Here is a 56,252-nt window from a genome sequence, read left to right on the forward strand (position 1 = left end):
GAGTCCGTCGGCCGCGAGCAGATCCGCGGTGCGCTGCACGCTCTGCCGGGTGATGCCCATGGCGCGAGCGATCGCCGACACGGTGAGCGGCGTCGTCAGCACCGCACCGAGCACCTGCCAGCGTGTCGCGGTGAGCCCCGCCGGCCGAGCCAGTTCCTCGGCGAGCGTCAGGAATCGCCCGTTGAGGGCGAAGACGGTGAGCGCCGTGTCGGAGAGCAATTGCTGGGGGTCGGCCGACGAATCCGGCACGGTCACCGTCCGGCCTGCAAGTCGTAGAAGCCACTCGGATCGTGCTTGCCGTACAGCCGGTACCAGGCGTCGAGGGTGTCCTGCGAGTAGATATCCAGCGCGGCGAAGACCTCACGGGCGAACTCGACGGGCGCGACGCCGCCCGCGGTGATCACGCCGCGATCGGTGACGGCGGGGGCCTCCACGTACCGGGTCGCCCCCGCGTACCCCGTGGGCTCGAGCTGCTGTGGTGCGTTACTGGTGTGCGCGCGGTCATCGAGAAGGCCGGCACGGGCCAATCCGACTGTGGCGCCGCAGATTCCGGCGACATGTACGCCGGCGTCGACCCAGCGGCGTGCCGCGCCGACGAACTCCTCGTTGCCCGTGTCCCACGTCTGCGCCCCGGGCAGCACGAGCATTGCGCTGTCGGACGCCTCGACATCGGCGAGGGACCTGTCGGGCGTCATGGTCACGCCGCCGATGGTCCGGATCGGTTCGGTGCCCGCGCCGACGGTCACGATCCGGAATCTGCCCGGGTGTTCCTGGAATTCGGGATTGTTGATGCCGGCCGCGACGTATCCGTACTCCCAATCGGCGAGGGTGTCGTACAGGGCGAGATGCACGGTCTTCATGGTGGTCATGGCGTTGCCTCCCTGGTGGTGATGCCGGTCGGGGCCCATCCGGCCATATGACAACATGCTGTCAATATGACAGCGTTTTGTCAATGGTGACCGAGTGGGAGGCATGATCGCGCGAGCGGAACGGTCCGCGATAGTAGGCTGGTGCGCGATGACCATCGTCTATTTCGTGATCGCCGTGCTGGCCCTGATCGGTGCCGGGGTGCTGTTGTGGCTGGATCGGCAGCGCTCCACCGTCGCGCGTCACCAGCGGGCCGTCTGGGGAGACCAGCACGAGTTCAAGTTCCGTGAATCGGATGCGAAGCTGCGCAAGGTCTTTCGGCGCGCCACCATGGATGTGCCCGAGCATGTCGCAGTTCAAGATGTTGCATACGGACATTACAAAGGTGCCGAGGCGGTGGTCTTCGATCTCGACGACACCGCCACGGTGATCGCGGTCCGGCGATCATCCGGCTCGCCGGTCGTCGTCGACCTGCGACATGAGGATGTGCTGGCACCCGCGGAGGAGGATGTGGAACTCCTCGGCGCGATGGGACCGAGGGTGATGTTCTCCAATGACCTCGACGTCGCACGCCGGGTCTGCGACCGCAGGATGGTCGCGCTGGCCAATACGGCGCCGTCGTTCGTCGAGGTGCTGTGGAACGAGGGCAACTGGGCTCTCGGTTCGATGCCGCTGACCACCGATTCCGAACAGCTCAACACCGGACTCGATGTCGTTCGCCGTTTCGCCGACCTGTTGCGGGTGCTCCCGCCGTCGGTCGAACCGCAGGACACGCCCGATCCCCGTGACCCGCACGGGCCGACGCGTGCGGAGTTCGCGGACGAGAAGACCGACCACATGCACGACAAGGAGCGCAGGCGCCGCATCACCGACGATGTGCCCGGTGAACCGGTCGAGCCGCCGTCGGAGGCGCCCACGCGTGCGTGGAGCGCGGTGCCCGAGGGTCGCGCACCCGAGACCGGGCGGCGGATGCAGCCCATGCCGGTGCGTGGACCGTCGCGCGGACCATCTGCCCCGAAGACCTGGACACCCGAGGGCCGCTCCGATGCCGCCGATCCGGATCTTCCGCCGGGGGAGCGTCCCAACCGGCACCGCAGGCCCTGACATCTGATCGGGGCCGAGATGCTTTGGCCCCGAACGCTATCCGTACCAGCAGAAACGAGTTCCGACGTGTCCGCATCCGCGCCGATTCCCGAGGTGGACGCCGCCGCCCGCGCCCGTCTCGCCGCCCTGGTGGCCGAACTGGCCGTGGTGCACGGCAAGGTCACACTGTCCTCGGGCAAAGAAGCCGACTATTACGTCGACCTGCGGCGGGCCACCCTGCATCACGAGGCGTCGCGCCTCATCGGGCAGCTGATGCGTGAACTCACCGCGGACTGGGACTACGCCTCGGTCGGCGGCCTGACCCTCGGTGCCGATCCGGTCGCCACCTCGGTCATGCACGCCGACGGACGCGCCATCGACTCCTTCGTGGTCCGCAAGGCGGCGAAGACCCACGGCATGCAGCGCCGCATCGAGGGACCCGACATCGCGGGCCGGCGCGTGCTCGTGGTGGAGGACACCAGCACCACCGGCGCCTCCCCGTCCACGGCCGTCGAGGCGGCGCGTGAGGCCGGGGCCACGGTCGTCGGGGTCGCCACCGTGGTGGACCGGGCGACCGGGGCCGACGAGGTCATCGGCGCACTGGGCGTGCCTTACCGGTCACTGCTCGGCCTGGCCGACCTCGGGCTGGCCTGAGCTCTCCCGTGCCGGATCCCTCGGGACACGCGGACACCGAGCCGTCCGCCGGGCCCACCGAATGGCAGGCCGGTCCGGTCGTCGGGGTGGGGCCGTGGGCCGACACCCACGACGAACCGCCGCCCGACGATCCGCGATACGACACGGAACTGCTCGCCGACGGCGACACCCGCAACGTCGTCGACGCCTACCGGTATTGGACTCGCGAGGCGATCGTCGCCGACATCGACGCGCGCAGGCATCCCCTGCACGTCGCAATCGAGAATTTCGCGCACGACGCCAACATCGGGACGGTGGTGCGCACGGCGAATGCCTTCGCCGCGGCCGCGGTGCACATCGTCGGCCGACGGCGCTGGAATCGCCGGGGCGCCATGGTCACCGACCGCTATCAGCATCTCCACCATCACGAGACCGTCGCCGATCTGATCGCCTGGGCGCGCGCGCACGAGGTGGCCGTGGTTGCCGTGGACAACACCCCGGGCGCACAACCACTGGAGACCGCCGAACTGCCACGCGCGTGCGTGCTGCTCTTCGGTCAGGAAGGCCCCGGGGTCAGTGCGGACGCCCAGGAACAGGCGGACCTGACGGTGTCCATCGCCCAATTCGGTTCGACGCGGAGCATCAACGCGGGCGTCGCCGCGGGGATCGCCATGCACGCCTGGATCCGGCAGCACGCGGATCTCGGCGACGCCTGGTAGCTGGTCTCGATACGGACGCTCGCTGCGCTCGCGGCCTACTCGACCATCGGTTGGGTGGTGGGGCGTCGGTTTGCGTCAGCCGATGATCGAGTGGCTCGACTGTTGGTTTGAGTGGTGGGCGTCAGCCGATGATCGAGTAGCCGCTGAGCGTAGCGAGGCGGCGTATCGAGATCAGGGACGCTCGTTCACCGACGGATCGGTGCTCTCGGTCTCCACGGGCTCCTCGACGACGGGCTTGCGGGACCGCAGGATCCGCTTGGCGATCTCGGTGATGATCGGCAGGACGGAGACGAACACGATGAGCAGGAAGATGTAGTCGACGTTCTCGCGGATGAACTCGATCTGGCCGAGGAAGTAGCCGAGCAGTGTGACGCCCGCGCCCCAGGCGATCGCACCGACGACGTTGTAGGTGAGGAAGACCGGGTACCGCATCTTGGCCGCACCCGCGACCAGCGGCGCGTAGGTGCGCACGATCGGGACGAAGCGGGCAAGGAAGATCGTGATGGGGCCGTGCTTCTCGAAGAACTCGTGCGCTTCGACGATGTAGCGCTCCTTGAGTACCTTGGCGTCCGGTTTGAACAGCGAGTAGCCGAGTTTGGCGCCGATCCAGTAGCCCACCTGATCGCCGAGGAACGCGGCGATCGGGATGGTCACCAGCAGCACCCAGAGCGGTGCGAACGGTTCGATCTCGGTCGACTTGGCGGCGACGATCAGACCGGCGGTGAAGAGCAGGGAATCGCCGGGGAGTAGCGGGAACAGCAGCCCGGATTCGATGAACACCACGAGCAGCAGCCCGGCGAGCATCCAGCCGCCGAAGGAGTTCAGCAGATTGACCGGGTCCAGGAAACCGGGCAGCAGGGCCAGATTGGTCGTCGTCTGGGCGAGCGCAGTGTCGATCACGGGTTCCGAGGATACCCGTCGCCGCCTTAAGCCCCGCTGAGTCCGCCCCAACCGGCAACGGTGAACGCCCAGTTCACCACGGATGGCGCACGCTCCGGGGCGACTTGACATACTGGACGGGAGTGCCCGCTCGGCGTCCGGCCTTCCCCTTTCGGTGGAACCGGGATCGCCGTGAACGTCAACCGGTTGGAGGACCGTCACAATGCCCATCGCCACTCCCGAGCAGTACGCCGAGATGTACCGGAAGGCGAAGGAGGGAGGCTACGCGTACCCGGCGATCAACTGCACCTCCTCGTCGACCATCAACGCGGCCATTAAGGGATTCGCCGACGCCAAGAGTGACGGCATCATCCAGTTCTCCACCGGCGGAGCCGAGTTCGGCTCGGGCCAGGGCGTCAAGGACATGGTGACCGGCGCGGTAGCGCTCGCCGAGTTCGCCCACGTGGTCGCCGCGAAGTACGACGTGACCATCGCGTTGCACACCGACCACTGCCCCAAGGACAAGCTCGACACCTACGTCCGGCCGCTGATCGCGATCTCGCAGGAGCGCGTCGACGCGGGCCAGAATCCGCTGTTCCAGTCGCATATGTGGGACGGCAGCGCCGTGCCCCTGGACGAGAACCTGGAGATCGCCAAGGACCTGCTGGAAAAGGCGGGCGCCGCGAAGATCATCCTCGAGGTCGAGATCGGCGTCGTCGGCGGCGAGGAGGACGGCGTCGAGAACGAAATCAACGACAAGCTGTTCACCACCCCCGAGGACTTCGAGAAGACCGTCGAGGCACTCGGCGCCAGCGATTCGGGCAATCACTATCTGCTCGCCGCGACCTTCGGCAACGTCCACGGTGTCTACAAGCCGGGCAACGTGAAGCTGCGTCCCGACGTGCTCAGGACCGGCCAGGAGGTCGCGTCCAAGAAGCTCGGCCTCGGTGAGGGCGCCAAGCCCTTCGACTTCGTCTTCCACGGCGGTTCCGGCTCGCTGAAGAGCGAGATCGACGAGTCGCTGAGCTACGGCGTCGTCAAGATGAACGTCGACACCGACACCCAGTACGCCTACACCCGTCCGGTCGCGGGCCACATGTTCACCCAGTACGACGGTGTGCTGAAGGTCGACGGCGACGTGGGCAACAAGAAGGCCTACGACCCGCGCGCCTGGACCAAGCTGGCCGAGGCGTCGATGGCCGAGCGTGTCGTCGAGGCCTGCAACGACCTCAAGTCGGCGGGCAAGTCGATCAGCGCCTGACCGCACTACCGTTCTGTGGCCTCTCACCCGCACGGGTGAGAGGCCACAGTCGTCTACGGGAGCGCTCCGATCACATGGTGGCGAGACCGACGACGACACCGGCGGCCAGCAGGATCATCATGATCGCCGCGAGCACGACGGTCGGGTCGATCCGGCGTGCTCGCGGTGGCCTCGACGGCCGTGCCCGATCGGAGCCGCGATGTGTCCAGCCGTCTCGCGCGGGATCGTCGCGGTTGCGTGCGTCGGTGCCCGGATAGGCTGGGGCCGAGGCGTTTCCGGGCGGCAGACTGCTCGTCCGGATCGGATACGTCGGCGGTTCGAAGTAGCGGGGCGGCCGCGTCACTGCGGGGTGCAGACCTTCCAGTCGTCGTTCGACTTCTGCAGATTGATCGTCACGACCTGCGGTTCCTGAGGCTTACCGCTGTGCACGGCGGACACCTCGACGACCGCCTGATTGCCGTCGTCGGTGATCTTCACGGCCTGCACATCGGTGACCCGCACCAGTTGATCGCGGGCACGCTGGCCGTCGTAGATCTTCTGGAAATCCGCATCGCTGATCGACTGATAGAACTGGTTGCGCTCTCCGCAGGTGATGGAGCGCAGCGTGTTCAGGTCACCCTCGTACAGCGCGGTGGAGAAACGCTGCGCGGCATCCGCGGCCTCGTCGGCCGGGGCAGGCGGCCGCAGATTCAGGAATGCGAAGACGGCACCGATCACGACCAGAACGGCGACGACCGCTGCTGCGGCGAGGACCAGGCCGCGCTTGCCGCCGCGTCCGCTGTCCGTCGACGTGGTCGCGGTGGACTTGGTGGTCTTGTCGTCCCGGCCCGGAATCACCTGCGGCTCATGGGCGGTGGTGCTCCAGCCGGACTTGCCCGGCGTGGCCGTGGTGGCGGCACCGGCTGCCGCGGCGGCGGCCGGGCGGGAGTCGGTCTTCGCGGCCGTCTTCTCCGGTTCGGTGGTCGCCGAATCGCTCTTCTGTGAGTCCGTCTTCTGCGGCTCGGACTTCGGCCGCGCGGCACGTGCTGCGGCTGCCGCAGCGGCGCCCGCCGCAGCTGCCGCACCGACCGCACCCGCGGTCTTGCCCGCCGTCGGAGCCGCGAACTTGGTGGTCGCTTCGGAATCGGTATCCGCTGCCGCGGCGGGGGTTTCGGATTCGGGATCGATGTCGTCGAGGTCGTCGAGGTCCGCGTCGTCGGGCAGCTTGTCGCGCTTGATGACAGTGGTCTTCGAGTCGCCCGGACCGATTCCCTTGGGTCGCTTCTGTGCCGCGACGGGCTTCGCCGTTTGCTCCTCGGCGTCCGCTTCGGTGACGTCCGCCGCCGCATCCTCGGTGCCGATCGCGTCGAGATCCTCGAGGTCGGCCGGATCGGGCAGATTGTCGCGGCTGATGACCTTGGTCGCGGAATCGATGCCGCGACCACCCTTGGCCTTCGGCCGTTCGACCGGCTTCTCGGCGGCCGCGTCATCAATCTCGTCCGGGGCGTCCTCGGTCACGGATTCGGTGGTTTCCGTCACCTGCACGTCGGAGTCCGGTCCGGCGGTGTCGGCATCTTCCTCGGTGACGACATCGGCCGTCGTGGTCTCTGCGGCATCCGAATCGGGGTCCTCGGCGGCCTCGGACTGCTCGCCGTCCGTCGCGGGGTCGGCGGCCGTAGTCTCGTCAGTTGCCGCCTCGTCAGCTGCCGTCTCGTCGTCCGCGAGGTCGTCGGTGGCCGGCTGGTCGTCGGTGGCGACGGTCTCGGTCGTGGATTCGACGGTCGACGTCGCGACGACGTCCGGGGTCTCGTCACCGGATACCGCGCCGGTGGACGTCGCGGTCGCCTCGACCGGCGTCTCGTCGGCGGCGGCGTCCGTCGCGGAGTCGCTCGCAGCGGAGTCGTCAGCGGCGGATTCCTCAGCGGCGGATTCCTCAGCGGCGGATTCCTCAGCGGCGGTGTCGTCGGTCCCGGAGTCGTTCGTCCCGGTCTCTTCGGCGGAGGGTTCGCTTGAGGCGGTGTCCTCGGCGACGGTCTCCTCGACTACTGTCTCTCCGGGCTCGTCGGCCGGGGTCGCGTCGCCGTCCACGGTGCTCGTGTCCCCGGTTGCCTCGTCAGCAGTCTCGTCGGACGATCCGGCGTCCGGTTCCGCGGAGTCGGTGGTGGTCGTGCTGTCGGTCGCGTCCTTGTCGGACGACTCGGTGGTGTCGGTTGCGGCGCTCGCCGACGTGGTCGGCTGTGCGTCGTCCGAGCCGGAGTTCCCGGCCGAGGTGGCCCCTGTTGTCACCGCTGCGTCGTCGCCCTTCGTGCTGTCTGCCGAGGACCCGGACGCCTCGGTCGGAGTGTTCTGCGAGGTACCGGGACGATTCTGCGGCTCGTGCGCCTCGCCACGCTTGCGCCAGGCCGAAAGCGCCCGGCCCACCAGTGACTCGTTGTCACCCTGCGCTGGAGGCATGTCCCACCGGCCCTCTCCGAAGAAGATTCACACATTCATCAATGCTCGGCGTCGTCACGGTACCGGGTTGGTGCCCCCTGGCCGGTGCATCGAGGCCGATCGCGGGGTTCAGCCTATCGAACAGTGCAGCATCGGGGCGATGTGGTGGGCTCCGGTGTAGTCCGACCATGGGAGCGTCGGCGGTGCCCGGCCCGGCCATGAGCCGTCGGCATGTGTCCCGCAGTGGTGCTTCAATGGACTGGTGACTTCGTTCGGAGATCTACTCGGACCTCAGCCGACCCTGCTCACCGGAGACGACGACGCCGAATCGGAGCTGCTCAACGGCGCCGATCCGGCGGCGACGGCGGCGCAGCATCCCACCGCGTCGATCGCGTGGGCCTACCTGGCCGAGGCTGCGCTCGACGCCGCCGACGGCGAGGGCGACGCTCCCGGTGTCGGCAAGGTGATCGAGGCATATGCCTATGCACGGACCGGCTACCACCGTGGCCTCGACCAATTGCGTCGGCACGGATGGAAGGGCTTCGGTCCGGTCCCGTGGAGCCACGAACCCAATCAGGGTTTCCTGCGCTGCGTCGGTGCGCTGGCGCGTGCCGCCCAGGCGGTCGGTGAGGAAGACGAATACCTGCGCTGCCTCGATCTCCTCAACGACAGCGACCCCAACGCGGCCGCACAACTCGGGTTGGCCTGACCGAACCCGTGATCGACACGCTGCGGGCACGGTTCCGGCAGCTGCCGCGCCCGCTCCAGCGCCGGATCCGACGGCTGTGGCTCTCGCTGCTGCCGATCACCCAGTGCGCGGTCGCGGCGGGCGCCGCCTGGTGGATCGCGGTGCATGTCATCGGACACGAGCGGCCGTTCTTCGCGCCCATCGCCGCCGTGGTCTCGCTGGGCCTGTCGCTCGGCAAACGCTGGCGCCGATCGGTGGAACTCGTCGCCGGCGTGGCCATCGGCATCCTGATCGGCGACCTGTTCATCGCCTGGGTGGGTTCGGGCGCATGGCAGATCGTGGTGGTCGTCATCCTCGCGATGACCGTCGCGGTGTTTCTCGACGACGGTCCGCTGGTGCCGATGCAGGCGGCGTCGTCGGCGGTCCTCGTCGCGACGCTGTTGCCGCCGAGTGACTGGGGTGGCGTGGAGCGTGCCGTCGACGCGCTGATCGGTGGTGCGGTCGGCATCGTCGTGGTCGCCCTGATGCCGGCGAATCCGGCGGCGCGTGCCCGGCGCGATGCCGCCGGGGTACTGGCCACCATGCGCGACGCCGCGCGCACCCTGGCCGCGGGACTCCGGACGATGAACTACGAGGAGGTTTCCGCAGCCCTCGAATCCGCGCGCGGAACACAGGAAGCCATCAATCTGATGCGCTCGGACATGCGTGGCGGCCGGGAGATCAGCACCATCTCGCCGCTGCACTGGAATTCGCGGGAACGGCTTCAACGCATCTCGGCGACGGCCGACCCGATCGACAACGCGGTCCGCAACTTCCGCATCATCGCGCGTCGCGCCCGGGCGATGACCCAGCGCGACGAACCGCTGAATCCCGAACTCATCGACATCATCGCCGAGATCGGCGACGCGTTCGAGGTGCTCCGGGAGATGATGATCGCGCGGCCGGGGGATCCGCCCGACCAGGCCGATGCCGCCCGCGTCATCCGCAGCGTGGCGCGCAAGGCGAAACCGGAACTCGTGGCCAACAGCACGCTCTCGGAAACCGCGGTGCTCGCCGAGTTGCGGTCGCTCATCATCGACCTGCTGATGATCACCGGATTGCGCCGGTCGTCGGCGGTGGCAACCCTGCGCTGACCGGCACGTCGCCCGAACGTGTGAGGTAGGTCCGCGGCCCCTTGTAACCCATGCGAAGTTGTGCATATATTGACCTCAATGGGTACTTCACACGGACACTCGCATACGCGCGGCGTCGCCGCCGGCGCGTCCGGCAACCGCCGGATCTGGCCGATGGCCGTCGCCGTGGGCGTCATCGGCGCCTACTTCTTCGTCGAGCTCTTCACGGGCATCCTCGTCAACTCGCTGGCCCTCATCGCCGATGCCGGACACATGCTCACCGACGTTCTCGCCCTCACCATGGGTCTGAGCGCGCTGCTCCTCGCCCGGCACGGCCGCATCACCGACAACCGCAGCTTCGGCTGGCACCGTGCCGAGGTGTTCACCGCGGTCGCCAACGCCATGCTGCTGATGGGTGTCGCGGTCTTCGTGCTGTACGAGGCGATCAATCGCATCGGCAGCGACCCCGAGGTTCCGGGAGCCACGCTCATCATCGTCGCGCTGATCGGCCTGCTGGTGAACGTCGTCGTCATGCTCCTCCTGCGGTCGGACGCCTCCGAATCGATCGCGGTCCGTGGTGCCTACATGGAGGTGCTCGCCGACGCGATCGGCAGCGTGGGTGTGCTGGTCGCCGGCATCGTCGCCCTGACGACCGGATGGGGATACGCCGACCTGGTCGTCGCGGTGCTCATCGCGCTCTGGGTGGTGCCGCGTGCCGTGCGTCTCGCCCTGGACGCTCTGCGCATCCTCAATCAGCAGGCACCCGCCCACATCGACATCGACGCCCTGCGCTCCGAACTCGCCGCCATCCCCACCGTTCACGATGTCCACGACCTGCACGTGTGGACGCTGACGACCGGCATGGATGTGGCGACCGTGCATCTCGGCAGCACCGGCACCAACGAGGTGGTGCTCGCCGAAGCGCAGCGGGTCCTGACGGTGCACGGGCTCGAACACGCCACCGTGCAGGTGGACCCGAAAAACGCCGGGTGTTGTCAGGACGGATTGACCTGGTAGTCCGGTTCACCCACAAATTCTTTACCGCTCAGGTCCTCGGACTGGATAATCCGGTCGGTGGTGCTCTCCGGGGACTTTTGTGTGGGCCATCGCCCGGAAATCGAGTGGCGGACCGTCGCGGCGAACGTCACGCTGGGAGTCATGACCGAGGATCAGCTGTCCACCCTGACCCGTAAACCCGACCGCGGCGGCGACCGTGCACTCCTCGACGACGTCCTCGACGCCGCGCAGGTCGGGGTCCTGTCCACCGTCACCGACGATGGGTTGCCCTGGTCGATTCCGATGATCGTTGCGCGCGACGGCGACCGGCTGCTGGTGCACGGATCGTCGGGGGCAGGTGCGCTGCGCCACGTGGCGGCTGGCAGTCCGGTCACGTTCACCGTGTTCGTCGTCGACGGGCTGGTCGTCGCCGACACCCTGTTCGACCATTCGCTGAACTATCGGTCGGTGGTGATCCGCGGGATTCTCGCGCCGCTGTCCGACGATCGGTCCGCGGGGCGTGCGCTGAGCATCCTGTCCGATGCACTCCTGCCCGGACGCAGTGCGGAGGTCCGTGATCATCTCCGAAAAGAGTTGGCCGCCACCGTCGTTCTGGAACTGCCGATCGTCGACGGTCAATGGCTCGCGAAGACCCGCACCGGTGGTCCCGGCCCCGGCGGCGACGGGTGGACGGGCCACATCCCGATGCGGACCGTCTACGACGAGCCGATCACCGAGAATCCGGGTGACCTCCCGGAGTCGGTACGACGCCTCGTTGAATGATGCGGACGACTGTTCTCCTGGTTGGCCAGGACTCCTCGTATAGCGTCCCGCCGCCACGACCGGATTCAACGATCTCAAGTTTCTGTTGAAATGCCGTTAGTTCGCACGGTTTGTTCGCTAAGGTAACCGGGATTGAGCGGAGTGCGACAAACGCATGGCTCGTGAGGTCATGAAAGCAGGCCATGAAACTACCGCTCTTCTCAGTTCGAGGCGCGCTTGCCATCGCCACGTTGATGGCGCTTGTGCTTGGCACTCTCACTGCATGCTCGTCTACAGGCGAGGAGCAGATTGAAGTTCCCAATGTCCTTGGTGTGCAGCTTGATAACGCTCACAACATGCTGAAGGACGCAGGGTTGAAAGAGTTCGACGACAAGGACGAGAAGCAAGGGCGCGAACCATTCCTGGACGCTAACTGGGTTGTGCTGTCGCAGCGTCCGGCCGCCGGCACTCGCGTCGACGGCAGCACGAAAATCGTTCTCTCCATTGCCAAACGCGACGATCCCGGCGTCATCGACAAGCTCCCTGTCGGGTCGCCCGTCTACAACGAACTTACTGAGTCGCAACGATCTACCCGCGACGACCAGGCGAGGGAGGCCAAGGCCAAGACTAAGCAGGACAAAGAGAAAGCAGAGCAGGACAAGAAGGATGTCGAAGCCTTCGTGGATATGTTCGACCCGATGGCTCGAGGTTTTCAGGGAGCTATCGCAGGACTTGCAGACGTCCGACAAGGAGTTGCGGACGCAGGATTTGTGAGCGACGAGGAGTATACGACGCTTCGAGGACTCGTTACTTCGATGGACCAATACTGGGACAGCTTGGAAAACGCACCGGAAGTCGTTAACAACGATGCTGATGTCATGCAAGAGGCTGTGCGTAAGTTCCAGACGGCCGTGAAGACCCTCATGGCGGCGAGTGGTCAGGCTGCTCCGGGCGCGCTGCGCCGATTCGATCAGGTCTTTGCCGCCGCACAACAGAGGTACAACCTCGGCCTCGTTGGGCTCTACAAGATGACCGCGGTGGAGCCGCCGAAGGTGTAGTTCAGCCCGCGCTCAATGGTCCGGAGAGTTCGTCGGCGATCAGGGTGAGGCGATCGGCGGCGACGCCATGGGGGACCGCATCATTCGTGCAGGGCACGATCACCTCGAGGTAGCACTTCAGCTTCGGTTCGGTGCCGGACGGCCGGATGACGACGCGGTCGTCGTCGGCGGTGCCGAACAGCAGGCCGTCGGTGGGCGGAAGATCGGCACTGCCGGTGGCGAGGTCGCGCACCTCGACGACCGGTGAGCCGGCGAAGGTCTGCGGTGGCGACGCGCGGAGTCGCGCCATGATGTCGGCGATCCGATCGAGGTCGTCGACGCGGATGCTGCGCTGGGAGGTGGCGTGCAGGCCGTGGCGGCGGGCCAGCCGATCGAGTTCGTCGAGAAGTGTGTGCCCTTGTGCGGCAAGGTCTTCGACGAGGGTGACTATCCGGACCGCGGCCGTTATGCCATCCTTGTCCCGCACGGACTCGGGATCGCTGCAATAGCCGATGGCCTCCTCGTAGCCGAAGCGCAGATCGGGGGTGCGGGCGATCCATTTGAAACCCGTCAGTGTTGTCGCACTGCGCAATCCGTGGTCCGCTGCGATCCGGGCGAGCATCCGGCTCGACACGATGGAACAGGCCAGGGTGCCACCGGATCGTGACTCGTCCGCGGCCGCCTGCTCACCGAGCAACCAGCCGACCTGATCGCCGGTCAACTGCTGCCACGCCCCCTCGCCGTTCGGCACGGCCACCGAACACCGGTCCGCGTCGGGATCGAGCGCGATCAGCACGTCGGCGTCGACGGACCGCGCCAGCGCGACGGCGAGGTCGATGGCGCCAGGCTCCTCCGGATTGGGGAACCGCACCGTCGGGAAGTCGGGATCGGGGACGAACTGTTCGGGGACCACGTGGACGTCGTCGATGCCCGCGGCCGCGAAGACCCGCAGCATCGCCTCCCCACCGACCCCGTGCAGCGTCGTCAATGCCACACGCACCGGTGAGCGCGCACTCCGTGCACGCAGCGATGCGGCCCGTACGACGTAGGCGTCGACGATGGAGTCATCGACCGGATGCACGTGAGTATGGTTGCGCGGCACCAGGTCCGCGGCCGGTGCCGCGGCGATACGTTCGGCGATGCCGACGTCGGCGGGGGAGATGATCTGTACGCCGCGGCCTGCTTCGTCGGTCGATCGTCCGCCCAGGTACACCTTGTAGCCGTTGTCGGCGGGCGGGTTGTGCGAGGCGGTGATCATCACCCCGGCATCGGCGCCCGGGTAGCGTACGGCGAAGGCGGTCACCGGGGTCGGTAACTGCGGAGGCAGTACCCGGGCGGTCAGTCCGGCGCCCGAGATCACCTGTGCCGCAGCCTCAGCGAACGCCGATGATCCGTGGCGTGCATCGTGTCCGACGATCACCGTCGCATCCGGGCCGACGGTGTCGAGCAGGTAGCGTGCCAGCCCGGCGGTCGCACGGGTCACCACCGCGACGTTCATCCGTGTCTCGCCGGCACCGACCGCACCTCGGAGGCCCGCGGTGCCGAAGATCAGCGGTCCGTCGAATCGGGACGCGAGATCGTCTCGTGCGGAGTCGTTTCCGGATTCGACAGCGGAGATCAGGGCGTGCAGTTCGTCGCGTGTCGTCGGATCCGGGTCGTGTGCCAGCCACTCGCGGGCGCGTGCCAGAACGTCGCTCATCGCCAGAACACGAACAGATCCCAGCCGAAGGCGGCCCAGAAACTCGGCACCCCGGACAGCTCGAACAGCCAATAGATCAGATCGAAGAACGCGCGGTTGAGGAACGGAATGAACAGCAGCGCGAACACGATCAGAAAGCCGTACGGCGCGATCTTCGCGGCCGATGCCCGCGTCGCATCCGACAGATAGGGCTCGACGGCGCCGTACCCGTCGAAGCCGGGCATCGGAATGAGATTCAGCACTGCCGCGGTGATCTGCAACAGCGCCAGCATGGAGAGTGCCGACCACAGGTTGAAGCCCGTATCGGCGAACACCGTGCCGTCGGCGAGGACGAAGCCGACGCCGGTGCCGGACGTCCCGATCCGGACGGCCACCAGCAACAGCACGGCGCACACGGCGTTGGCCGCCGGACCGGCCAGCGACACCAGAGTCCGCTGCGCGCGGGTGAAGCCGTGCTGGTTGACGTAGACCGCGCCGCCGGGAAAACCGATGCCGCCCAACAGGATGATGAGCAGGGGCAGGCCCAGCGACAATCCGGGATGCGTGTACTTCAGCGGGTTGAGAGTGAGGTAGCCGCGCAGTTCTGCGTTGTGGTCGCCGAAGCGGAAAGCGGTGACGGCGTGGGCGAACTCGTGCAGGCACAGTGAGATCACCCAGCCGGCGAGCACGAGAAGCAGTGTGCCGACCACGGATTGGACGTTCTTACCCGGCTCCGACGTCCACACCAGCCAGCCGCCTGCCACGGCCGCGACGACCAGCCCGAGGAAGACCGGCCCGGGCCGTACGGCCCGGGCGATGTCACCGAAGGACGGCGTCGGGCGCGCCCGGCCCGCGGTCATGCGCGCACCAGCAGGAGGTCGACGTGATGCGGGTAGTAGGTGGAGCGTTTCACGACGCGCGGGTTCAGCACGCCTTCGCGTTCGACGACGATGTTGGTGCCACCGGTTTGTACGGCGCGTCCGGCGATCCATTTGCCGGGCAGCAGCGGCCGTTCCACCCGGGCGCGGACGCCCGCCGTGCCATCGGGGAGCGGTTCGATGAGAATCCCGCGGGTCTCGCCCTCGAAGAGGCGCGTGTTGTCGACGTAGGTCTCGCCGTGCAGTTTCTCCCCGTCGGCGCCGAGGTGACGGGCGCGTCCCACCAGGACAGTCGCCGCGTCGTCGCGGATCAGCGGAACCGGAGTGGCCGTCCCGTGCTCGGCGAGTTCACGGGCGGCCGTGCCATGGGGCAGGCCGAACCGATCCGTGCCGGTTGTCGCGCCCGCGGCGACGAGGGCGACCTCGACATCCAGACGTTCCGTCACCATCAGGGCCGCCAGTATCTGTGCGACGTACAAGTCGGAGTCGTCCTCGACCGTCGGCGCGACGCGCCGGGTCACCCGGGGCTCGACGATCAGCCTGGTGACATCGGGATCGGCGAGCGCGGCGGCGACAGCGGCCTTCGCCGCCTGCTTGTCGTCGGACGGCGCGTCCTGGGTGATGAGGGCGAACGACACATCGAACAGGTTATCCAGTTCGGCATCTCGGACACGTCGGCTCACGGTTGTCGTGCCCGACACAGTAGAGTTGGCCTGTTGTTCAGCGTGCCAAGCTAAGGAGAGTGTCCGCCCATGGCCGCGATCGTGCTTATCGGCGCCCAATGGGGCGACGAGGGCAAAGGCAAGGCAACCGACCTGCTCGGCGGGAAGTTGCAGTGGGTCGTCCGCTATCAGGGCGGCAACAACGCGGGTCACACCGTGGTGCTGCCCAGCGGCGAGACATTCGCCCTGCACCTCATCCCCTCCGGCATCCTGACGCCGGGCGTCAAGAACGTCATCGGCAACGGGGTCGTCGTGGATCCGGGGGTGCTGCTCACCGAACTCGGCGGTCTCGAGGACCGTGACGTCGACACCTCGGGCCTGCTCATCTCCGCCGACGCACACCTGCTGATGCCGTATCACGTCGCGATCGACAAGGTCACCGAGCGATTCCTCGGCAACAAGAAGATCGGCACCACCGGACGCGGCATCGGCCCCTGCTATCAGGACAAGATCGCCCGCGTCGGGGTCCGTGCCGCCGATGTGCTCGACGAGAAGATCCTCACGCAGAAGGTCGAGGCGGCCCTCGAGCTGAAGAACCAGATCCTGGTCAAGATCTACAACCGTAAGGCTCTCGATCCGGCGCAGGTCGTCGACGAGGTGCTGACCCAGGCGGAGGGCTTCAAACACCGCATCGCCGACACCCGGCTGCTGCTCAATCAGGCGCTCGAGCGGGACGAGACGATCCTGCTCGAAGGCTCGCAGGGCACGCTCCTCGACGTGGACCACGGCACCTACCCGTACGTGACGTCGTCGAATCCGACGGCCGGCGGCGCGGCGGTCGGCGCGGGCATCGGCCCGAACAAGATCACCACCGTTCTCGGCATCCTGAAGGCCTACACCACGCGTGTCGGGTCCGGTCCGTTCCCGACCGAGCTCTTCGACGAGTGGGGCGAGTACCTGGCGAAGACCGGCGGCGAGGTCGGCGTGACCACAGGCCGTGCCCGTCGCTGCGGCTGGTTCGACGCCGTCATCGCGCGGTACGCGACCCGCGTCAACGGCATCACCGACTACTTCCTCACCAAGCTGGACGTGCTGTCGAGCCTCGACACCGTCCCGATCTGCGTGGCCTACGAGATCGACGGCGAGCGCCACGACGACATGCCGATGACGCAGACCGGCTTCCATCACGCGAAGCCCATCTACGAGGAGATGCCGGGCTGGTGGGAGGACATCTCCGAGTGCAGGCGTTTCGAAGATCTGCCGAAGAACGCGCAGGACTACATCCTGCGGCTCGAGGAACTCTCCGGCGCGCACATCTCGTGCATCGGCGTCGGCCCGGGCCGCGATCAGACGATCGTGCGCCGCGAGATCGTCTGACAACACCCTTATCCAGAACATGCCTGATCAGCTGATTCGGCGTGAGAAGCTGAACGCCATGCGGATGAGGCGGGGCAGTCGCGACTATGGATCGATCCTGTTGGGGTCGGTCGACGACAGCAATGTCGTCCAGCGTGTCCGGATCCAGACGCTCCTGACCGCGTCCAACGTGACCGCCAATCTGGTGGGCGCGGTCCTGGCGGTGACCCTGGCGTCGGTCGGCATCCCGGAACCGTCGGTGTTCAAGAGCGAACTGTGGTGGGTCAACTTCATCGCCGTGCCGGTCTACATCGCGGTGGCCTTCGTGATCGGGATCGGCTGGGGGACGGTCGTGATCGTCCGTGACCTGCAATGGGCGATCCGGGATCGGGAGCCCGACGAGCGGGACGCGCGCCGGACGCTCCGGGTGCCGTGGCGGCTGGCGACGATGCAGGGCCTGCTCTGGGGCGGCGCCACGGTCATGTTCACCCTGATGTACGGCATCGTGAGCTACCAACTGATCCCCAAGGTGGCGTTCGTGGTCGCGCTCAGCGGGGTCGTCGTGGTCGCGATCTCGTACCTGCTCACCGATTTCACCCTGCGTCCGGTGGCGGCGGAACTGATCAGCGCGGGTTATCGCCGACGCAAACGCAGCGGCATCCGGTCGCGGGCCGTCGTGTCGTGGATGATCGGCTCGGCCATTCCGGTCATCGGCATCATGCTGGTCGTCGGCTTCGGGGTGGGCCGCGACCAGACCAGCAAACTCGACCTGTTCGTGGGCGTGACCGTGCTCGGGCTGATCGCGCTCTTCACCGGCCTGCTGCTCACCATGCTGTCCAGCCTCAGCATCACCGGGCCCATCCGCAGTGTGCGCCAGGGCATGAACCGGGTGAGCGCCGGGGAACTCGACGACGCGGACCTCGTGGTCTACGACGGTTCCGAACTCGGCGACCTCCAGGTCGGCTTCAATTCGATGGTCGGCGGCCTCCGCGAACGCGAGCACGTCCGGGACCTGTTCGGCCGCCATGTCGGCCGCGACGTCGCCGACGCCGCCCTGACCTCCGACCCGGAACTCGGCGGCACCGAACGACAGGTCGCCACCGTCTTCGTCGACGTCATCGGCTCGACAACCCTTGCCGCACAACGCAGCCCGACCGAGGTGGTGGAGATCCTCAACCGGTTCTTCGCGGTGATCGTGCGGGCCGTGGAGGAACGCGACGGCCTGGTCAACAAATTCGAGGGCGACGCGGTGCTCGCGATCTTCGGTGCACCCATGGATCTCGACGATCCGGCGGGCGCGGCGCTGGGCGCGGCGCGGGCCATCGCCGAACGGCTGGCCGTGGAGGTGCCGGATCTGTCCGCGGGCATCGGCGTCGGCTACGGACCCGTCGTGGCCGGAAACGTCGGCGCCATCGAGAGATTCGAGTACACGGTGATCGGTGACCCGGTCAACGAGAGCGCCCGGCTGTCGGAGCTGGCCAAGCGTGATCCCTCCCGTCCGCTGGCGGCCGGCCGGGCCGTCGAGGCCGCAGGAGCCGAGGCGGGTCACTGGGAGCAGCAGGAGACGATCACGCTGCGTGGGCGCACCGCTCCCACCGTGATCTTCGCGGCCCGAAGTGCCGCTCCCGCAGCGGAGTCCACGCCAATCGACGAGTAGTCGACAAGCGCGCCACCTGTTGATCGAGTAGCCGGCGAGCGTGCCCATCCCGTTGATCGCGTAGCCGGCGAGCGCGCACCTCCCGATGATCGAGTTGCCGGCGAGCGCAGCGAGTCGGCGTATCGAGATCACCGGTGATCTCGATACGGCCTCGGCTGGCGCCTCGTCCTACTCGATCGGCGAACATGGCTGGCGCCTGGTTCTCTCGATCGGCGAAGGTCGGCTCAGTCGCGTTCGCGATCCATCTGACCTTCGGCGAAGTCCAGGCTGCGCAGGGCGGTGCGCAACACCTCGTCGTCGATGCGGCCGGCATCGCGTTCCTCGATGAACACCGCCCGCTGCACGGCCAGGATCTCCGAACGCATCCGGTTGCCCGCCGCGGTGGGACTCTCGCCGATGTCCTCGGCGCCGCGTCCCAGTTCCTCCCAGGCCTCGTTCCGCAGGGTGTTCACCCACTTGCGCAACAACATCGCCTGATGGCGTCGTGCCTTGTCGTCCTCGGGGATCTCCGCGAGCAGTTCGTCGAGACGCTGTTCGGCGGCCCGCGAGGCACGATCCTGCGCCCCGGCGAAGGCCAGCCGGTCGCCGGCCGCGTCGTCGGCGGACACCCCGAGCCGGCGGATCACCCAGGGCAGCGTCGTGCCCTGCAGCAGCAGTGTGCCGACGACCACCACGAAGGTCAGGAACAGGATTTCCGCGCGGGCGGGGAACGGTTCACCGTCGTCGGTGGTCAGCGGGATGGCGAAGGCCGCGGCGAGCGACACGACGCCGCGCATCCCCGCCCAGCCGAGAACGAACACGGCCCGTGGATCGGGGCGCGGTTCCCGCCGCCGCACCCGCGGCAGCAGACGGAACAGGTAGGTCGCCGGATAGATCCACACGAAGCGGACGAGGATCACCGCCACCAGGACGGCCACCGCGTCGATGGTCACCCGCACCCAGGACTCGCCTGCCAGTCCGTCGACGAGGAACGGCAGCTGCAGCCCGATCAGCAGGAACACGAAGGATTCCAGGATGACGTCGATGGATCGGCGGACGGCGTCGTCCTGCAGTCGGGTGGCATATCCGTCGCGGACCGATCGCTGTCCCAGGAACAGGCCGGCGACCACGACGGCGATCACGCCGGATGCGTGGACCTCCTCGGCGATGTAATAGGTGGCGAAGGAGACGAGCAGCCCGATCGCGGTCTCCATCGGCGGATCGGTGAGCCAGATGCGCAACAGATAGACGGCGTAGCCGATGATCATGCCCACCGCGACACCGCCGACGGCCGCGATCGCGAAGGTCGACAGACCGCCCCAGACGGTGGCCGTCGCACCCACAGCGGCGGCCAGTGCCACCCGGTAGGCGGTGAGGGCGGTGGCGTCGTTGAGAAGACTCTCCCCGCCGAGCAGCGTCATGATGCGACGCGGCAGACCCACCCGGCGACCGATCGCCTGCGCCGACACCGCGTCCGGCGGCGCGACGATCGCACCGAGCACCAGCGCGGCGGCCAACGGCAGATGTGGGAAGACCCAGTACGCGACCAGGCCGACGACCACCGTCGAGAACAGGGGCAGTCCGACCGCCAGGAGTCCGATCGCACGGATGTTGGTCCGGATGTCCTGATACGAACTGTCCTGCGCGGCGGAGTAGAGCAGCGGCGGGAGGATCAGGAACAGCACCAGTTCGGGTTCGAGATGCACGTCGGGTGCGCCGGGGAGGAAACTCACGGCCAGACCGACGACGACCAGGACCAGTGGCGACGACAATCCGAATCGGCGGCAGAACGCGGAGATCACCAGCCGACCACGACCACGAGTAACAGGGATGCGCTCACCGGTAGAAACTAACCGCTCAACGCATCTCATTCGATTCGGACAACACCGGCAAATCGCCTGATTGTGCCGCGGTCGGTGTGCCCGGGTGGCGGCGTCCGCGATAATGGAACGATGCGACTGTTCCAGCGTTCGAAGAACGAGGGTGCGGGCGCGGGGGAGAAGGCGACGTCGGGCGGACCCTGTCCGGAGCTGGCGACCATCGGAGTGGACGTAACCGCCGACCCCGAACCCGCCGGCCCCCTCACCGCCTGCCAGGACTGCACCGCCCTCGGCGAACATCACTGGGCGCATCTGCGGATGTGCCTCACCTGTGGCCACGTCGCGTGCTGCGACTCCAGTCCGCGCCGCCACGCCGCCGCCCACTTCGAGGAGAGCGGGCATCCGGTGATGCGTTCAGCCGAGCCGGGAGAGGTGTGGCGATGGTGCTATCTGCACGAGGTGACGGGCTGAACTCCACTCACACGTAGGATCGTGAACATGACGTCTGACAGTCAGAACGGCCCGGAAGCGCCGGTACCGCCAGGTTGGGAGCCTGTGGCGGCCGATCCGGTGTCCTCCGATTCCGTGCGGCCCGAGCCCGAGAGCCCGGCCGACCCGATCTCGACGGACGGTCCCACGGACCCGGTTCCGGTGCCTGCCACCGGTCCCCGCGTCGGTCCGCCCGCGGCCATCGGCACCCCACTGACGCCAGGAGCCACGAGGGTGCTGCTGCTCGGTTCCGGGGAGCTCGGCAAAGAGGTCGCCATCGCGTTCCAGCGGCTCGGTGTCGAGGTGATCGCGGTGGATCGTTACGCCGACGCCCCCGCCCAGCAGGTCGCCCACCACGCCGAGGTCATCGACATGACCGATCCGGCGGCGGTGCTCGCGGTCATCGAGAAGCACCGTCCGCACTACGTCGTGCCGGAGATCGAGGCCATCGCCACCGACGCACTCGTCGAAGTCGAGAAGCGCGGACTGGCCGAGGTCGTGCCGACCGCGATGGCCGTGGTCGCGACGATGAATCGCGAGGGCATCCGTCGACTTGCCGACGAGGAACTCGGTCTGCCGACGTCGCCGTATCTGTTCGCGTCCTCGCCCGACGAGCTGGCGATGGCGGCCGACGAGATCGGTTTCCCCTGCGTGGTCAAGCCGGTGATGTCGTCGTCGGGCAAGGGGCAGACGGTGGTGAACGGTCCCGACGAGCTCGCGGCCGCCTGGGAGGCCGCGAACACCGGCGGCCGGGTCCGGAACAATCGGGTCATCGTCGAGGGATTCGTCGAATTCGACTACGAGATAACACTTCTCACGGTGCGCGCTATCGATCCCGCGACCGGTCGCCTCACCTCCCATTTCTGTGCGCCGATCGGCCACCAGCAGGTGTCCGGTGACTACGTGGAGAGCTGGCAGCCCCATGAGATGAGTGCCGACGCGCTGGGTGCGGCGACGTCCATCGCGGCCCGTATCGCCACCGCCATGGGCGACGGGAAGCTCAGTGGCCGAGGTGTTTTCGGTGTCGAGCTCTTCGTCAAGGGCGACGACGTGTACTTCTCCGAGGTCTCGCCGCGCCCGCACGACACCGGTCTGGTCACCCTTGCCACCCAACGGTTGTCGGAGTTCGAGATGCACGCCCGTGCCATTCTCGGGCTGCCGGTGGACGTCACGCTCGCGTCGCCGGGTGCTTCCGCGGTGATCTACGGTCAGCTCGACGAACCGGCCATCGCCTTCGAGGATGTGGCCAGGGCTCTCGCCGTGCCCGAGACCGACATCCGGCTCTTCGGCAAACCGGTGAGCTATCACCGTCGACGGATGGGTGTGGTGACCGCGACCGCCGACGATGTCGCCACCGCACGTAAGCGCGCCGTGCGCGGTGCCTCGCTGGTGAATCCGGTGCCCGGACGTCCCTTCGAGGTGAAGGCGCCGGTGCCGCAGGGGGATTCGATGGTGGTCCCATCGGGTCCGGCTCCCGCGCCGCCCCCGCCGACACCCATGCAGAAGCCGCCGCCCCCGCCGCGGCCGCAGAAACCGGGCCCCGTCGACGGTCCCGCAGGCAATCAGCGTCCGGTTCCGCCGCGCGGGCCGGTGCCGCCCCGTGGACCGATACCACCGCGCGGACCGCTGCCGCCCCGTCAGCAGCCCAATGGACGTCCCGGTGTGCCGCCGCGCACCGGCACACCTGTCGACTGAGTCGGGTAGGTCCGGATGTCCTTCGGCGGCGAGGTGCTCGTCGGTGCCGCGATACTGGTCGGTCTGCTCGGAATCGTCGTCCCGGTGCTGCCGGGCGGGATCATCGTCGCCGTCGCGATCGGCGTGTGGGCCGCGGTCGTCGGCGGCTGGGCCTGGGCGGTGTTCGGCGTCGCGGCCGCGATCATCCTGCTCGGCGAGGTCATCAAGTATCTGGTGGCCGGTCGATCGCTGAAATCGGCGGGCATCCCGAACGTCACCATCGTGGTCGGCGGTGTGCTCGGCATCATCGGGTTCTTCGTGGTTCCGGTGATCGGCCTGTTCCTCGGCTTCGTGCTCGGCGCGTACCTCGCCGAACTGACCCGCACCCGTACCGCCGGAACCGCTTGGCGCGGAGCGAAATCGGCGTGCAAGGCAGCGATCATCACCATCGGGATCGAGTTGTTCGCGGCTCTGGTCGCGACCGGGATCTGGCTGATCGGCGCATTCGTCTACTGAGCGGCTCCCGCTCATCGGTTCCCGTTCACGCTTATCGGATCCAATAAGCGTGAACGGATCTCATGAGCGGGAGAGCATGCGGTCGGGCGTGTGCGCACCGAGCGGGATGATCAGCGGCCCCCCGAGTACCGGATCCTCGATGACGTGGGCACGCAGTCCGAAGGCGTCATCGAGCAATTCCGCGGTGATGACCTCGTCCGGGCGACCCTGCGCGACGATTCCGCCGTCGCGCATCACGACCAGCGAATCACTGTAGCGTGCAGCGAGATTGAGGTCGTGGAGCACCATCATGACGGTCTTGCCGTGGTCGGCGCGGAGAGTGCGGACCAGGTCGAGCACCTCCACCGCATGCGCGAGATCGAGGTAGGTGGTCGGCTCGTCGAGCAGGAGCAGATCGGTTTCCTGTGCGAGGGTGAGCGCGATCCAGACGCGCTGCCGCTGTCCGCCGGAGAGAGCGGCGACCGGACGATCGGCGAGATCGGTGGTCCCGGTCCGTTCCAGTGCCCACGCGACCGCGGCCTCGTCGGCGGCCGACGCCTGCTGATACCACCGCTGATGCGGATGTCGTCCGCGCGCAACGAGATCCGCGACCAGCAGACCGTCGGGTGCGATAGGGTTCTGCGGTAGGAGTCCCAGTGTGCGGGCGACGGTCCGGGGCGGCGTCCGATGGATGTCGCGACCGTCGAGGTGGACCGAGCCGGTGCGCGGCGGGAGGAGCCGGGCGAGTGCGCGCAGCAGCGTCGACTTGCCGCATCCGTTGGGGCCGATGATGGTGGTGACCTGTCCGTCCGGAACGGCGATGTCGAGATCGGAGATGATCAGCCGGTCGTCGTAGCCGACGCTCAGACCGTCGGCCTGCAGTCGAGTCCTGGTCATACACTGGCCTTTCGGGACATCGTGATCATCAGATACACGAGGAATGGGCCGCCGATCGCCGCGGTCACCACACCCACCGGCAGTGCGCCGGGCAGGACGGTGCGGCACAGCAGGTCGCCGCCGAGGACGAGGACCGCGCCGAGTACCCCGGAGGTCAGCGGAGTCGGCGCCGGTGATCCGGCGAGGCGCACCGCGATCTGCGGAGCCAGTAGGGCGACGAAGGCGATGGGCCCGGCGGCCGACACACACAGTGCGGCGACGGCGACGGCGGTGAGGAGCAGAATCGACGTCACGCGACCGGTGCGGACACCGAGGCCGCTGGCGATGTCGGCGCCGAGGTCGAGGATACGAACCGACTGGGACAATGCCGTGACGACGACGATTCCGAGGCCGACGGCGATCAGCGCGGGCCAGACATCGGACCATCCGGAATCGGCGACCGAGCCGACGATCCAGGTTTGTGCCCGGCCCGCGTCGTTGATGCTGGCGCGGGTGAGCAGCCAGCTGGTTAGTGCCTGCAGCACCCAGGTCATGCCGACGCCGATGATGACCAGCCGGAACGGGTCGACCGAGGCATTGGCCGCACGGCCCGGCCAGGCCAGCAGGTACATCGCGAAGGCGGTGCCGAAGCCGCCGACGAGCGCGGCCAGTGGGACGCCGAGTCCGGCCAACCACGCACCCCAGCCCGTGGAGAAGGCGATGGCGCCGACCGCTGCCGCACCGGCGCCCGCGGTGATGCCGAGGATGTCCGGGGTGGCCAGTGGATTGCGGGCGATGAGTTGGGTGAGCGCCCCCGACAATCCGAGTCCGAAGCCGACGAGGAGGGACACCAGCGCGCGGGGCAACGTGCTCTCGAGGACCACGACGTTCTCCACGTGCGTGCCGCCACCGAGGAGGGTGCGTGCGACATCGATCGGGGTCATCGGGTAATCGCTGACGCCGACGCTGAGCAGAAAGAGCAGCACGGCGAGCGCGATCAAGACACCGGCGACCATCAGTGCGCGGGGCCGCATCACCCAGGAGGCCGCACCGATTCGCATGACCGGGGACGTGCGCACGGTGGGCCGGTCGTCGATCGCCGTCATACCGATGCCAACTTCGGACGGCGGACGAGGGCGATCAGGAAGGGCGCACCGACGAACGCGAGGATCAGGCCGACCTGGAGTTCACCCGGACGGGCGACGACCCGGCCGAGGACGTCGCACACCAGCATGAGGGCCGCGCCGAGCAGTGCCGAGAACGGGACGATCCAGCGGTAGTCGAGGCCGGTGATCGCTCGTGCCATGTGTGGCACGACCAGGCCCAGGAACACGATGGGGCCGCATGCGGCGGTGGCGGCGCCGACGAGCAGGGTGATGGCGACGATCCCGACGACCCGCAACACGGCCACCCGGGAGCCGAGTGCCTTGGTCATGTCGTCGCCCAGGCTCAGGACGTTCAGGAAGAAACCGCTGGCGACCGCGAGGATCAGACCGATCACGACGAACGGCAGGCTTGCCCAGAACACGTCGATGTCGCGGCCCGCCGTCGAGCCGACATTCCAGAATCGCCAGGCGTCGAGGGTGGTCGCGTCGGTGAGGACGATCGCGGAGGTGATGGCGAGCAGCAGCGCGGACAACCCGGTACCCGCCAGCACGAGTGTCAGTGGGCTTGCCCCCGACAGCGCGGACAGCCCGAAGACCGCCGAGGCCGCGATCATCGCACCCACCATGCCGCAGACCATGTAGGCGAGTGGGCTGTCGATGCCGAGGAGATAGACGCCGATGACGACGGCGCACGCGGCGCCGGCGTTCACACCGAGAATGCCCGGATCGGCGAGCGGGTTACGGGTGTGGCCCTGGGTGACGGCGCCGGCCGCACCGATCGCGAGTCCGACGATCAGACCGAGCAGGGTCCGCGGAATCCGGAGGTCGTCGATCACTCCGACGGTTTCGGCGGTGGCCGCCGACATCGGTGCGCCGCGGTCGAGCCAGAGCGCCTGCCAGACGTCGCCGAGCGGGATGATGCGAGATCCGATCGCGATCGACGCGACGAGAGCGACGACGATAACCCCGATGAGCAGGAGAAACCCGTAGACCCGACGCACAAAGGTAAACCTTACCAAAGCTGGGATGCCGGTCGGATGGTGCGCATTCCTAATATCACGATTGCATTGACGATCGCACGCATCTCCGGTCCGAGATGCGTGCGAGCGGTAACGATTTAGATGGCAGGGTCGATGGCCGGATCTCCGGGATCGCCATCCGCGGCCGGCATCCGGCGGGCCGTACACCGCACCCCCGGCCGCCGATGGAAGGAGACGAACGATGAGGGCAGCACTCAGGCGAGTGTTCGTCGCGGCCCTGGCCGCAATCGGCGTCGCGGCGGGTTCGATGACCGCGGTGACACCGGCGGAGGCGGCCCGCCCGGCCGATCTGCAGATCACCGGCGGGGTCGGATGCGATTTCGACCTCGGCCACTGGGGGCAGCCGTGGCTCGAGTCGTGGTCCGTGCACCGCTGGCTGAGCGTCCGCAACGTGGGCGGATCGACTGCGCACAACGTGCGATTGCAGGAGATCAACGGTCGGTCGGTGTACATCCGGGAACTGCGGCCGGGGCAATCGATGTCGCGGTGGGACTCCCGGTACCACCGGTGGATTCATCCCATCGAGACGCGGGCCCGCGGCTGCTATCCGGTCGCCATCGCCGGCTTCACCATCAGCGCCGAACGCGAGAATCTCCTCAACAACGCGGGTTTCTGGCACAGCCTCCGCCGCGAGAACAATCCGGCGCCACGTCCCCGACGGTGACGAACCGGTGGTCATTTCATTCGGAAGCCTGAGAAAGTTGTGTGTGACGGGTAACAATCTCCAGCGGAAGGGTCGATAGTCCAGTCAGTGGTGCCGGCGAGCACAACCGTTGTCGCTCCGGCCCCGCCATCCGATGAGAAGGAGACGAACGATGAGGACAGCACTCAAGCGTGCGGGCATCTCGGTACTCGCCGCGGCCGGAGTCGCGGCGGGCAGCATGGCCGCTGTCGCACCGGCTCAGGCGGCGGGCCCGGGCGACCTGCAGATCACCGGCAACGTCGAATGCCACTTCGGCCAGTGGGGTCAGCCCTGGAATCAGGCCTGGTACATGTATCGCTGGATGACGGTGAAGAACGTCGGCGGTTCGACCATCCACAACGTCACCCTGCAGGAGATCAACGGCCGCTCCGTCTTCATCAAGGAACTGAAGCCGGGCCAGACGATGTCCAAGTGGGACAACAAGGCCAATCGCTGGGTGCGTCCCATCGAGACCCGGTGGACGGGATGCTTCCCGTCGTCCATCGCCGGCTACACCATCGGCGCCGAGGCGGAGAACCTCGCCAACAACTTCGGTTTCTGGCAGAACTTCCGCCGCCAGGACAATCCGCCGAAGCAGGAGCAGACCGCGGGCAACTGACCCCACCGCTGATCGAGTAGCAACCGAGCGCAGCGAGGCTCTCGTATCGAGATCCGTTGTGCGGGATCTCGATACGTCGACTCGCTCCGCTCGCCGACTACTCGATCAGCGACTGCTCGACCGCTTGCCGATTAATCGGTCAGCGACTGCTGCTCGGCCGTTTGCCGATTATTCGGTCAGCGACTGGTGTTCGGCCGTTTGCCGGTTTTTCGGTCAGCGACTGCTGCTTGGTCGCTGGTCGAGTAGCGGTCGAGCCGCCAGGCGAGACCGCATATCGAGACCACCGCCGCCGCAATGGATTTCGATACATCCTCGGCTGGCGCCTCGGCCAACTCAATCCGCGACGGTCACGTGGTTCGCCGGGGTCAGTTCTGGCGGGACACCTTGCCCGGCTCGGAGGCGGCAAGCATGTCCTCGCGCTCGACGACCTTCACGCGCTCGCGACCCTCGGCCGCACCGAGCGCGCGCTCGTGCTCGTCGAGGCGGTACCAGCCGTCCCAAGTGGTGAACGGGATGTTGCGGCTCTCCAGCAACTCGATCACGGCATCCTCGGACGGGCGGCCCGGTGAGAGCAGTTTGTCGGCGAGCATGTCCTCGACGATGCATTCGACGGTCTCGTTCGCATCGCCCTTGGTGTGGCCGATGAGGCCGACCGGCCCACGCTTGACCCAGCCGGTGGTGTAGATGCCGGTGAGCTGGGCGCCCTCGTCGAAGACCCGCCCCGCCTCGTTCGGGATCACGCCGGCCTGATGGTCGAACGGGATCTCCGGAAGATTGTCGGAGAGGTAACCGACGGCGCGGTAGACGGCGGTGACATCCCAGTCGGTCAGCTTGCCGGTCGGGTGGACGTTGCCGGTGCCGTCGAGCTCGGTGCGCTCGGTCCGCAGGCCGACGACCTTGCCGTCCTCGCCGAGGATCTCGACCGGGTTCTCGAAGAAGTGCAGGAACAGCTTGTGCATGGCGCCCTGCTTGGGCTCGCGGATGGCGTAGTTCTCGATGATCGTCGCGACCTGATCGGTGATCTTGCTGCCGCGACGGGCGACGGCTGAACCCTCGTCGTAGTCGATGTCCTCGGGATCGACGATGACCTCGATGTTCGGCGAGTGATCGAGTTCCTTGAGTTCGAGCGGGGTGAACTTGGCCTGAGCCGGTCCGCGACGCCCGAACACGTGCACCTCGATCGCCTTGTTGGCCTTGAGGCCCTCGTACACGTTGGCGGGGATCTCGGTGGGCAGCAGTTCGTCGCCGGTCTTGGCGAGCACGCGGGCGACGTCGAGTGCGACGTTGCCGACGCCGATCACGGCGACCTTCTCCTCCTCGAGGGGCCAGGTGCGCGGGAAGTCGGGGTGGCCGTCGTACCAGGCGACGAACTGGGCCGCGCCGTAGCTGCGTTCGAGGTCGATGCCCGGGACGTTGAGGCCGCGGTCGTCGGTGGCGCCGGTGGAGAAGATCACCGCGTCGTAGAGGTCGTGCAGATCCTCGCGGGTGATGTCGGTGCCGTAGTCGACGTTGCCGAGCAGGCGGACCTGAGGCTTGTCGAGGACCTTGTGCAGGGCGGTGATGATGCCCTTGATGCGGGGATGATCGGGGGCCACGCCGTACCGGATGAGTCCGAACGGAGCGGGCATCCGCTCGTAGAGATCGATGCTGACCCCGCGCTCCTTGGCGGTGTCATGCTTCATCAAGGCGTCGGCGGCGTAGATGCCGGCGGGCCCGGCTCCGACGATGGCTACCCGCAACGGGCGGCTGTTATCACTCATGGAAGTGGTGCTTTCCGTGCCTCTTGAGGGACTCCTCGCGGAGTCGTGGTGTCCGCCGACGGTTTGCGGCGCCTATCCCTTCTACGGTAGGCGCTCGACGCCCACCACCAAAATCCTCTGTGAGGGTTGCCTCACTTCGAGCTGCGTTCCGGAGGCTCCCAACGCGTCGATACACTTTCCGACATGGGAAAAAGTCCACGTGACGACTCCGGACGCGCCGACGGCGCCGATGCCGTCGACCCGACCGCCGACGAGCGGCCGAAGTCCTGGAAGGACGCGTGGCCGTTCTTCGTGGCACTCGGGGTCGTGGTCGTCGCCGCCGCGGGCATCGGCATCTCCTACCTGGTGCGCCCCGCCGACGACCGCATGAGCGACACCGCACGGGTGCAGCACGCGATCAACGACCAGTACACGGCACGCAACGACCTGGATTACGCCAAATACCGGGGAGTCACCTGCGCGGCGGATCTCGCGGCGCCGACCTTCCCGACCGAGGAGGCGTTCCTGGACGCCAACCGGGAGTCGAATGAGGCGAACGGTCATCTGGTGATCCCGGAGATCCGGGAGCTGCGCATCGACGGGGGCCGCGCGACCGCGGACGTAGAGTGGCACTTCGACAACAAGCCCGACCAGAAGCAGGTGACGCCCACGGTCGTGGTGTCCGAGGACGGCAACTGGAAGGTATGCAGCTCGTGAGCTATGCCGGGGACCTCACGCCGCAGGAGGCGTGGACGAAGCTCGAGAACGAACCGTCGACCGTCCTGGTCGACTGCCGGACGCAGGCCGAATGGTCGTTCGTCGGCGTGCCGGATCTCGAGGTGATCGGCAAACAGACGATTTTCATCGAATGGAACACCTTCCCGGGCGGGACGCACAATGACGCCTTCGTCGCGCAGCTCCGCGACGCGGGGGTCACCGACGATCAGGACGTGATCTTCATCTGCCGGTCCGGTCATCGGTCCATCGGCGCCGCGGAGGCGGCCACCGCCGACGGCGTCGCGCGGTGCTACAACGTGCTCGACGGATTCGAGGGCGGCCTCGACGAGAACGACCACCGTGGGTCGGCCGGCTGGCGGGCCCTGGATCTGCCGTGGAGGCAATCGTGAGCAAGCAACTCCCCGAAGGGGTTTCGGCGGACACCCTGGCGGTGCGCGCCGGTCTGGATCGCTCCGGTTTCTTCGAGACCTCCGAGGCGCTCTACCTCACCAGTGGGTACGTGTACGACTCCGCGGCCGCCGCGGAACGTGCCTTCACCGGCGAGGACGAGCGCTTCGTCTACTCCCGCTATGGCAACCCGACGGTCGCGGTGTTCCAGGAGCGTCTGCGCCAACTCGACGGTGCCGAGGCATGTTTCGGGACCGCCAGCGGCATGGCGGCGGTCTTCGTCGCGCTCGGCGCACTCCTGAAGGCGGGCGACCGTCTCGTGGCGGCACGCAGCTTGTTCGGCTCCTGCTTCGTGGTGTGCAACGAGATCCTGCCGCGCTGGGGAGTCGAGACCGTGTTCGTCGACGGCGAGGACCTCGATCAGTGGGAGGCCGCGCTGGCCGAGCCCACCGACGCGGTGTTCTTCGAGACCCCGTCCAACCCCATGCAGACCCTCGTGGATGTCGCCCGGGTGTCCGAGATGGCCCACGCCGCGGGCGCAAAGGTGGTGCTGGACAACGTCTTCGCCACCCCGCTGCTGCAGCGCGGTATGGATCTGGGCGCCGATGTCATCGTGTATTCGGGCACCAAGCACATCGACGGTCAGGGCCGCGTGATGGGCGGTGCGGTCCTGGGTTCCAAGGAGTACATCGACGGCCCGGTGCAGACCCTGATGCGGCACACCGGTCCCGCACTGAGCCCGTTCAACGCCTGGACGTTGGTCAAGGGATTGGAGACGATGCGGCTACGTGTCGATGCGTCGACCGCCTCGGCATTGCGCATCGCCGAGTTCCTGGAGGCCGATCCGCGCGTGAAGTGGGTGAAATATCCCTTCCTGCAATCACATCCGCAGTACGAGCTCGCCAAGTCGCAGATGTCCGGTGGTGGCACCGTGGTGACCTTCGAGCTCGCCGATCGCGGCAGCGTGACCGGCAAGGCGCGGGCCTTCGAGGTGCTCGACGGGCTGCAGATCGTCGACATCTCGAATAACCTCGGCGACTCGAAATCCCTCATCACCCATCCGGCGACGACCACCCACCGTGCCATGGGGCCGGACGGTCGGGCCGCGATCGGGTTGAGCGACAGCGTGGTTCGATTGTCGGTGGGTCTCGAGGGCATCGACGACCTGCTGGCCGATCTGGATCGTGCCCTGGGCTGAGCTGCGGAAAACGTCGCGCTCAGCCCCCTTCGAGGGCATAGTGCCCCCGGATCACGCTGAGGACGATGTTTTCCGCAGCCTCGGGACGTGATCAGCCGGGTAGCCCGGCGATGCCGAGTGCGTTGAGCACCGTGCGCAGCTTCGCCGTGGTCTCGTCGTACTCGGCCTGCGGATCGGACTGCGCGACGATTCCGCCGCCCGCCCAGGTGCGCAGGGTGCGCCGGTCGTCGGCGATATGCAGGCAGCGGATGGTGACCATCCACTCGCCGTCGCCCTCGGCATCGGCCCAGCCGACGGCCCCGCCGTACAGTCCGCGCGGGCCCTCGATGGCATCGATGAGCGAGGCGGCCCGCGCGCTGGGAGTGCCGCAGACCGCGGGCGTGGGCGAGAGCCGGAGGGCGAGGTCGAGTGCGGTCGTCCCGGGGTCGCGCAGGATGCCCCGGATCGGGGTCGCCAGATGCCAGATCTCGCCGGTGGCACGGACATCCGGGGTGGCCGGTGCACTCAGCTCGTCACACAGCGGGGTCAGCTGTTCCCGCAGGTAGTCGACGACGAAGGCGTGTTCGAGCCGATCCTTGGTGGACTCCGACAGCCGTCGCGCCGCTGCCGCATCGGCCGTCGGATCGGCATGGCGCGGTGCGGAACCGGCGTACGGCAGGCAGGTGACCTCGCGGCCGCGCTTGCGCAACAACGCTTCCGGGCTCGCACCGACGAGCCACCCGGTATCCGGACCGCCCGCTGCTCCGACGTCGACCGCGAAGGCGTTGTGCTCGGCGTTGCCGCCGGCCAGCGCGCCCAGCAGATCGTCGACGTCGACGACCGGGTCGACGGTGAACTCGACAGCCCGGGCGAGGACGATCTTGTCCACCTCGCCGGCCGCTATGTGTTGCAGAGCCTGCGTCACGCGGGCGCGGTGGGTGGCCTCGTCGGGCGAGAGCGACATCGAGGTGATGCTGTGCGCCGCAGCCGGTCTCGCCGGCAACGGATCGACACCCGCGGACAGCCGTTCGGGGGCGACGAGGGCCGAGGGGGTGCGGATGTCGAAGGCCAGCGCCCCGGTGATCGCCGGGACGTCGCGGGAGCGCAGCGTGGTGGCGGCGTCGGCGGCGTCGGTGAATCGTCCGGTCACTCCGTGCCCACGGACCGTGCCGTGCGGACGCGACAGTACGAACACATCGGGGTGGACGGTGTGTCCGGTGTCGGGCATGTCCTCACGCTACCGGCGGACGCCGGCGGGGGTTTAACCCACGGTGCGCGCAAATTGACAGTCCCGGAGCCGGTGACGCACTCTGGGTGCAGGTCATGAGTGCCAGTGACAAGCCCCGGCTCGCTGGTCGGCAACCCTCCTTCGCGGTGGGGTGCTCCGGGTGACGACCTGGCCGTGGTCAACCGATCGCGGCAAGCGCGAGTTCCAGGAGATATCTGTCATGACTGCTGTGCTGTCATCCCCGTTCCGGACCTGCACCACCGGCATCGCCGACACCGTTCATCCGCTGCCGCCCGTGGCGGGTTTCCGGCCGACGATCAGCCCGTTGGCACAGGTCGTCGGTGCCGAGGAATGCGTGCCCGTCGACGGCGGGCGTGAGGTCAGGTACGCCAATCTCGATTACGCGGCGAGCGCGCCGGCGCTGTGTGAGGTGACCGAGGCGGTTAGCGAGGCCCTTGCCCAGTACGCGAGCGTGCATCGCGGTGCGGGGCACCTCTCACAGGTCACCACACGCCGGTACGAGGCGGCGCGGGACACCGTGCGGAGCTTTGTGCGGGCGCGCGCCGATGACGCCGTGGTCTTCACCCGCGGCACCACCGACGCCATCAATCTGGCCGCCCACGCGACCGTCGGTGACGTCGTGGTCCTCGACATCGAACATCACGCCAATCTGCTGCCGTGGTGCGCTCCCGACGCCGAGGGCAATCGACGCGCGCGGATCGTCGCGGCGCGGGACACCATCGAGGACACCCTGATCGCCCTGGAGGAGGAGCTCGCGTCGGCGCCCGCCGCCCTGCTGGCGATCACCGCGGCGTCGAACGTCACCGGCGAAGTGCTCCCGATCCGGCGGCTGACGTCGATCGCCCATCGCCACGGTGCGCGCATCCTCGTTGACGCCGCGCAGCTCGTCGCGCACCGGCCGGTGTCGATGGTCAGCCACGGCATCGACTATCTGGTGTTCTCCGGGCACAAGCTGTACGCACCGTTCGGTGCCGGCGTGCTGATCGGGCGAGCCGACTGGCTCGATGCCGCCGAGCCCTACCTGGCAGGCGGGGGTGCGAGCGCGTCGGTGGATCTGGCCGACGATGCGTCGGTCACCTGGCATTCCGGCGCCGCACGGCATGAGGCCGGCTCACCGAACGTGTTGGGCGCCATCTCGATCGCCGCGGCCTGCGAGGCGATCACGGCCATCGGATTCGAACGGATCGGTCTGCACGAGGAAGAACTTCGCGCACGTGCCGACGCGGGTCTGTCCGGCATCGCCGGGCTCAGCCGACTGCGGATCTTCGCCGATTCCTCCGACCGGGTCGGGATCGCAGGCTTTGACGTCGACGGTCACACCCCCCGCGCCGTCGCCGAATACCTCAGCGCCCACGCGGGTATCGGCGTCCGGGACGGCAAGTTCTGTGCGCATCCGATTCTCGACCGGCTCGGTTACGCCGGGGGAGCGGTGCGTGCCAGCTTCGGCCTCGGCACCGGCTCCGACGACATCGATCGGCTCATCGACGCCCTGACCACACTGACCACCTCCGGACGACCGGACCGCCACCAGTAGGAGATCTGCCATCATGACCGTCACCCTGGCCCCCGACCTCGCGTCCGTCCAGCACGCCACCGTCAGCATCGGACGACCCGCTCTGCGTGTCGCGGTCGCGGGAGACAATGTGGCTCTTGACTTTTCGACCGTGGTGCGGCGAGATACGTTGCGCGAGGCCCGGCGTGCCCGTTCGCTGCTGCGCGCGGGCTCGCACGATCCGGCGAATTTCGTTGTCGCACTGGAGATCGAAGCGGCCATCGCACCGCACGCGGCCTCCGCGCGCGCCTCGGTCGACGCCGAGTCGAATGCCGGGCAGCGCGACGGGGCCGGCCTCGCCGAAGCGACGTCCGCGACGATCCGCTACGTCGGTACGCCGCGTGGTCTGGCCTCCCTGATCCGGGATGTCTACGCCGCCGAGGTGGCTGACGCCGTGATCGTGGTGCCCATCGACGGATCGGCGACCGCGGGTCGCGTGCGCGAAGAGGTGCTCCCCCTTCTCGGCTCGCTCGACCGGTAGGTTCGCGCGACGATCCGTCCTCCCGTTCCGGGATGTGGAGCCCGCCGCAGAGACGAGTTATGTGTTTTGTCTCACTGTAATCAGCCTGTTACCGTTTGTTTACCGAGCAAAACTATCGCTGACCTGCGTAGATGCCGAATTTCGGAACCTGTATGCGTTCATTGACATGTGTCATTTCGTACACATAGGCTGCTCTCAGCTTCAGAGGCAGTGAGCTACGGGCGGGGGGCCGGCGCGAGAAGATTCTCGGTGAGTTCTTTCATGCAGCTGCATCGAAGTCGGGTGCGAACCATGGAAGGACTGCGCTGCAATGGGAATCAAACGTGGATTCGTTGTGCTCGTCGCGGCGTGCGTGGCTGCGGTATCGGGGCCGACTGCCGTCGCCCTGGCCGATGACACTCCTCCGACATATCGCGGGAGCGTGCCGCTCGACGTGCCGAAGTCGTCCGAGGTGTTCAGCGGATTTGCGCTCGGCACCTTCCGGGACGGCCGGAATGCCACCCCGAAGGAGAACTTCGACGGCCTGACCGCCACCGACCCGTTCTACGCGGAACCGAAGCTGCCTGCCGGCGTCAAGCCCGGAACGCTGCTGAAGGCCAAGCGCTTCGACGTGCTGTTCACCGGTTTCAAGCCCGGGAACATCGACGCCTGGAAGATCATGTACGTCACGCAGGACGTGCGCGGCCGCAACATGATCTCCACCGGCGTGGTCATGCTGCCGCGCGACGGCCGTGACAACAGCACACGCAGACTTGTTGCGTACCAGGAAGCCAACGACTCGGTCGGGCCGAAGTGCCACCCGTCCTCCCAGTGGAGCGGCGGAGCATATGGCGACGCGTCGGCCTGGTCGGCGATCGGTCCGCTCGCCCTGATGTGGAATCGCGGTCTGGGCGTGGTGATCTCCGATGTCGGCAACGACGCGGATCCGCGTCCGCACGGGGTCTTCGCCGGACGTTTCGCCGCGAAGGCTCTGCTGGACGGGATTCGCTCCGCCTATCAGGTGCGCGAGGCCGAGCTGAATCCGCGGAATCCGGTGGGCATGTTCGGGGTCGCCGGCGGTGGTGTCGGTGCGGGATTCGCCGCCGAGATGCACGAGAAGTACGCGCCGGAACTCAACATCAAGGCGACGATGCTGGAGGCGCTCGCCGCCGACCAGAAGAACTTCATCAAATTCGCTGACGGACAGCTGGGTTCGGGGTTCGTCATGGCGACCCTGCTCGGCCTGGAGGCCCAGTATCCGGAGATGCGGATGAACGCTCACCTCAACCCGGCAGGCCGGGTGCTCGCCGACTACTTCCGGGCGAGCTGTCAGACCTATGCCTACTTCAGTACGCCGTTCCTGCCGATGCGGGCGATGTTCACCAGGGGGATACCGCCCGCGGATATGCCCGAGTTCCAGCATGTCTACCGCGCCAACACGATCGGCCTCGGAGACCGTCCGCGGTCGAAGGTCCTGGTCACCTCCTGCGCGTCGGACGACTCCTTCATGGTGGTGACCCCGGCGTCGGACTCGAAGAAGCTGGTGAGCCGGTGGGCGAAGATGGGCACTGATGCGCAGTATTACGGATTGCAATGTGGCATAGACACATTCGTCACCGATCTCTACAAGTGGGGTACCGAGCTCTTCGGTATGCACACGGTGGATTGGCTTGCGACCGAACTCGGTTCATGAGAGGGAAAAGAATGAAAGCACGTCCATCATCGTCGGTGACCCGGCTCGCCGGGTTGTTACTGGTGATCGCGAGTATGGTGGTCGGTTCCATCGCGTTCGCATCACCCGCGCGGGCGGCAGGCTATGAGCGTTATCTGGATCTGCCGCTGACCAACCGGTTCGCCGACAAGCACGGCGGCGGTGTGAACCGTGCCCTGCCAACCGATTTCGCGACGCTGAACCGGCTCATCAACGAGGCTCGGTCGAGTGGTGTTGCGCCGCAGCGCTATGCGGCCCTGCTCTTCCAGTACCGCCTGGCTCAGGCCACCACCGGTGCTGGCATCAATCTGGGGTCCTGGAATCCGGACAACGGTTTCAAGGCCAACCGCTCCAACATGATCAAGAGCTACCGGTACTACGAGGACCTGCAGATCAACCACCGCGAGTTGCAGTGGGCCGGTATGGCGGGCCTGGTCGGCGCGGACTTCGGTGGCGGCATCGCCGACGTGGTGATGATGGGTGACATCTACTCGATTCACGGACTGCAGCCGCTCGCGGCCCAGATCATCGACAAGGCCGTCGCGGCGGCCGGTCCCGGGATCATCAACGAATTCCCGGCCGGTTTCCGGAATCTCGCGTACAGCGCCGACAAGATCACGCCGGCCGATCTGGATTGGTTCTCCAAGCAGATCCTGGTGATGCAGAAGGCGATCTTCTCCGACCTCATGCCGATGCACGTCGCATACGTGAAGGACGGCATGAAGGGTGTGCAGGAGTTCCGCACCGCGGGCATCATCGACGACGCCGTGATGGCGGCCTGGCGCGACGTCGCCTCGGGCGACAAGTCGCGCATCGCCTCGGGCAACGCGACCCTGCTGCGCCGCGAACAGTACAACGTCGTCGGGTGGCAGTTCGACAACGTGCGCAACTACCGCAAGTCGGCAGGTGTCGGTTCGTCGCTCACCTACGCGATGACCCTCGCCGGATCGCCGTCCATCGCAGGCGTTCCCGCGCTCCGCGACTTCAAGTCCTTCACCTACAAGGGCCGTCTGCCCGACGGTCGGAAGGTGTCGGTGCAGACCCCCATCGCCGACTGGGACTGGTCGGTCTTCGACATGCGCTGGCAGTACGTCACCACCGAACTGCTGCCGCGCTACAAGAACATGGTCGACAACCGCTGGGGTGAACTGGTCGCGACCATGAAGGTGCCCTACGAGCAGCAGTTCGAGAGCCACCGCCCGATCTACAACCTGGACAAGATCCTCACCGACGCGCTCGCGAGCACCAAGGTCACGGTCTCCTAGACCACACCGAAAGGAATTCGAATGATCACCATGGGAAATCTGTCCTTCGACCCCGAGGTCGCGAAGATCGTGGGGCCGGCGTTCCTCAACGGCGTCGCCTACATGTTCTCGTGGGGTGCCGCCGCCAACATCGGCGCGGTACTGCAGGGACTGGCGGGCGTCGCAGGACTCCGCTGACCGCTGATACGTCACGATCCCCGATGGTCGCCCGGTTTCCGGGCGGACCGTCGGGGTTCGTCGTTTCGGGCCCGGGTGCACGGCGGGATGTTCCTTGTTGCACGGGGACTTCCCGCACTCCATACTTGCGGGACCAACTCGTTGAGTACGGCAACTAGTTGCATTCAGCACGTGTGGAGAGGTGCGCATGGTCGCCGCGAAGTCGGTGGATGGTCTGTTCGAGGTTCTGTCGCGCTACGTGCGACTCCGGGATCGCGTCGTGCACGCCATGGTGCGGTCGGTCGACGGTGAATACGAGACGGCCGCACTGCGGGGACTCTTTCATCTGGATCGTAAGGCGATGCGCTCGCGTGACCTCGCGGAGGCGTTGTACGCCGACCCGTCGACCGTGAGTCGCCATGTGGCACAACTGGTCGAACTCGGTCTCGTCCGGCGGGAGGCGGATCCCGACGACGGCCGGGCGACACTGCTAGTCATCACCGACGCGGGCCGGGAGCGCGTGGAGTCGATGCGGGAGTCGCGTCGGCTGGCCATGCAGGACGCCCTGGCGGGCTGGACCGACGACGAGATGGATTCGCTGACAACGCTGCTCGATCGCTTCGTCGGCGCGGCAGAGGATGTCCTGAGCCCGACGGGCAAGGACGGCGGGAGGACGGACACATGACGGAGCAGTCGGACGCCCAGCAGTCGGGTGCCCAGCGGTCGGATGCACAGGAGACCGCGGGTGCGGGCCTGACCCATCGTCAGATCCTGACGATCCTCGGCGGTCTGATGATCGGCATGTTCCTGGCCGCGCTCGACCAGACCATCGTGTCGACGGCGATCCGCACCATCGCCGACGACCTCAAGGGTTACGACATGCAGGCGTGGGTCACCACCGCCTATCTGGTCACCTCGACCATCGTCACCCCGCTCTACGGCAAGGTATCCGACCTCTACGGGCGCAAACCCTTTTTCCTGCTTGCCATCTCGATCTTCGTCGTCGGTTCGCTGCTGTGCAGCATCGCGACATCGATGTATGAGCTCGCGGCGTTCCGTGCCGTGCAGGGCCTCGGTGCCGGCGGACTGTTCACGTTGGCGCTGACCACGATCGGCGACATCGTCCCACCCCGCGAACGTGCGAAGTACCAGGGCTACTTCCTCGCCGTGTTCGGCACGTCCAGCGTGCTCGGCCCGGTACTCGGCGGGCTCTTCGCAGGTCAGTCGTCGATCCTGTGGATCTCCGGCTGGCGCTGGGTCTTCCTGGTGAACGTGCCGATCGGCATCGTGGCCCTGATCGTGGTGTACCGGGTGCTGAACTACGACCAGAACAAGGGCGCCGGCGGTGGCGTCGACTATTGGGGTGCAACGGCTCTCGCGGTCGCGGTGGCGCCGCTGCTGATCGTCGCCGAGCAGGGCCGCAGCTGGGGCTGGGGTTCCGGACTCTCGATGCTCTGCTACACGATCGGCATCGTCGGCATCGGAATCTTCGTCTGGATCGAGCACCGGATGGGCGACAACGCCCTGATCCCGTTGCGGGTCTTCAAGAATCGGGTGTTCGCCCAGGGCATCGTGATCTCCGTGGTCATCGGTGCGGTGATGTTCGGCGCCATTTCGATGCTGCCGCAGTACTACCAGGTGTTGCGCGGCTCGAGCCCGATGGTGGCCGGCCTACAGATGCTGCCGATGGTGCTCGGGCTGATGACCGGGTCGGTGGTGTCCGGCCAGATGATCTCGCGCACCGGACGCTACAAGGTATTCACCATCATCGGTTCGGTGCTGATCACGGTCGGCACGTTCCTGCTGCACCTGGTGTCCACGTCGACGCCGGTGTGGTTGGTCATGCTGTTCTCGCTGGTGCTGGGCTTCGGCCTCGGCAACCTGATGCAGCCGATCACCCTGGCGATGCAGAACATCCTGCCGCCCAAGGACATGGGGCTGTCCACCGGCACCGCGACGTTCTTCCGCCAGATCGGTGGCACGCTCGGTGTGGCCGTCTTCTTCTCGATGCTGTTCTCGCTCATGGGCCCCAACATCAAGAACGAGATGATGGAGGCGGCGAAGTCTCCGGAGTATCGGGCGGCGGTCATGCGGGCGGCAGGTGACGACGATCCGCAGGTGAGCGGATTCGCGAAGGGTCTCCTCGAGGCCGCACGGAATCCGGAGCAGGCCGGCTCGTCGTCGGAGTCCGTCATGTCGGACACCTCGGTGATCCAGAAGTTGCCGCGTGAGCTGGCGTCCCCGATCGAGGAGGGCTTCGCCGACTCGATGGACCGGGTCTTCCTGACGGTGTCGATCATCTCGCTGCTGGCCATCGTCGGCACCGTCACCTGGCGCGAGCTGCCCCTGCGTACCGGACGGCCGATCGGCAGTCCCGAAACCGGTGCTGGACCGGACCCGAAGGACGATACGCCCGAACTGGCCAAGGACTGACCCGGCTGCACAACGGACAACGTCCTCCTGAGCGGCCTCCGGGGGCGTAGTGCCCTCGGACCGGTCTCAGGAGGACGTTGTCGGCAGCAGTACTTCAGATCAGCCGCGAGAGGGCTCGTTGGCCTCTTCGGGATGCTCGGCGAGACGCGCGATGGCCTCCTGGGCGACCTTCTCGGCCTCGGCCTTGCCGACCCAGCCGCCGGGCTGGACCTCCTTGCCCGGCTCGAGGTCCTTGTAGTGCTCGAAGAAGTGGGAGATCGGTCCGAGTTCGAACTCGGACACGTCGCCGATGTCCTGGATGTGATCCCAGCGGACGTCGCCCGCCGGGACGCACAGCAGCTTGTCGTCGCCGCCGGCCTCGTCGGTCATGGTGTACATGCCGATCACGCGGGACCGGACGATGACGCCCGGCACCACGGACTCCGGGAGCAGCACGAGGGCGTCCAGCGGATCGCCGTCCTCGCCGAGGGTGCCGTCGATGTAGCCGTAGTCCGCCGGGTAGCCGAACGCGGTGTAGAGGTACCGGTCCAGGTAGATCTTCCCGGTCTCGTGATCGACCTCGTACTTGTTGCGGCTGCCCTTGGGGATCTCGATGGTCACATCGAATTCCACGGTTCCTCCTGGCTGGTGTGTCGCGGTGGATGTCGTTGGGTGCTGGCCGACGACGTCACATCGCCTGCGCAGATCGCCTCAACGATACTGTGAGTTCAAGCCATGGGGCAGACGACCCCGGCGTCCGGAGGAGCAGTGGGAGCACGTCGCGAATCATCCCGGCACGGGGAAGGGCGGACACGGCGTGGTCGCCCACGGCGGCGCATGCTCCTGTGGACGGTGATCTCCGTGGTGGTTCTGGCGTTGATCGGCGGTGGCGCACTGGGCGCTGCGCTGTATCTGGACCGCGAGGACGAGTTGCCGCCGGGTATCCCGCCCCGCCCCGCGGCCATCACGATGACGCCGCAGTTCACGCCGGTCGCGGCGAATGCTCCGGAACCGACCCCGGAGGGTGTGCGCCGCGCGATCGCGAAGGCGGTACGGAATCCGGCACTGGGACGCTTCACCGGCCAGGTCAGCGATGTGCTCACCGGGACGACCCTGTGGTCGTCGTCGCCGGATCAGCCGCGGACCCCGGCCTCCAACACCAAGATCCTGACCGCGGTGGCGGCGCTTCTGGACATGCCGCAGGACAAGCGGTTGACCACGTCGGTGGTCGTCGGCAGCGACGGCCGGCTGATCGTGAAGGGTGCGGGTGATCCGACGTTGTCGGCGCAGCCGACCGGCGCCCAGACCTTCTACACCGATGCGCCGCGTATCGCGGACCTCGCCGCCCAGGTGCGCAAGTCCGGCGTGCCGGTCACGTCGGTGGCGGTGGATCTCAGCGCGTATGACGGACCCGCGATGGACAAGACCTGGGACAAGCGGGACATCGAGGGCGGCGACATCACCCCGATCGAGTCGCTGATCGCCGACGGCGGACGCATCGATCCCCTCGACGAGTTCTCGCCGCGGGTGGACGATCCGGGGCTCGCGGCGGGCCGCGCACTGGCGAAGGCACTCGGCGTCGATGCGCCGGTCACCGAGGAGACCGCTCCCGCGGATGCGCGTGTGGTGGCCTCGGTGCAGTCGGCGCCGCTGGCGACCCGGGTCAACGACATGATGCGGTTCAGCGACAACGTGCTGGCCGAAACGCTCGCCATCGAACTCTCGACCGCCAAGGGCGGGCCCGCGACGATCGCCGGCGGCGTGACGGCGCGCAAGGAATCGCTGGCGGCGCACGGCTTCGACATGAACGGCGTGACACTGCGCGACGGTTCGGGGCTCTCGTACGGAAATCTGGTTCCCGCCGCGGTGCTGGACAAGCTGATGTCGTCGGTGGCCGGTCCGTCGCAACCCGCGCTGCGTGGTCTGCTCGACGGTCTTCCGGTCGCCGCGGGCACCGGAACGCTGGCCGATCGTTTCGACCCGGAGACCAATCCGGGCGCCGGCTGGGTGCGGGCGAAGACGGGAACCCTGACCGGTGTGAGTTCGTTGACCGGCATAGTGCAGACCGTGGACGGACGAATCCTGTCGTTCGCCTTGATCTCCGGCGGGACCTCTCCCGCGGATGCCCGACCGGCCATGGACGCCGTGGCCGGAGCGTTGAGGAAGTGTGGGTGCCGATGATGGCTGTGACGCCGATGGACGGCGCGTCGTACGCCGATGCGAGTGTGAGCCCGGATCCCGGTGACGGCATCGGGGACCGCATCGATTGGTCGTTCGCCGCCGCGACGGGCCGCAAACTGTCCAGGCCCGGTCCGAAGACCACGCAGTACACCCTCGATGCGACCTACGCGGAACTGGCCGACGCCGCCACACGTGCGGAAGCCCCGGTCCGCGAGGTCACCGGACTGGCCGACGGACTCCGAGTGCCGACGACCCGCATCCTGGACCGCAAGGAGTGGGTGGATGCGGCGGCGCAGTCCATGCAGTCCATGCTCGGCGCCGGGAGCGAAGCGAGCGGGCCGGATCGGCTCGGCGCCGGGAGCGAAGCGGACTCTGGCTCGGGTCTGCTGGGTGGCGTGTCGTCGAAGGTGGCCGGGTTGCAGGCCGGTGGCCTGCTGGCCTTTCTCTCGGGTGCGATTCTCGGACAATACGATCCGTTTACCCCGGACCCCGACACCGGTGAGCCCGGCGTGCTGATGGTGGTGGCGCCCAACATCATTGCGGTGGAACGCGCACTTCGCGTGGTGCCCAGCGACTTCCGGCTCTGGGTGTGCCTGCACGAGGTGACCCACCGTGTGCAGTTCTCCGCGAATCCGTGGTTGCGCCAGTACATGGTCGACAACATCGCCACCCTCACCTCCGACGCGGGGGAGTCGAGTGCCGAAGTGCTGGAACGGATCACGTCCGCGATCCGGAGTGGCAAGCCGCGGGAAAAGGGTGTCATCGGTGCGATGCAGTTGCTGCAGACACCCGAGCAGTTCGACGCCTTCAACCGGATGATGATGCTCGGCACCCTGCTCGAGGGACACGCCGATCACGTGATGGATGCGGTGGGACCGGCGCAGGTACCCACCGTCGCCACCATCCGCGAGGCCTTCGACAAACGACGGACCGCGCCGCGAAATCCGGTGCAGCGCATCATTCGTGCGCTCATCGGGATGGACGCGAAGATGGCGCAGTACATCCGCGGCAAGGCTTTCGTCGATGCCGTGGTGGGCGAGGTCGGCATGCAGGCGTTCAACACCATCTGGACGTCGGCCGAGACCATGCCGCGTCCGGACGAAATCGACGAGCCGCGCGCGTGGATTCGACGGGTGCTGTAACCCGCGCGGTCACCTCGTTCGCCGGCCGGTACCTCCCGGACGACGCGCGGGTGTGTGTCGGTCTGTCGGGCGGCCCGGATTCGCTGGCGCTCACCGCTGCCGCCGTGCGCGCCGGACTCGACGTGCACGCGCTGATCATCGACCATCAGCTCCAGGACGGCTCCGATCATGTTGCGGCACAGGCCGCGACGGCCGCGGAAGGTCTCGGTGCGCGGGCCGCGGTGATCAGGGTGGAGGTGTCCGGGCCCGGTGGGCTGGAGGCCGCTGCGCGGGATGCGCGGTATGGGGCGCTCGATCGGGCGCGTGAGGGACGGCCGGTGCTGCTCGGACATACCGCCGACGATCAGGCCGAGACCGTGCTCCTCGGCCTCGCGCGCGGTTCGGGTGCCCGTTCGATCGCCGGCATGCGGCCCTGGCGTGCACCCTGGGGCCGACCGTTCCTCGATGTGCGTCGCACGGTCACCGTGGCGGCCTGCGCGGAACTCGGGCTCGCCCCGTACGACGACCCGCACAACGCCGACGCGCGCTTCACCCGGGTCCGGCTGCGCACCGAGGTGATGCCGCTACTCGACGAGGTACTGCACGGTGGCGTCGTCGAGGCCCTGACGCGGACGGCACGGGGCGTGCGGGCCGACAACGACGCGCTCGATGCCCTCGCGCTGCAACTTCGGGAGCGTGCCGAGAAGCCGCCCGGCCCGTCCGTGACGGCGCTGAGTGAGGCGCCGGTGGCCCTACGCACGCGGGCCTTGCGGGCCTGGCTGCGCGACGTCGGCGCCACCGAACCGACGGCACGGCTGATCAACGCCGTCGACGGTCTGGTCACCGGAGAGGTGACCGGGCGCGTCGCCATCGGCGGCGACCCGGAGCATCGCGCGACGGTGGAGGTGCGCGACGGACATCTGATCGTCGGTGCGGAACCCCGCTGAACGAGAAGCGCCCGGGGCACTGACTGCCACCGGGCGCTTCCCTCCCCTCAAGAGCCGTGATCAGCGTCGCGGCTTGTCCTTTTTCGGCGCCTTGAACGGCGAGTTGATGGTGTTGAAGTACTGCATTCCGGAATTGATCAGGGTGCCACCACCGCCGATGATCAGTCCGCCGATGGAACCGACGCTCGCACCGGCGAGCATCGCGGGGATGCAGCCGACCCCGAAGAACGGCAGACCGAGGACGCAGCCGACGGTGCCACCGACCACGGCGCCCACGGTCGTGGCGACGATGGAGCTGACCGTCATACCGGCGCTCATCTGCTGGTTGAACCGGGCGAGTGCCTGATCGTCGCGCTCACGCTTGGTGCGCGGTTCGGCCCACTGGCTCATCTGCTTGTCGGCTACCTTGCGCACGCCGGCGACCTCGGCAGGCGCGACCGTGGTGGACTGACGCTTGTCGGTGACCGGGGTCAGCACTGCCCGGTGATCACTGCTGCGTGCCTTGATCGGGAACTGACGGTCCTCGAGCCGGTAGTTCAGGGGCATCCCGAACACCGTGGCACCGGCCTTGTTGCGGATGGACAACCGGTTGTCGTCCAGTGTGATCGTGCCATTCGTCACCGCGATCCGGACGTCGCCACCTGCGCGGGACACCTCGTATCCGACAGGAGGTGTGGCTGCCTTGGGGGCGGCGTGGGCGAATGCCGGGACGGAGGCCATGGCCAGCAGTGTGAGGAGGACTGCTGTGACAAGGCGTTTCGGCGTGCGGCGGCTCATCGATGTCGGATGCAAGGAGTGACCTTCCGTGATGTCTCGGTCCGCACACGGGCGGATGGGGCTCTCATCCCTTGGTCCCGAACACGACAGCTCTGTGTGACAAGTGATGCGGTTTCACGTCCCCGACGCAGCCAACGTAAGCAGAATGCAGGGGCAACGCAAATCATTCGGCGTGTGAATGAACGACGAAATTTGTTCTCGGGCTTGGCAAATCGGCAGGCTGCACACAAATACCGTACGCATTGAACTCAGAATTCAAGAGCGTGAAGGTTGGGTGAACGTATCGAGAGTGGTCGGAAGCTGCTGTACCGCAGCAGTATTCACGGGTTGTGGTGCGCATGTGACTCGTGTGTTCGCCGGAAATCAGTGGTATGCCGGTGATTTCAGTGGCACGTGACAGGGCAGGCCCGTGCTGCGGTGTGGTTTTGTGTGGGAAAAACAGGTGAAAATGTTGTTCATTCGGATAGCCGACGAACAGAGGTTGCACTTCGACGCGGGCGGCGCGTCAAAGCGCAACCTTTGGTGCGATTCAGGCTCCCGGGCGGTTCCGGGGCAATCGGCGCACAAGGGGCGGTAATTCCCGTGACGCCGCAGTCATGCCAAGCTAGATGGGTGCAGCCCAGTGAGCCTTCGGACAACGTGATCGCGCCCCACGGCACCGACCCCTACGGCGACGACATCGAAGCCGTGCTGATCTCCGAGGAGCAGATCCGGCAGCGGACTCGCGAACTCGCCGATTCGGTCGCCGCGCGGTACGCGGGCATCGCCGACGACCTGGTGCTCATCGGCGTTCTCAAGGGCGCCATCATGTTCATGACGGACTTCGCCCGCGCCCTGACGATCCCCACCCAGATGGAGTTCATGGCGGTGTCGAGTTACGGCTCGGCCACCTCGTCGTCCGGTGTGGTGCGCATCCTGAAGGACCTCGATCGTGACATCGCCGGCCGCGACGTCCTGATCGTCGAGGACATCATCGATTCCGGCCTCACGCTGTCCTGGCTGATGCGCAATCTCGCGACGCGTTCGCCGCGATCGCTCGAGGTGTGCACACTGCTGCGGAAACCGGAGGCGGTGCGGTCGCCCGTGGAGGTCGCCGACGTCGGTTTCGACATCCCGAACGAGTTCGTCGTCGGATACGGCCTCGACTACGCCGAGCGCTACCGTGACCTGCCCTACATCGGCCGACTGCGTCCGTCGGTGTACGAGCACTGAACCTGCGCATCACACGCTGTCGTGTGCCTCCGCTGATCGAGTAGCGACCGATCCGCTGGTGACCCACGCTGATCGAGTAGCGACCGAGCCGCCAGGCGAGGTCGTGTATCGAGATCTCGAGACGTTCTCGGCCGGCGCCTCGACCTTGCGGCAGGGCCGGCGCTGCGAGCTGCTCGATCAGCGGCAGGGCCGGCGCCTCGACCTGCTCGATCAGGAGAACCGGAACGGTTTCTCCCGGTCGTTCGTTGACCGGTAGCCTCTAAAGAGGCGCGCACAGCCACCAGGTCGACGGGAAAGGACAGTGGGAACGGACGCGGGGTGCTCATCGCCACCCGACGCGACCTCCACCAACACGCATGAATCGTAAGGCAGTATTCCGAAACCTCGCCATCGTGGTGCTGATCGTCGCTGCTCTGTGGGGCTGGAGCGCGATGCGCGACAGCGGGCGCGAGTTCCGGTCCGTCGACACCTACAAGGCTCTCACCGAACTCAACAAGAAGTCGAATGTCGAGTTCGTCCAGATCGACGACCGTGAACAGGCCCTGCGGATCTCCTTGAAGAAGGCGATCGCGATCGACGACAAGGGCACCACGTCCGACAAGATCAGCGCGAAGTACCCGGCGCAGGCCGGTGAGCAGGTCTTCGACTCGGTCACCGCGACCGGCGCCGGTTACCAGACGAACGTGAACGAGCAGTCGGCCTTCTGGCAGATCCTGCTGTTCATCCTGCCGATGATCATCCTGTTCGGCCTGTTCTTCTTCGTGATGAACCGCATGCAGGGCGGTGGCCGCGGTGGCGTCATGGGCTTCGGCAAATCGAAGGCCAAGCAGCTGTCCAAGGACATGCCGAAGACCACCTTTTCCGATGTCGCGGGCGCCGACGAGGCCGTCGAGGAGCTCTACGAGATCAAGGACTTCCTGCAGAATCCGTCTCGCTATCAGGCGTTGGGCGCGAAGATCCCCAAGGGCGTTCTTCTCTACGGTCCGCCCGGTACCGGTAAGACGCTGCTCGCGCGGGCCGTCGCGGGCGAGGCCGGTGTGCCGTTCTTCACCATCTCCGGTTCGGACTTCGTGGAGATGTTCGTCGGTGTCGGTGCCTCGCGTGTGCGCGACCTGTTCGAGCAGGCCAAGGCCAACAGCCCGTGCATCATCTTCGTCGACGAGATCGATGCCGTCGGCCGGCAGCGCGGCGCGGGTCTCGGCGGCGGCCACGACGAACGTGAGCAGACACTGAACCAGTTGCTCGTCGAGATGGACGGTTTCGGCGACCGCTCGGGTGTCATCCTGATCGCCGCGACGAACCGCCCCGACATCCTCGACCCGGCACTGCTGCGTCCCGGCCGCTTCGATCGCCAGATCCCGGTCGGTAACCCGGACATCGCGGGCCGCCGCGCGATCCTGAAGGTGCATGCCAAGGGCAAGCCGATCGACTCCGACGCCGACCTCGACGGTCTCGCCAAGCGCACGCCCGGCATGTCGGGCGCCGACCTCGCGAACGTCGTCAACGAGGCCGCGCTGCTCGCCGCACGCGAGAACAAGACGACCATCACCGCCGAGATGCTCGAGGAGGCGGTCGACCGCGTCATCGGCGGTCCGCGCCGCAAGAGCCGCATCATCAGCGAGCACGAGAAGAAGGTCGTCGCCTACCACGAGGGCGGCCATACGCTCGCGGCGTGGGCGATGCCGGATCTCGACCCGATCTACAAGGTCACCATTCTGGCCCGCGGCCGGACCGGTGGTCACGCGCTCGCGGTGCCCGAGCAGGACAAGGACCTGATGACGCGGTCGGAGATGATCGCGCGCCTGGTGATGGCGATGGGTGGCCGGGCCGCCGAGGAACTCGTCTTCCACGAGCCGACGACCGGTGCGTCCTCGGACATCGATCAGGCCACGAAGATCGCGCGGGCCATGGTCACCGAGTACGGCATGAGCTCCAAACTCGGTGCCGTGCACTACGGACAGGAACAGGGTGACCCGTTCCTGGGTCGCTCGATGGGCAATCAGGCGTCGTACTCCTCCGAGGTCGCCAGCGAGATCGACGACGAGGTGCGCAGGCTCATCGAGGCCGCCCATACCGAGGCGTGGGCCATCCTGTCGGAGTACCGCGACGTCCTCGACGTGCTGGCCACCGAGCTTCTCGAGAAGGAGACGCTGACCCGCAAGGATCTGGAGAAGATCTTCGAGAGCGTGGAGAAGCGTCCGCGGATCACCACGTTCAACGACTTCGGCGACCGCACCCCCAGCGACAAGCCGCCGGTGAAGACGCCGGGTGAACTCGCGATCGAGCGCGGCGAGCCGTGGCCGCCGGAACCGGCCGAGCCGCCGGTGCCGGTGGGTGCCCCGGATCCGTCCGGTTACCCGAACCCCGGTGGGCCGCAGCAGTATCCGGGCTATCCGCAGCCGGGTCACCCCCAGCAGGGGTATCCGCAACCCGGGTACCCGCCGCAACAGACACCCGGATATCCGCCGCAGTACGGCGGCGGATACGGCGCACCGCCGCAGCCGCCGACCGGCGGCACGCGGCCCGACTACGGCGCACCGCGCGACTGGTCGGCACCGGGCTGGCCGCCTGCCGGACCCGCTCCCACACCGGGACAGTCGCCGGGGCATCAGGCGCCGGGTTACGGACCCCCGCAGGGCCCGAACGGAGCGGCACCGAACGGGACCGGCCCCAACGGGACCGCACCGCACGGTCCGAACGGCGAGACCGGCCATCGCGACGACAGCGGTGACGGTCCCACGACGTAAGCGAGTTGCACGGCCCGGTGCACAACGGGCCGTACGCACCTCCACCCGAGACGCCACCCCGGAGAGACGGGATCAGACACGATGACGATCAGCTCACTCGACAATCGCGACGGCGCGGGCGACCAGTTGAACGGCAGTACGCCGCGCGACGAGCCCGAGGTCGACGACGCGGGCGGTCGCTTCGATCTGGCACGTGCCGAGGCCGCGGTCCGCGAACTGTTGATCGCGGTCGGCGAGGACCCCGACCGCGAAGGTCTCCGCCGAACGCCGCACCGGGTGGCGAAGGCCTACCGCGAGGTGTTCGCGGGGCTCTACACCGATCCCAGCGACGTACTCGCGACGACCTTCGACGAGGATCACGACGAGCTCGTACTGGTCAAGGACATCCCGATGTACTCGACGTGCGAACACCACCTGGTGGCGTTCCACGGCGTCGCGCATGTCGGTTACATCCCGGGAACGTCCGGCCGGGTGACGGGATTGTCGAAGCTCGCCCGTCTCGTCGACCTGTACGCGAAGCGCCCGCAGGTGCAGGAGCGGCTGACCAGTCAGATCGCCGACGCCATCGTGTCGCGTCTGGATCCGCGCGGGGTGATCGTGGTCATCGAGGCAGAGCACCTGTGCATGGCGATGCGTGGCATCCGTAAGCCGGGTGCCACGACGACGACCTCGGCCGTCCGCGGGATCTTCAAGACAAGCGCGGTCTCACGCGGTGAGGCCCTCGATCTGATCTCGCGGACCTGATCCGCCGGATCGTCGCCGCATGCCCAACAATCTGATCCGCTCGCCGCGGTCCGCCGATCGCTGTCTCGTCATGGGTGTGATCAACGTGACCGCCGATTCGTTCTCCGACGGCGGCCGGTACCTCGACACCGACGCGGCGGTGGCGCACGGTCGGGCACTCATCGATGCCGGTGCCGATCTGATCGACATCGGTGGCGAGTCCACCCGGCCCGGGGCCGCCCGTGTCGACCCGGCAGAAGAGGCCCGGCGTGTGGTTCCGGTGATCGCCGGTCTCGCCGATGCCGGGATTCCCATCTCCGTGGACACCATGCGATCGGAGGTCGCGGTCGCGGCCATCGAGGCCGGGGCGTCGATCGTCAACGACGTGTCCGGAGGACGCGCCGATGCCGCGATGGGCCGGGTCGTGGCGGAGGCCGGCGTGCCGTGGATTCTCATGCACTGGCGACCCGTCGCGGAGTCCGCCGGCGCCGCTCGCGACGCGTTCACCCACGGCATCGGCGACGCCGGACGCTACCGGGACGTGGTGGCCGAGGTGAGCGGAGAGTTGCTGGCACAGGTGGATTCCGCGGTCGCCGCCGGCGTCGATCCGGATCAGATCGTGCTCGACCCGGGACTGGGCTTCGCGAAGACCGGCGAGCACAACTGGGCGCTGCTGCATGCGCTGCCCACATTGGTCGGGCTGGGTTTCCCGGTCCTGGTCGGGGCATCACGAAAGCGTTTCCTGGGCACCTTGCTGGCCGACGCCGACGGACCCCGTGCACCGGACGGCCGGGAGATCGCGACGGCCGCGATCTCCACACTCTCGGCGGCCCACGGCGCGTGGGCTGTCCGTGTGCACGACGTCGCCGCGAGCCGCGATGCGGTGGCCGTCGCGGCGGCCTGGCGATCGGGCGGGCGGCGCGGATCGGCGCACGGCATCGAGGTGCCGCGAACGAGCGAGGAGGACGGCTGATGGCGGACCGTATCGAACTGCGCGGCCTGGTGGTGCGGGGCAATCACGGTGTCTTCGATCACGAGCGGCGTGACGGCCAGGACTTCGTCGTCGACATCACGGTGTGGATCGATCTGTCCGCGGCCGCGGACAGCGACGACCTCGCCGACACCGTCGATTACGGCCACCTCGCGCAGCTCGCCCACGACGTCGTCGCCGGTGAGCCACGCAACCTCATCGAGGTCGTCGGCGCCGAGGTGGCCGAGACGATCATGAACGACGACCCGCGCATCGCGGCGTGCGAGGTGACTTTGCACAAGCCGTCCGCGCCGATACCGCTGCAGTTCGACGACGTCGCGGTGGTGACGCGCCGGTCGCGCAAGGGAATGGCGGGCCGGTGACCACGCAGCGCAGCCGTGCCGTGCTGTCGGCCGGATCGAATATCGGTGACCGGGTGGCGCACCTGGCCGCCGTCGTCGACCGGTACGCCGACGATCTGGTGGCCGTGTCACGGATCTACTCGACACCACCCTGGGGCGGCGTCGACCAGGACGACTTCCTCAACATCACGCTGATCGTCGAGGGCGCACGAGCGCCCGAGGACTGGCTGGCCGTCGGTGCCGAACTCGAGCAGGAGGCCGACCGGGTCCGCGAGGTCCGGTGGGGACCGCGCACCCTCGACGTCGACGTGATCTCGGTCGACATCGACGGCGAACCGGTGATCGCCGACGATCCGGTACTGACGCTGCCTCATCCGAGGGCCGCGCAGCGCGCCTTCGTGCTGGTGCCGTGGCTGGAGATCGACCCCGCCGCCACGCTCTGGACTCCGGACGGCGTGCGGGCGGTGGCCGACCTGATCGATGCCGTCGATCCGGCCGAGCGGGCGGCGGTGGTGCCCGTCGCCGACCCACCAGCCGATGGTCGGGGCAGTGGTGCGACAAGCCGAGGCCGGGAGGCGCGATGACCGATCAGCACCGACGACACGATGTTCGCCCCCCGGGCGACGATGAGCCCGGTCTCGGTCCGACTCGGGTGCGTGATCTCGCCGTCATCGCGGTGGTGGTCGGGGTGATCGCCTGGATCCTGGTCCGCTACAACTACGGCAGCCTGCCGCCGATGCCGCTGCTCGCCGGGATCGTGTTGTACATCCTGGCGGCTCTCGAGGTGGTCATCGCGTTCATCGTGCGGTCCCGGGTGGCGTCCCGCGATGTCGGCCCGGCACATGGGCAACTGCATCCACTGACCGCCGCCCGCGTGCTCGCGCTCGCCAAGGCCTCCGCCATTCTCGGCGCGATCGCCATCGGCGTGTGGACGGGACTACTCGTCTATCTCCTCAATCAGCACGACCTCGCCGCTGCCGATCACGATCGCCCGGGAGCGATCATCGGTCTCGTCGGCGGCGTCCTTCTCGTGGCCGCCGCGCTGTGGCTCGAGTACTGCTGCCGCGCACCCGACGATCCGACCGACGACGCGATCGGAGACGGCTCACCCGGCCGTGCCTGAGAACGGAGAATCGTGACTCTCCGCTTCAGGTTGGCCAAGATCGGCGCGTGCAGACGGTAAGTTCACCCACATGACCTCTACTGGCCGCTCCTCCGAGTCCCGGCGTGCCGGCCGATCGGTTGGCCAATGGTTATTGGGTCTGCTGATCGTCCTGGCCCTCGCGGCCAGTGTGCTCATGGTGTTCACCGACCAACTGTCGATCACCGGTTCCCTGGCCGTCATCGCCGCTCTGTGGGCGGCCGTCATCGGCGCCATCCTGGTCACCAAATTCCGCAGGCAGGCCGATGCCGCGGAGTCCAAGAGCCGCGACCTGCGACTCGTGTACGAACTTCAGCTCGAACGAGAGATCGCCGCGCGCCGTCAGTACGAACTCGACGTCGAGTCCACCATCCGCAAGGAGATCCGCGACGAGTCGAATGTCGAACTGGCCGACCTGAAGGCCCAGGTTCTGGCCCTGCGATCCAGCCTCGAGATGTTGCTCGGCGAACCGCTGCCGGACAGTCGGGTGGCGCTGCCGAGTGAACGGCTGCGTGAGCTCGCCTCCGGCATCGGACAGAGTCACCGCCACGGATCGGACGACGACTCCCCGTCCCGCTTCGGCCTCACCGACGACAGCGCGATCGCCGCCCGCGACTTCGCGGCCACCGCTCCCGAGCCCGGTCGTCGTGAATCGGGCTTCGAGGACGCCCGGCGCGGTGCACCGGACACCAACCCGAACGAGATGACCGAGGTCATCCCGATCATCTCCGACGATGCCCCCATCTCCGGCCGGATCGCCACCGAGGTGCCCGCGGAGGAAGCCGACGACGAGGTCGTCGAGGCCGTCGCGGTGCCCGAGACGCAGCAACCCGAGACCCGTGCCTGGGCGCCGTTCGAACCGTCCTCCTTCGGCCAGGGAGCAGAGGGTGGGTCGGTCGAGGTCGAGGAGACCGTCGAGTACGCGGAGGCCGATCCGGTCGCCACCGATCCCTCCGCCTCGGGATCGCCGGTTCCGCCGGTGGTCTTCGGGGACGACACACCCACCGACGAATGGCCGGCGCAATCCGCCGGCGACGCACCCGCCGCGCACCCCGGGGCCGAGGCTCCCGCACCGGCCGCAGCCGGTGCCTACGGCTACGGCCAGTACATGTCGCAGCAGCAGTCCACCGACGAGGCGGAGCCCGGTCACCTCGCGTACGGCGCCGTCGCACCCGATTCGCCGTTGCGTGCCGACACCCCGGATGCCCACACCGATGATGATTCCGCCGACGGGACCGAGAGCCCCGAATCGCCGGAGGAGCAGCCGTCGTTCGCGGGTTTCGGCCGGCACGAAGGTGGTGACGCGCAGTCCGTACCGGGCCGCCGGCGCCGCCGCGCCGAGGACGACGACAATGCCCACTCCGCGGGTCTGCCGGTGTCCGAACTGCTCAGCCAGCTTCGGCAGTCGCAGAGCCAGGATGCCGGTCGTCGGCGGCGGAACGACTGACATTCATCGGTTCCGGTACGCGGATTCTTCAACCGCCGATCGAGTAGCCCGAGGCGCCGGCCGAGGGCGTATCGAGATCCCCTCATTCATCCGAATTAAGCCCTTGCGTCCCCGACGCACCGGCTTTACTGTTCTTCTTCTGCGGCGTGACGCATCGCCCGGTGTGAGCCGGGGAAAGGCGGGCCGACCAGCCCGTCGCCACGAGAGATCGTGGTACCTCACGCAATCCGAGCCGGTCGCCTCACCTCCGGGTGGGGCAGGCGACGCGAGTCGTCGGACCGGGGGAGGCCGATACGGTGACCCCCACCCCCGTACGTGACGGGGAGGTCCGATGGATGACGAGTGTCGTTGCGGCAGAGGAGGAATGACAGTCCGAGGTTGTCAGCCAAGGGCGTGTTCCATGACCGTCGGCGCGGGGAGACGTACTCCGGGTTCGGCGGAAGAGTGCCAGTAGGACCGACATCCGAACGCTCGGAGGGTGTGAAGCATTCTGTGGCCCAAAAGGTTACGGAACTTCAGGGAAAGCGCATCCTCGGTCACCGCATGACTAGCTCAAACGGAAGAGCTATCGACTTTGGATCGACAGGTTGCCGGTTCGAATCCGGCGTTGTGCCTTCACAGAAGCGAAAGCCTTTCCCTGCTGCGAGGCGAAAGCGCCTCTAATGCTCGGCCCGCGAGGGAACCGAGCCTGCCGGAAGCCCGCAAGGCGACCGGGAGTTCATGCGAGAGTAGTGCACCGCAGGGGCCGTACACCCCTGCGCGGAGCGAAATCGGTGGAGTGGCCCGCAGCATGAGGACTGGTCGGCCCAACCGACCGGGCGTGGTGGATACGGCAGGAATGTCGTGGAAAAGGCGGGAAACGGATAATCCGTCGAAAGGCCACCGGGAGGTGCCGCATATTCTCAGCGGCGCCACCACAACTTTCTCCCGCGGCATCGACCGTGGGGCTGTGGTGAGGCCGGTCACAGGATGTGGCCGCGCGGCCCCGCAATGCTTAGTCTTTGGAGGCAACGTCCGGTACCCGGGCACGCGATCATGATGCGAATAGCATCGTCGCCTGTCGGGACTGGAACGGACAACTCGGAGGACTGTGATGACCTCGCCGACAGCTGGTCGTGGACCCGGCATGGGCTCGGGTGCTGCTGACCCGTACCTGCAGGGTCTCTCCAATCTGCCTGCTCCCGCGCGGCTCACCGTCGGCATCGTCTCCGCCGGTCGGGTCGGCACGGCTCTCGGCGAGGCTCTGGAGAAGGCAGGCCATGTGGTCGGCGGCGTCGTCGCCCGTTCCGCAGCGGCCCGCGCGCGGGTCGCCGAACGTCTTCCGGACTCCCAGATCCTCGATCTCGACGAGGTGGTGGGTCGCTGCGAACTGCTGGTCATCGCCGTCCCGGATGCTGCCCTCGATCAGGTCGTCGCCGAGATCGCGGCGACCGGCCGCCTCCGTCCGGGCACCCTCGTCGTCCATACCGCGGGCGCCCACGGCGTCGAGGTCCTCGAACCGCTGACCGACATGGGTGCGATGCCGCTGGCCATTCATCCGGCGATGACCTTCGTCGGCGCGCGGGAGGACACCGCCCGGCTGCACCAGGCCTGCTTCGGCGTCACCGCGGCCGATGAGATCGGTTTCGCCATCGCGCAGTCCCTGGTGTTCGAGATGGGCGGCGAACCGGTGCGCATCTCCGAATGTGACCGTGTGCTCTACCACGCAGCCCTCGCGCACGGCGCGAATCATCTGGTCACGCTCATCTGCGACGCGGTGCGGGCACTCGACGCCGCCATCGACGGCGGGCCCGACGGCCCGGCCCGAGACACCGCGACCGTCGACGGCACCAGCGCCCGGCTCGCCGAACGCATCCTGGCGCCACTGGTGGGCGCCGCTCTGCAGAATGTGCTCGAACTCGGGCCCGATGCCCTGACCGGACCGGTCGCGCGCGGTGACGCCGAAGCCGTCGCCGATCATCTCGCCGCACTCGGCGCCCTGCCCGGCACGCCGGGGGTGCAGGCGCGACTCGTCGACGCCTACCGGGTGATGGCCGCCCGGACCGCCGGCTACACCGATGCCCCGGCAGCGGTGCGAGAGATCCTGGAGGCCTCGTCATGACCACCGAACTGCCCGAGAAGTCGTTCGTGCCCGGTGAACTCACCGTGCATCGTGACCCGGCCACCATGCAGCGCATCAGTCGTGCTCTGCGCCGCGCGGGCAAACGGGTTGTCCTGGTTCCCACCATGGGGGCATTGCACGCCGGACATCTGGAGCTCGTCCGCGCCGCGAAAGCCAAGGGCAACACCATCGTCATCGTGTCGATCTTCGTCAACCC

54 protein-coding genes, 1 tRNA gene, 1 pseudogene and 1 riboswitch (2 of these 57 cut by a window edge) are annotated in these 56,252 nt (G+C 67.5%); of the genes and pseudogenes, 40 read left to right on the top strand and 16 right to left on the bottom strand.

Going from position 1 to position 56,252, the window contains the following annotated elements:
- Positions 1–255 carry the 5' portion of a MarR family winged helix-turn-helix transcriptional regulator gene (locus tag AC4JJG_RS10330; protein ID WP_495401088.1) on the bottom strand. It extends 201 nt beyond the left edge of the window, so the window shows 255 of its 456 coding nt (coding positions 1–255); the start codon lies at positions 253–255; the stop codon falls past the left edge of the window.
- A complete protein-coding gene (locus AC4JJG_RS10335) occupies positions 252–860 on the bottom strand; it encodes a DJ-1/PfpI family protein (protein WP_495401378.1) in 609 nt (202 codons plus the stop codon). Before AC4JJG_RS10335 ends, AC4JJG_RS10330 begins: the two co-directional genes overlap by 4 nt.
- A 157-nt stretch (positions 861–1,017) precedes the next feature.
- On the opposite strand from AC4JJG_RS10335, the gene AC4JJG_RS10340 reads away from it, so the two are divergent.
- The 3 genes from AC4JJG_RS10340 to AC4JJG_RS10350 are packed head-to-tail and all read left to right on the top strand — an operon-like array spanning position 1,018 to position 3,302.
- Entirely contained in the window at positions 1,018–1,971 is a 954-nt protein-coding gene (locus AC4JJG_RS10340) for a TtfA family protein (protein WP_495401089.1), read from the top strand.
- 18 nt (positions 1,972–1,989) lie between these two features.
- Positions 1,990–2,604, top strand: coding sequence for an orotate phosphoribosyltransferase (gene pyrE / locus AC4JJG_RS10345; protein WP_495401090.1), 615 nt, complete (start codon positions 1,990–1,992; stop codon positions 2,602–2,604).
- 8 nt (positions 2,605–2,612) lie between these two features.
- A complete protein-coding gene (locus AC4JJG_RS10350; RefSeq protein ID WP_495401091.1) occupies positions 2,613–3,302 on the top strand; it encodes a TrmH family RNA methyltransferase in 690 nt (229 codons plus the stop codon).
- A gap of 171 nt (positions 3,303–3,473) precedes the next feature.
- On the opposite strand, the gene AC4JJG_RS10355 is transcribed toward AC4JJG_RS10350, so the two are convergent.
- On the bottom strand, positions 3,474–4,202 hold the full coding sequence (locus tag AC4JJG_RS10355; RefSeq protein WP_495401092.1) for a DedA family protein: 729 nt from the start codon (positions 4,200–4,202) through the stop codon (positions 3,474–3,476).
- A gap of 202 nt (positions 4,203–4,404) precedes the next feature.
- Here AC4JJG_RS10355 and fbaA point away from each other — a divergent pair, with 202 nt between their 5' ends.
- Positions 4,405–5,442 carry a class II fructose-bisphosphate aldolase gene (gene fbaA / locus AC4JJG_RS10360; RefSeq protein ID WP_495401093.1) on the top strand — a complete coding sequence of 346 codons (1,038 nt, stop codon included), beginning with the start codon at positions 4,405–4,407 and terminating at the stop codon, positions 5,440–5,442.
- A gap of 70 nt (positions 5,443–5,512) precedes the next feature.
- On the opposite strand, the gene AC4JJG_RS10365 is transcribed toward fbaA, so the two are convergent.
- Both AC4JJG_RS10365 and AC4JJG_RS10370 read right to left on the bottom strand, forming a co-directional pair.
- On the bottom strand, positions 5,513–5,785 hold the full coding sequence (locus tag AC4JJG_RS10365; protein ID WP_495401094.1) for a hypothetical protein: 273 nt from the start codon (positions 5,783–5,785) through the stop codon (positions 5,513–5,515).
- The gene (locus tag AC4JJG_RS10370; protein ID WP_495401095.1) at positions 5,782–7,875 is read right to left on the bottom strand and encodes an Rv0361 family membrane protein; all 2,094 of its coding nucleotides are present in this window, start codon (positions 7,873–7,875) and stop codon (positions 5,782–5,784) included. The genes AC4JJG_RS10365 and AC4JJG_RS10370 overlap by 4 nt, the downstream gene beginning before the upstream one ends.
- Positions 7,876–8,116: 241 nt before the next feature.
- Here AC4JJG_RS10370 and AC4JJG_RS10375 point away from each other — a divergent pair, with 241 nt between their 5' ends.
- The 5 genes from AC4JJG_RS10375 (at position 8,117) to AC4JJG_RS10395 (ending at position 12,470) form a co-directional block, all read left to right on the top strand.
- Positions 8,117–8,563, top strand: coding sequence for a DUF3151 domain-containing protein (locus AC4JJG_RS10375; RefSeq protein ID WP_495401096.1), 447 nt, complete (start codon positions 8,117–8,119; stop codon positions 8,561–8,563).
- Between the two features lie 8 nt (positions 8,564–8,571).
- Complete coding sequence (locus AC4JJG_RS10380; RefSeq protein WP_495401097.1) at positions 8,572–9,675, top strand: FUSC family protein; 1,104 nt, start codon at positions 8,572–8,574, stop codon at positions 9,673–9,675.
- A 78-nt stretch (positions 9,676–9,753) separates the two neighbouring features.
- The gene (locus AC4JJG_RS10385; protein WP_495401098.1) at positions 9,754–10,671 is read left to right on the top strand and encodes a cation diffusion facilitator family transporter; all 918 of its coding nucleotides are present in this window, start codon (positions 9,754–9,756) and stop codon (positions 10,669–10,671) included.
- A 141-nt stretch (positions 10,672–10,812) separates the two neighbouring features.
- Positions 10,813–11,433: a pyridoxamine 5'-phosphate oxidase family protein gene (locus tag AC4JJG_RS10390; protein ID WP_495401099.1), complete on the top strand. Its 621-nt coding sequence runs from the start codon at positions 10,813–10,815 to the stop codon at positions 11,431–11,433.
- Between the two features lie 182 nt (positions 11,434–11,615).
- Complete coding sequence (locus tag AC4JJG_RS10395) at positions 11,616–12,470, top strand: PASTA domain-containing protein (RefSeq protein WP_495401100.1); 855 nt, start codon at positions 11,616–11,618, stop codon at positions 12,468–12,470.
- Position 12,471: 1 nt separating this feature from the next.
- Here the strand turns inward: AC4JJG_RS10395 and AC4JJG_RS10400 are convergent, their stop codons facing one another.
- The 3 genes from AC4JJG_RS10400 to AC4JJG_RS10410 are packed head-to-tail and all read right to left on the bottom strand — an operon-like array spanning position 12,472 to position 15,643.
- Positions 12,472–14,148: a phospho-sugar mutase gene (locus AC4JJG_RS10400; protein ID WP_495401101.1), complete on the bottom strand. Its 1,677-nt coding sequence runs from the start codon at positions 14,146–14,148 to the stop codon at positions 12,472–12,474.
- Entirely contained in the window at positions 14,145–14,987 is an 843-nt protein-coding gene (locus tag AC4JJG_RS10405; RefSeq protein WP_495401102.1) for a site-2 protease family protein, read from the bottom strand. The genes AC4JJG_RS10400 and AC4JJG_RS10405 overlap by 4 nt, the downstream gene beginning before the upstream one ends.
- Complete coding sequence (locus AC4JJG_RS10410) at positions 14,984–15,643, bottom strand: hypothetical protein (RefSeq protein ID WP_495401103.1); 660 nt, start codon at positions 15,641–15,643, stop codon at positions 14,984–14,986. Before AC4JJG_RS10410 ends, AC4JJG_RS10405 begins: the two co-directional genes overlap by 4 nt.
- Positions 15,644–15,757: 114 nt before the next feature.
- Between AC4JJG_RS10410 and AC4JJG_RS10415 the strand changes: the two genes are divergently transcribed.
- Positions 15,758–17,044: an adenylosuccinate synthase gene (locus AC4JJG_RS10415; protein ID WP_495401104.1), complete on the top strand. Its 1,287-nt coding sequence runs from the start codon at positions 15,758–15,760 to the stop codon at positions 17,042–17,044.
- A gap of 58 nt (positions 17,045–17,102) precedes the next feature.
- Complete coding sequence (locus tag AC4JJG_RS10420) at positions 17,103–18,680, top strand: adenylate/guanylate cyclase domain-containing protein (RefSeq protein WP_495401379.1); 1,578 nt, start codon at positions 17,103–17,105, stop codon at positions 18,678–18,680.
- Positions 18,681–18,904: 224 nt separating this feature from the next.
- Here AC4JJG_RS10420 and AC4JJG_RS10425 read toward each other — a convergent pair.
- Positions 18,905–20,499, bottom strand: a pseudogene (locus tag AC4JJG_RS10425) (Na+/H+ antiporter).
- A 112-nt stretch (positions 20,500–20,611) separates the two neighbouring features.
- On the opposite strand from AC4JJG_RS10425, the gene AC4JJG_RS10430 reads away from it, so the two are divergent.
- From AC4JJG_RS10430 to AC4JJG_RS10440, 3 genes are read left to right on the top strand one after another with little or no spacing between them, the layout of a single operon-like run.
- Positions 20,612–20,950, top strand: a complete 339-nt coding sequence (locus AC4JJG_RS10430; RefSeq protein ID WP_495401105.1) for a UBP-type zinc finger domain-containing protein — start codon at positions 20,612–20,614, stop codon at positions 20,948–20,950.
- Between the two features lie 27 nt (positions 20,951–20,977).
- Positions 20,978–22,663, top strand: coding sequence for a formate-dependent phosphoribosylglycinamide formyltransferase (gene purT, locus AC4JJG_RS10435; RefSeq protein WP_495401106.1), 1,686 nt, complete (start codon positions 20,978–20,980; stop codon positions 22,661–22,663).
- Between the two features lie 15 nt (positions 22,664–22,678).
- Positions 22,679–23,158: a DUF456 domain-containing protein gene (locus AC4JJG_RS10440; RefSeq protein WP_495401107.1), complete on the top strand. Its 480-nt coding sequence runs from the start codon at positions 22,679–22,681 to the stop codon at positions 23,156–23,158.
- A gap of 60 nt (positions 23,159–23,218) precedes the next feature.
- Here AC4JJG_RS10440 and AC4JJG_RS10445 read toward each other — a convergent pair whose 3' ends face one another.
- From AC4JJG_RS10445 to AC4JJG_RS10455, 3 genes are read right to left on the bottom strand one after another with little or no spacing between them, the layout of a single operon-like run.
- The gene (locus AC4JJG_RS10445; RefSeq protein WP_495401108.1) at positions 23,219–24,034 is read right to left on the bottom strand and encodes an ABC transporter ATP-binding protein; all 816 of its coding nucleotides are present in this window, start codon (positions 24,032–24,034) and stop codon (positions 23,219–23,221) included.
- On the bottom strand, positions 24,031–25,074 hold the full coding sequence (locus AC4JJG_RS10450) for a FecCD family ABC transporter permease (RefSeq protein ID WP_495401380.1): 1,044 nt from the start codon (positions 25,072–25,074) through the stop codon (positions 24,031–24,033). Before AC4JJG_RS10450 ends, AC4JJG_RS10445 begins: the two co-directional genes overlap by 4 nt.
- Before the next feature lie 41 nt (positions 25,075–25,115).
- Complete coding sequence (locus tag AC4JJG_RS10455) at positions 25,116–26,120, bottom strand: FecCD family ABC transporter permease (RefSeq protein WP_495401109.1); 1,005 nt, start codon at positions 26,118–26,120, stop codon at positions 25,116–25,118.
- Between the two features lie 220 nt (positions 26,121–26,340).
- Between AC4JJG_RS10455 and AC4JJG_RS10460 the strand changes: the two genes are divergently transcribed.
- Positions 26,341–26,823, top strand: coding sequence for a hypothetical protein (locus tag AC4JJG_RS10460; RefSeq protein ID WP_495401110.1), 483 nt, complete (start codon positions 26,341–26,343; stop codon positions 26,821–26,823).
- Between the two features lie 151 nt (positions 26,824–26,974).
- The gene (locus tag AC4JJG_RS10465) at positions 26,975–27,460 is read left to right on the top strand and encodes a hypothetical protein (RefSeq protein ID WP_495401111.1); all 486 of its coding nucleotides are present in this window, start codon (positions 26,975–26,977) and stop codon (positions 27,458–27,460) included.
- A gap of 365 nt (positions 27,461–27,825) precedes the next feature.
- Here AC4JJG_RS10465 and AC4JJG_RS10470 read toward each other — a convergent pair whose 3' ends face one another.
- Positions 27,826–29,220: an FAD-dependent oxidoreductase gene (locus tag AC4JJG_RS10470; protein WP_495401112.1), complete on the bottom strand. Its 1,395-nt coding sequence runs from the start codon at positions 29,218–29,220 to the stop codon at positions 27,826–27,828.
- 183 nt (positions 29,221–29,403) lie between these two features.
- Here AC4JJG_RS10470 and AC4JJG_RS10475 point away from each other — a divergent pair, with 183 nt between their 5' ends.
- The 3 genes from AC4JJG_RS10475 to AC4JJG_RS10485 are packed head-to-tail and all read left to right on the top strand — an operon-like array spanning position 29,404 to position 31,522.
- The gene (locus AC4JJG_RS10475) at positions 29,404–29,916 is read left to right on the top strand and encodes an Rv0361 family membrane protein (protein ID WP_495401113.1); all 513 of its coding nucleotides are present in this window, start codon (positions 29,404–29,406) and stop codon (positions 29,914–29,916) included.
- Positions 29,913–30,326, top strand: a complete 414-nt coding sequence (locus AC4JJG_RS10480) for a rhodanese-like domain-containing protein (RefSeq protein WP_495401114.1) — start codon at positions 29,913–29,915, stop codon at positions 30,324–30,326. Before AC4JJG_RS10475 ends, AC4JJG_RS10480 begins: the two co-directional genes overlap by 4 nt.
- Positions 30,323–31,522 carry an O-succinylhomoserine sulfhydrylase gene (locus tag AC4JJG_RS10485; protein WP_495401115.1) on the top strand — a complete coding sequence of 400 codons (1,200 nt, stop codon included), beginning with the start codon at positions 30,323–30,325 and terminating at the stop codon, positions 31,520–31,522. The genes AC4JJG_RS10480 and AC4JJG_RS10485 overlap by 4 nt, the downstream gene beginning before the upstream one ends.
- A 91-nt stretch (positions 31,523–31,613) precedes the next feature.
- On the opposite strand, the gene AC4JJG_RS10490 is transcribed toward AC4JJG_RS10485, so the two are convergent.
- The gene (locus AC4JJG_RS10490) at positions 31,614–32,729 is read right to left on the bottom strand and encodes an isochorismate synthase (protein ID WP_495401116.1); all 1,116 of its coding nucleotides are present in this window, start codon (positions 32,727–32,729) and stop codon (positions 31,614–31,616) included.
- A 91-nt stretch (positions 32,730–32,820) separates the two neighbouring features.
- Positions 32,821–32,933, top strand: a riboswitch (SAM riboswitch).
- A gap of 16 nt (positions 32,934–32,949) precedes the next feature.
- Between AC4JJG_RS10490 and AC4JJG_RS10495 the strand changes: the two genes are divergently transcribed.
- The 7 genes from AC4JJG_RS10495 to AC4JJG_RS10525 all read left to right on the top strand — a co-directional run bounded on the left by AC4JJG_RS10495 (position 32,950) and on the right by AC4JJG_RS10525 (position 40,327).
- Positions 32,950–34,284: an aminotransferase class V-fold PLP-dependent enzyme gene (locus tag AC4JJG_RS10495; RefSeq protein ID WP_495401117.1), complete on the top strand. Its 1,335-nt coding sequence runs from the start codon at positions 32,950–32,952 to the stop codon at positions 34,282–34,284.
- A 13-nt stretch (positions 34,285–34,297) separates the two neighbouring features.
- Positions 34,298–34,783 (top strand): hypothetical protein, encoded by a 486-nt coding sequence (locus AC4JJG_RS10500; RefSeq protein WP_495401118.1) that lies wholly within the window; start codon positions 34,298–34,300, stop codon positions 34,781–34,783.
- 310 nt (positions 34,784–35,093) lie between these two features.
- A complete protein-coding gene (locus tag AC4JJG_RS10505; RefSeq protein ID WP_495401119.1) occupies positions 35,094–36,455 on the top strand; it encodes a lipase family protein in 1,362 nt (453 codons plus the stop codon).
- Between the two features lie 11 nt (positions 36,456–36,466).
- On the top strand, positions 36,467–37,738 hold the full coding sequence (locus AC4JJG_RS10510; protein ID WP_495401120.1) for a hypothetical protein: 1,272 nt from the start codon (positions 36,467–36,469) through the stop codon (positions 37,736–37,738).
- Between the two features lie 21 nt (positions 37,739–37,759).
- The gene (locus AC4JJG_RS10515; RefSeq protein WP_495401121.1) at positions 37,760–37,915 is read left to right on the top strand and encodes a hypothetical protein; all 156 of its coding nucleotides are present in this window, start codon (positions 37,760–37,762) and stop codon (positions 37,913–37,915) included.
- A 187-nt stretch (positions 37,916–38,102) separates the two neighbouring features.
- Entirely contained in the window at positions 38,103–38,579 is a 477-nt protein-coding gene (locus AC4JJG_RS10520) for a MarR family winged helix-turn-helix transcriptional regulator (protein ID WP_495401122.1), read from the top strand.
- Positions 38,576–40,327, top strand: coding sequence for an MDR family MFS transporter (locus AC4JJG_RS10525; protein WP_495401123.1), 1,752 nt, complete (start codon positions 38,576–38,578; stop codon positions 40,325–40,327). Before AC4JJG_RS10520 ends, AC4JJG_RS10525 begins: the two co-directional genes overlap by 4 nt.
- Before the next feature lie 99 nt (positions 40,328–40,426).
- Here AC4JJG_RS10525 and AC4JJG_RS10530 read toward each other — a convergent pair whose 3' ends face one another.
- On the bottom strand, positions 40,427–40,939 hold the full coding sequence (locus tag AC4JJG_RS10530; RefSeq protein WP_495401124.1) for an inorganic diphosphatase: 513 nt from the start codon (positions 40,937–40,939) through the stop codon (positions 40,427–40,429).
- A gap of 204 nt (positions 40,940–41,143) precedes the next feature.
- Between AC4JJG_RS10530 and dacB the strand changes: the two genes are divergently transcribed.
- Genes dacB through tilS form a run of 3 tightly spaced genes read left to right on the top strand, consistent with a single transcriptional unit; the run spans position 41,144 to position 44,555 of the window.
- Positions 41,144–42,487: a D-alanyl-D-alanine carboxypeptidase/D-alanyl-D-alanine endopeptidase gene (gene dacB, locus AC4JJG_RS10535; protein ID WP_495401125.1), complete on the top strand. Its 1,344-nt coding sequence runs from the start codon at positions 41,144–41,146 to the stop codon at positions 42,485–42,487.
- Positions 42,487–43,629, top strand: coding sequence for a zinc-dependent metalloprotease (locus AC4JJG_RS10540; RefSeq protein WP_495401381.1), 1,143 nt, complete (start codon positions 42,487–42,489; stop codon positions 43,627–43,629). Before dacB ends, AC4JJG_RS10540 begins: the two co-directional genes overlap by 1 nt.
- Positions 43,608–44,555 carry a tRNA lysidine(34) synthetase TilS gene (gene tilS, locus AC4JJG_RS10545; protein WP_495401126.1) on the top strand — a complete coding sequence of 316 codons (948 nt, stop codon included), beginning with the start codon at positions 43,608–43,610 and terminating at the stop codon, positions 44,553–44,555. Before AC4JJG_RS10540 ends, tilS begins: the two co-directional genes overlap by 22 nt.
- 60 nt (positions 44,556–44,615) lie before the next feature.
- Here the strand turns inward: tilS and AC4JJG_RS10550 are convergent, their stop codons facing one another.
- Positions 44,616–45,275 (bottom strand): DUF8020 domain-containing protein, encoded by a 660-nt coding sequence (locus AC4JJG_RS10550; RefSeq protein ID WP_495401127.1) that lies wholly within the window; start codon positions 45,273–45,275, stop codon positions 44,616–44,618.
- Between the two features lie 669 nt (positions 45,276–45,944).
- Here AC4JJG_RS10550 and hpt point away from each other — a divergent pair.
- The 11 genes from hpt to panC form a co-directional block, all read left to right on the top strand.
- On the top strand, positions 45,945–46,544 hold the full coding sequence (hpt, locus tag AC4JJG_RS10555; RefSeq protein WP_495401128.1) for a hypoxanthine phosphoribosyltransferase: 600 nt from the start codon (positions 45,945–45,947) through the stop codon (positions 46,542–46,544).
- A gap of 356 nt (positions 46,545–46,900) precedes the next feature.
- The gene (gene ftsH / locus AC4JJG_RS10560) at positions 46,901–49,291 is read left to right on the top strand and encodes an ATP-dependent zinc metalloprotease FtsH (RefSeq protein ID WP_495401129.1); all 2,391 of its coding nucleotides are present in this window, start codon (positions 46,901–46,903) and stop codon (positions 49,289–49,291) included.
- Positions 49,292–49,372: 81 nt separating this feature from the next.
- Positions 49,373–50,035, top strand: coding sequence for a GTP cyclohydrolase I FolE (gene folE, locus AC4JJG_RS10565; RefSeq protein ID WP_495401130.1), 663 nt, complete (start codon positions 49,373–49,375; stop codon positions 50,033–50,035).
- A gap of 19 nt (positions 50,036–50,054) precedes the next feature.
- Positions 50,055–50,987, top strand: coding sequence for a dihydropteroate synthase (gene folP / locus AC4JJG_RS10570; protein WP_495401131.1), 933 nt, complete (start codon positions 50,055–50,057; stop codon positions 50,985–50,987).
- Positions 50,987–51,367 (top strand): dihydroneopterin aldolase, encoded by a 381-nt coding sequence (gene folB, locus AC4JJG_RS10575; protein WP_495401132.1) that lies wholly within the window; start codon positions 50,987–50,989, stop codon positions 51,365–51,367. The genes folP and folB overlap by 1 nt, the downstream gene beginning before the upstream one ends.
- Positions 51,364–51,930 carry a 2-amino-4-hydroxy-6-hydroxymethyldihydropteridine diphosphokinase gene (folK, locus tag AC4JJG_RS10580; protein ID WP_495401133.1) on the top strand — a complete coding sequence of 189 codons (567 nt, stop codon included), beginning with the start codon at positions 51,364–51,366 and terminating at the stop codon, positions 51,928–51,930. The genes folB and folK overlap by 4 nt, the downstream gene beginning before the upstream one ends.
- Positions 51,927–52,469, top strand: coding sequence for a DUF3180 domain-containing protein (locus tag AC4JJG_RS10585; RefSeq protein ID WP_495401134.1), 543 nt, complete (start codon positions 51,927–51,929; stop codon positions 52,467–52,469). The genes folK and AC4JJG_RS10585 overlap by 4 nt, the downstream gene beginning before the upstream one ends.
- A gap of 70 nt (positions 52,470–52,539) precedes the next feature.
- Positions 52,540–53,934, top strand: a complete 1,395-nt coding sequence (locus AC4JJG_RS10590; RefSeq protein WP_495401135.1) for a DUF6779 domain-containing protein — start codon at positions 52,540–52,542, stop codon at positions 53,932–53,934.
- Between the two features lie 541 nt (positions 53,935–54,475).
- Positions 54,476–54,548, top strand: a tRNA-Gln gene (locus AC4JJG_RS10595).
- A gap of 479 nt (positions 54,549–55,027) precedes the next feature.
- Positions 55,028–56,035, top strand: coding sequence for a Rossmann-like and DUF2520 domain-containing protein (locus AC4JJG_RS10600; protein WP_495401136.1), 1,008 nt, complete (start codon positions 55,028–55,030; stop codon positions 56,033–56,035).
- A protein-coding gene (panC, locus tag AC4JJG_RS10605) for a pantoate--beta-alanine ligase (RefSeq protein ID WP_495401137.1) crosses the window boundary here: on the top strand, positions 56,032–56,252 show its beginning. 742 nt of this gene lie beyond the right edge of the window; 221 of the gene's 963 nt are visible here — the first part of the coding sequence; the start codon lies at positions 56,032–56,034; its stop codon lies off the right edge, out of view. Before AC4JJG_RS10600 ends, panC begins: the two co-directional genes overlap by 4 nt.

Source organism: Gordonia sp. B8661-1 (assembly GCF_059427765.1).

Bases quoted from the DNA above. Each gene is read 5' to 3' on its own strand.
- ftsH (WP_495401129.1), top strand. From the start codon at position 46,901: ATGAATCGTAAGGCAGTATTCCGAAACCTCGCCATCGTGGTGCTGATC.
- AC4JJG_RS10415 (WP_495401104.1), top strand. From the start codon at position 15,758: ATGGCCGCGATCGTGCTTATCGGCGCCCAATGGGGCGACGAGGGCAAA.
- AC4JJG_RS10500 (WP_495401118.1), top strand. From the start codon at position 34,298: ATGACCGTCACCCTGGCCCCCGACCTCGCGTCCGTCCAGCACGCCACC.
- AC4JJG_RS10585 (WP_495401134.1), top strand. From the start codon at position 51,927: ATGACCGATCAGCACCGACGACACGATGTTCGCCCCCCGGGCGACGAT.
- dacB (WP_495401125.1), top strand. From the start codon at position 41,144: ATGCTCCTGTGGACGGTGATCTCCGTGGTGGTTCTGGCGTTGATCGGC.
- AC4JJG_RS10335 (WP_495401378.1), bottom strand. From the start codon at position 860: ATGAAGACCGTGCATCTCGCCCTGTACGACACCCTCGCCGATTGGGAG.
- AC4JJG_RS10460 (WP_495401110.1), top strand. From the start codon at position 26,341: ATGAGGGCAGCACTCAGGCGAGTGTTCGTCGCGGCCCTGGCCGCAATC.
- AC4JJG_RS10600 (WP_495401136.1), top strand. From the start codon at position 55,028: ATGACCTCGCCGACAGCTGGTCGTGGACCCGGCATGGGCTCGGGTGCT.
- AC4JJG_RS10525 (WP_495401123.1), top strand. From the start codon at position 38,576: ATGACGGAGCAGTCGGACGCCCAGCAGTCGGGTGCCCAGCGGTCGGAT.
- AC4JJG_RS10385 (WP_495401098.1), top strand. From the start codon at position 9,754: ATGGGTACTTCACACGGACACTCGCATACGCGCGGCGTCGCCGCCGGC.
- AC4JJG_RS10590 (WP_495401135.1), top strand. From the start codon at position 52,540: ATGACCTCTACTGGCCGCTCCTCCGAGTCCCGGCGTGCCGGCCGATCG.
- AC4JJG_RS10520 (WP_495401122.1), top strand. From the start codon at position 38,103: ATGGTCGCCGCGAAGTCGGTGGATGGTCTGTTCGAGGTTCTGTCGCGC.
- fbaA (WP_495401093.1), top strand. From the start codon at position 4,405: ATGCCCATCGCCACTCCCGAGCAGTACGCCGAGATGTACCGGAAGGCG.
- AC4JJG_RS10440 (WP_495401107.1), top strand. From the start codon at position 22,679: ATGTCCTTCGGCGGCGAGGTGCTCGTCGGTGCCGCGATACTGGTCGGT.
- AC4JJG_RS10475 (WP_495401113.1), top strand. From the start codon at position 29,404: ATGGGAAAAAGTCCACGTGACGACTCCGGACGCGCCGACGGCGCCGAT.
- AC4JJG_RS10515 (WP_495401121.1), top strand. From the start codon at position 37,760: ATGATCACCATGGGAAATCTGTCCTTCGACCCCGAGGTCGCGAAGATC.
- AC4JJG_RS10395 (WP_495401100.1), top strand. From the start codon at position 11,616: ATGAAACTACCGCTCTTCTCAGTTCGAGGCGCGCTTGCCATCGCCACG.
- AC4JJG_RS10405 (WP_495401102.1), bottom strand. From the start codon at position 14,987: ATGACCGCGGGCCGGGCGCGCCCGACGCCGTCCTTCGGTGACATCGCC.
- AC4JJG_RS10430 (WP_495401105.1), top strand. From the start codon at position 20,612: ATGCGACTGTTCCAGCGTTCGAAGAACGAGGGTGCGGGCGCGGGGGAG.
- folE (WP_495401130.1), top strand. From the start codon at position 49,373: ATGACGATCAGCTCACTCGACAATCGCGACGGCGCGGGCGACCAGTTG.
- AC4JJG_RS10490 (WP_495401116.1), bottom strand. From the start codon at position 32,729: ATGCCCGACACCGGACACACCGTCCACCCCGATGTGTTCGTACTGTCG.
- AC4JJG_RS10505 (WP_495401119.1), top strand. From the start codon at position 35,094: ATGGGAATCAAACGTGGATTCGTTGTGCTCGTCGCGGCGTGCGTGGCT.
- AC4JJG_RS10550 (WP_495401127.1), bottom strand. From the start codon at position 45,275: ATGGCCTCCGTCCCGGCATTCGCCCACGCCGCCCCCAAGGCAGCCACA.
- AC4JJG_RS10540 (WP_495401381.1), top strand. From the start codon at position 42,487: ATGGCTGTGACGCCGATGGACGGCGCGTCGTACGCCGATGCGAGTGTG.
- AC4JJG_RS10400 (WP_495401101.1), bottom strand. From the start codon at position 14,148: ATGAGCGACGTTCTGGCACGCGCCCGCGAGTGGCTGGCACACGACCCG.
- pyrE (WP_495401090.1), top strand. From the start codon at position 1,990: ATGCTTTGGCCCCGAACGCTATCCGTACCAGCAGAAACGAGTTCCGAC.
- AC4JJG_RS10495 (WP_495401117.1), top strand. From the start codon at position 32,950: ATGACTGCTGTGCTGTCATCCCCGTTCCGGACCTGCACCACCGGCATC.
- AC4JJG_RS10340 (WP_495401089.1), top strand. From the start codon at position 1,018: ATGACCATCGTCTATTTCGTGATCGCCGTGCTGGCCCTGATCGGTGCC.
- AC4JJG_RS10420 (WP_495401379.1), top strand. From the start codon at position 17,103: ATGCGGATGAGGCGGGGCAGTCGCGACTATGGATCGATCCTGTTGGGG.
- AC4JJG_RS10370 (WP_495401095.1), bottom strand. From the start codon at position 7,875: ATGCCTCCAGCGCAGGGTGACAACGAGTCACTGGTGGGCCGGGCGCTT.
- AC4JJG_RS10390 (WP_495401099.1), top strand. From the start codon at position 10,813: ATGACCGAGGATCAGCTGTCCACCCTGACCCGTAAACCCGACCGCGGC.
- AC4JJG_RS10450 (WP_495401380.1), bottom strand. From the start codon at position 25,074: ATGCGAATCGGTGCGGCCTCCTGGGTGATGCGGCCCCGCGCACTGATG.
- AC4JJG_RS10510 (WP_495401120.1), top strand. From the start codon at position 36,467: ATGAAAGCACGTCCATCATCGTCGGTGACCCGGCTCGCCGGGTTGTTA.
- AC4JJG_RS10470 (WP_495401112.1), bottom strand. From the start codon at position 29,220: ATGAGTGATAACAGCCGCCCGTTGCGGGTAGCCATCGTCGGAGCCGGG.
- folB (WP_495401132.1), top strand. From the start codon at position 50,987: ATGGCGGACCGTATCGAACTGCGCGGCCTGGTGGTGCGGGGCAATCAC.
- purT (WP_495401106.1), top strand. From the start codon at position 20,978: ATGACGTCTGACAGTCAGAACGGCCCGGAAGCGCCGGTACCGCCAGGT.
- AC4JJG_RS10445 (WP_495401108.1), bottom strand. From the start codon at position 24,034: ATGACCAGGACTCGACTGCAGGCCGACGGTCTGAGCGTCGGCTACGAC.
- AC4JJG_RS10465 (WP_495401111.1), top strand. From the start codon at position 26,975: ATGAGGACAGCACTCAAGCGTGCGGGCATCTCGGTACTCGCCGCGGCC.
- folP (WP_495401131.1), top strand. From the start codon at position 50,055: ATGCCCAACAATCTGATCCGCTCGCCGCGGTCCGCCGATCGCTGTCTC.